53 protein-coding genes (2 of these 53 only partly in view) are annotated in these 57,671 nt (G+C 34.9%); 12 read left to right on the forward strand and 41 right to left on the reverse strand.

All coding sequences use genetic code 11. The features are described from left to right. Window positions 1-151: the 5' portion of a hypothetical protein gene (locus tag BLT04_RS02170; RefSeq protein ID WP_089753235.1), read on the reverse strand. The gene continues 176 nt to the left of window position 1, outside the view; 151 of the gene's 327 nt are visible here — the first part of the coding sequence; its start codon is at window positions 149-151; the stop codon falls past the left edge of the window. A 115-nt stretch (window positions 152-266) separates the two neighbouring features. After that, on the reverse strand, window positions 267-779 hold the full coding sequence (locus BLT04_RS02175; protein ID WP_089753237.1) for a VOC family protein: 513 nt from the start codon (window positions 777-779) through the stop codon (window positions 267-269). A gap of 111 nt (window positions 780-890) precedes the next feature. Here BLT04_RS02175 and BLT04_RS02180 point away from each other — a divergent pair, with 111 nt between their 5' ends. Together BLT04_RS02180 and BLT04_RS02185 are read left to right on the forward strand one after the other, a co-directional pair. Then, entirely contained in the window at window positions 891-1,742 is an 852-nt protein-coding gene (locus BLT04_RS02180; protein ID WP_089753239.1) for a helix-turn-helix domain-containing protein, read from the forward strand. Window positions 1,743-1,945: 203 nt separating this feature from the next. Further along, the gene (locus tag BLT04_RS02185) at window positions 1,946-2,443 is read left to right on the forward strand and encodes a hypothetical protein (RefSeq protein ID WP_089753240.1); all 498 of its coding nucleotides are present in this window, start codon (window positions 1,946-1,948) and stop codon (window positions 2,441-2,443) included. An 89-nt stretch (window positions 2,444-2,532) separates the two neighbouring features. Here BLT04_RS02185 and BLT04_RS02190 read toward each other — a convergent pair whose 3' ends face one another. Further along, entirely contained in the window at window positions 2,533-3,561 is a 1,029-nt protein-coding gene (locus tag BLT04_RS02190; RefSeq protein ID WP_089753242.1) for a rod shape-determining protein, read from the reverse strand. Between the two features lie 502 nt (window positions 3,562-4,063). Here BLT04_RS02190 and BLT04_RS02195 point away from each other — a divergent pair. Beyond that, window positions 4,064-5,122 (forward strand): 3-oxoacyl-ACP synthase III family protein, encoded by a 1,059-nt coding sequence (locus BLT04_RS02195; RefSeq protein WP_089753244.1) that lies wholly within the window; start codon window positions 4,064-4,066, stop codon window positions 5,120-5,122. 17 nt (window positions 5,123-5,139) lie between these two features. On the opposite strand, the gene BLT04_RS02200 is transcribed toward BLT04_RS02195, so the two are convergent. Beyond that, window positions 5,140-6,084, reverse strand: coding sequence for a beta-1,6-N-acetylglucosaminyltransferase (locus BLT04_RS02200; RefSeq protein ID WP_089753246.1), 945 nt, complete (start codon window positions 6,082-6,084; stop codon window positions 5,140-5,142). A 481-nt stretch (window positions 6,085-6,565) separates the two neighbouring features. Between BLT04_RS02200 and BLT04_RS02205 the strand changes: the two genes are divergently transcribed. Beyond that, window positions 6,566-7,297: a DEAD/DEAH box helicase gene (locus tag BLT04_RS02205; protein ID WP_089753248.1), complete on the forward strand. Its 732-nt coding sequence runs from the start codon at window positions 6,566-6,568 to the stop codon at window positions 7,295-7,297. Between the two features lie 84 nt (window positions 7,298-7,381). Next, the gene (locus BLT04_RS02210; RefSeq protein ID WP_089753250.1) at window positions 7,382-7,576 is read left to right on the forward strand and encodes a cold-shock protein; all 195 of its coding nucleotides are present in this window, start codon (window positions 7,382-7,384) and stop codon (window positions 7,574-7,576) included. Between the two features lie 221 nt (window positions 7,577-7,797). Here BLT04_RS02210 and gwsS read toward each other — a convergent pair whose 3' ends face one another. The 4 genes from gwsS to BLT04_RS02230 all read right to left on the reverse strand — a co-directional run bounded on the left by gwsS (window position 7,798) and on the right by BLT04_RS02230 (window position 11,312). Further along, window positions 7,798-8,889: a grasp-with-spasm system SPASM domain peptide maturase gene (gene gwsS / locus BLT04_RS02215; protein ID WP_089753252.1), complete on the reverse strand. Its 1,092-nt coding sequence runs from the start codon at window positions 8,887-8,889 to the stop codon at window positions 7,798-7,800. Between the two features lie 276 nt (window positions 8,890-9,165). Then, window positions 9,166-9,978, reverse strand: a complete 813-nt coding sequence (locus BLT04_RS02220) for a hypothetical protein (RefSeq protein ID WP_089753254.1) — start codon at window positions 9,976-9,978, stop codon at window positions 9,166-9,168. Further along, complete coding sequence (locus BLT04_RS02225) at window positions 9,962-11,005, reverse strand: hypothetical protein (protein WP_089753256.1); 1,044 nt, start codon at window positions 11,003-11,005, stop codon at window positions 9,962-9,964. Before BLT04_RS02225 ends, BLT04_RS02220 begins: the two co-directional genes overlap by 17 nt. Before the next feature lie 55 nt (window positions 11,006-11,060). After that, window positions 11,061-11,312: a hypothetical protein gene (locus tag BLT04_RS02230; RefSeq protein ID WP_089753257.1), complete on the reverse strand. Its 252-nt coding sequence runs from the start codon at window positions 11,310-11,312 to the stop codon at window positions 11,061-11,063. A gap of 133 nt (window positions 11,313-11,445) precedes the next feature. Here BLT04_RS02230 and BLT04_RS02235 point away from each other — a divergent pair, with 133 nt between their 5' ends. After that, the gene (locus BLT04_RS02235) at window positions 11,446-11,820 is read left to right on the forward strand and encodes a helix-turn-helix transcriptional regulator (RefSeq protein ID WP_089753259.1); all 375 of its coding nucleotides are present in this window, start codon (window positions 11,446-11,448) and stop codon (window positions 11,818-11,820) included. 57 nt (window positions 11,821-11,877) lie between these two features. Here the strand turns inward: BLT04_RS02235 and BLT04_RS02240 are convergent, their stop codons facing one another. From BLT04_RS02240 to queG, 15 genes are all read right to left on the reverse strand, one after another. Then, window positions 11,878-12,249: a response regulator gene (locus BLT04_RS02240; RefSeq protein WP_089753261.1), complete on the reverse strand. Its 372-nt coding sequence runs from the start codon at window positions 12,247-12,249 to the stop codon at window positions 11,878-11,880. Between the two features lie 38 nt (window positions 12,250-12,287). Beyond that, window positions 12,288-12,860 (reverse strand): chemotaxis protein CheB, encoded by a 573-nt coding sequence (locus BLT04_RS02245; protein WP_089753263.1) that lies wholly within the window; start codon window positions 12,858-12,860, stop codon window positions 12,288-12,290. A 10-nt stretch (window positions 12,861-12,870) separates the two neighbouring features. Beyond that, entirely contained in the window at window positions 12,871-13,701 is an 831-nt protein-coding gene (locus BLT04_RS02250; RefSeq protein WP_089753266.1) for a CheR family methyltransferase, read from the reverse strand. Further along, on the reverse strand, window positions 13,702-14,046 hold the full coding sequence (locus BLT04_RS02255; RefSeq protein WP_317040679.1) for a response regulator: 345 nt from the start codon (window positions 14,044-14,046) through the stop codon (window positions 13,702-13,704). A 36-nt stretch (window positions 14,047-14,082) separates the two neighbouring features. Continuing rightward, window positions 14,083-17,691, reverse strand: coding sequence for a response regulator (locus BLT04_RS02260; RefSeq protein WP_089753270.1), 3,609 nt, complete (start codon window positions 17,689-17,691; stop codon window positions 14,083-14,085). Window positions 17,692-17,696: 5 nt separating this feature from the next. Further along, window positions 17,697-19,172: a hybrid sensor histidine kinase/response regulator gene (locus BLT04_RS02265; RefSeq protein ID WP_089753272.1), complete on the reverse strand. Its 1,476-nt coding sequence runs from the start codon at window positions 19,170-19,172 to the stop codon at window positions 17,697-17,699. 160 nt (window positions 19,173-19,332) lie between these two features. After that, window positions 19,333-20,898, reverse strand: coding sequence for an ABC transporter permease/substrate-binding protein (locus BLT04_RS02270; RefSeq protein ID WP_089753274.1), 1,566 nt, complete (start codon window positions 20,896-20,898; stop codon window positions 19,333-19,335). Beyond that, a complete protein-coding gene (locus BLT04_RS02275) occupies window positions 20,895-21,812 on the reverse strand; it encodes an ABC transporter ATP-binding protein (RefSeq protein WP_089754193.1) in 918 nt (305 codons plus the stop codon). The genes BLT04_RS02270 and BLT04_RS02275 overlap by 4 nt, the downstream gene beginning before the upstream one ends. A gap of 5 nt (window positions 21,813-21,817) precedes the next feature. Further along, the gene (gene egtB, locus BLT04_RS02280) at window positions 21,818-22,990 is read right to left on the reverse strand and encodes an ergothioneine biosynthesis protein EgtB (RefSeq protein ID WP_089753276.1); all 1,173 of its coding nucleotides are present in this window, start codon (window positions 22,988-22,990) and stop codon (window positions 21,818-21,820) included. A 22-nt stretch (window positions 22,991-23,012) separates the two neighbouring features. Beyond that, complete coding sequence (gene egtD, locus BLT04_RS02285) at window positions 23,013-23,996, reverse strand: L-histidine N(alpha)-methyltransferase (protein ID WP_089753278.1); 984 nt, start codon at window positions 23,994-23,996, stop codon at window positions 23,013-23,015. A gap of 274 nt (window positions 23,997-24,270) precedes the next feature. Further along, window positions 24,271-24,705, reverse strand: a complete 435-nt coding sequence (locus tag BLT04_RS02290) for a low affinity iron permease family protein (RefSeq protein ID WP_170828412.1) — start codon at window positions 24,703-24,705, stop codon at window positions 24,271-24,273. Window positions 24,706-24,746: 41 nt separating this feature from the next. Beyond that, the gene (locus tag BLT04_RS02295; protein ID WP_089753283.1) at window positions 24,747-25,358 is read right to left on the reverse strand and encodes a hypothetical protein; all 612 of its coding nucleotides are present in this window, start codon (window positions 25,356-25,358) and stop codon (window positions 24,747-24,749) included. Between the two features lie 172 nt (window positions 25,359-25,530). Beyond that, the gene (locus BLT04_RS02300) at window positions 25,531-26,193 is read right to left on the reverse strand and encodes a succinate dehydrogenase cytochrome b subunit (protein WP_089753285.1); all 663 of its coding nucleotides are present in this window, start codon (window positions 26,191-26,193) and stop codon (window positions 25,531-25,533) included. A 139-nt stretch (window positions 26,194-26,332) separates the two neighbouring features. Further along, window positions 26,333-27,016, reverse strand: a complete 684-nt coding sequence (locus tag BLT04_RS02305) for a TIGR02117 family protein (protein WP_170828413.1) — start codon at window positions 27,014-27,016, stop codon at window positions 26,333-26,335. Window positions 27,017-27,379: 363 nt separating this feature from the next. Continuing rightward, window positions 27,380-28,324, reverse strand: a complete 945-nt coding sequence (gene queG / locus BLT04_RS02310) for a tRNA epoxyqueuosine(34) reductase QueG (RefSeq protein ID WP_089753287.1) — start codon at window positions 28,322-28,324, stop codon at window positions 27,380-27,382. A 106-nt stretch (window positions 28,325-28,430) separates the two neighbouring features. Between queG and BLT04_RS02315 the strand changes: the two genes are divergently transcribed. Then, entirely contained in the window at window positions 28,431-28,730 is a 300-nt protein-coding gene (locus BLT04_RS02315) for a rhodanese-like domain-containing protein (RefSeq protein ID WP_089753289.1), read from the forward strand. A gap of 137 nt (window positions 28,731-28,867) precedes the next feature. On the opposite strand, the gene BLT04_RS02320 is transcribed toward BLT04_RS02315, so the two are convergent. The 16 genes from BLT04_RS02320 to BLT04_RS02400 all read right to left on the reverse strand — a co-directional run bounded on the left by BLT04_RS02320 (window position 28,868) and on the right by BLT04_RS02400 (window position 50,640). Next, a complete protein-coding gene (locus BLT04_RS02320; protein ID WP_089754196.1) occupies window positions 28,868-29,812 on the reverse strand; it encodes an NAD(P)H-dependent flavin oxidoreductase in 945 nt (314 codons plus the stop codon). A 264-nt stretch (window positions 29,813-30,076) separates the two neighbouring features. Next, window positions 30,077-30,349 (reverse strand): hypothetical protein, encoded by a 273-nt coding sequence (locus BLT04_RS02325; RefSeq protein WP_139166201.1) that lies wholly within the window; start codon window positions 30,347-30,349, stop codon window positions 30,077-30,079. A gap of 74 nt (window positions 30,350-30,423) precedes the next feature. Beyond that, window positions 30,424-31,794, reverse strand: coding sequence for a peptidylprolyl isomerase (locus BLT04_RS02330; protein WP_089753293.1), 1,371 nt, complete (start codon window positions 31,792-31,794; stop codon window positions 30,424-30,426). Between the two features lie 87 nt (window positions 31,795-31,881). Continuing rightward, window positions 31,882-32,805: a PfkB family carbohydrate kinase gene (locus tag BLT04_RS02335; protein WP_089754198.1), complete on the reverse strand. Its 924-nt coding sequence runs from the start codon at window positions 32,803-32,805 to the stop codon at window positions 31,882-31,884. Window positions 32,806-32,833: 28 nt separating this feature from the next. Continuing rightward, a complete protein-coding gene (gldD, locus tag BLT04_RS02340) occupies window positions 32,834-33,391 on the reverse strand; it encodes a gliding motility lipoprotein GldD (protein WP_089753295.1) in 558 nt (185 codons plus the stop codon). A 317-nt stretch (window positions 33,392-33,708) separates the two neighbouring features. Then, window positions 33,709-34,752 (reverse strand): A/G-specific adenine glycosylase, encoded by a 1,044-nt coding sequence (gene mutY, locus BLT04_RS02345; protein WP_089753297.1) that lies wholly within the window; start codon window positions 34,750-34,752, stop codon window positions 33,709-33,711. A 139-nt stretch (window positions 34,753-34,891) separates the two neighbouring features. Next, on the reverse strand, window positions 34,892-35,338 hold the full coding sequence (locus tag BLT04_RS02350) for a hypothetical protein (protein ID WP_089753300.1): 447 nt from the start codon (window positions 35,336-35,338) through the stop codon (window positions 34,892-34,894). Between the two features lie 77 nt (window positions 35,339-35,415). Then, complete coding sequence (locus BLT04_RS02355; RefSeq protein WP_089753302.1) at window positions 35,416-36,777, reverse strand: DUF5458 family protein; 1,362 nt, start codon at window positions 36,775-36,777, stop codon at window positions 35,416-35,418. A gap of 20 nt (window positions 36,778-36,797) precedes the next feature. Beyond that, window positions 36,798-37,346, reverse strand: coding sequence for a type VI secretion system contractile sheath small subunit (locus BLT04_RS02360; RefSeq protein ID WP_089753304.1), 549 nt, complete (start codon window positions 37,344-37,346; stop codon window positions 36,798-36,800). A gap of 155 nt (window positions 37,347-37,501) precedes the next feature. Further along, window positions 37,502-39,592 (reverse strand): M13 family metallopeptidase, encoded by a 2,091-nt coding sequence (locus tag BLT04_RS02365; RefSeq protein ID WP_089753306.1) that lies wholly within the window; start codon window positions 39,590-39,592, stop codon window positions 37,502-37,504. Window positions 39,593-40,186: 594 nt separating this feature from the next. Next, entirely contained in the window at window positions 40,187-42,256 is a 2,070-nt protein-coding gene (locus BLT04_RS02375) for a M13 family metallopeptidase (protein ID WP_089753309.1), read from the reverse strand. A gap of 77 nt (window positions 42,257-42,333) precedes the next feature. Continuing rightward, window positions 42,334-45,732 (reverse strand): polysaccharide deacetylase family protein, encoded by a 3,399-nt coding sequence (locus tag BLT04_RS02380; protein ID WP_089753312.1) that lies wholly within the window; start codon window positions 45,730-45,732, stop codon window positions 42,334-42,336. A gap of 85 nt (window positions 45,733-45,817) precedes the next feature. Continuing rightward, window positions 45,818-47,068 (reverse strand): CinA family nicotinamide mononucleotide deamidase-related protein, encoded by a 1,251-nt coding sequence (locus BLT04_RS02385; protein WP_089753314.1) that lies wholly within the window; start codon window positions 47,066-47,068, stop codon window positions 45,818-45,820. A 99-nt stretch (window positions 47,069-47,167) separates the two neighbouring features. Continuing rightward, on the reverse strand, window positions 47,168-47,707 hold the full coding sequence (locus tag BLT04_RS02390) for a lipocalin family protein (protein ID WP_089753316.1): 540 nt from the start codon (window positions 47,705-47,707) through the stop codon (window positions 47,168-47,170). Window positions 47,708-48,010: 303 nt separating this feature from the next. Beyond that, window positions 48,011-48,745 (reverse strand): LytR/AlgR family response regulator transcription factor, encoded by a 735-nt coding sequence (locus BLT04_RS02395; protein ID WP_089753318.1) that lies wholly within the window; start codon window positions 48,743-48,745, stop codon window positions 48,011-48,013. Window positions 48,746-48,861: 116 nt separating this feature from the next. After that, window positions 48,862-50,640, reverse strand: coding sequence for a histidine kinase (locus BLT04_RS02400; RefSeq protein ID WP_089753320.1), 1,779 nt, complete (start codon window positions 50,638-50,640; stop codon window positions 48,862-48,864). Window positions 50,641-50,772: 132 nt separating this feature from the next. Here BLT04_RS02400 and BLT04_RS02405 point away from each other — a divergent pair, with 132 nt between their 5' ends. From BLT04_RS02405 to BLT04_RS02420, 4 genes are all read left to right on the forward strand, one after another. Further along, window positions 50,773-51,720 (forward strand): SIMPL domain-containing protein, encoded by a 948-nt coding sequence (locus tag BLT04_RS02405; RefSeq protein ID WP_089753321.1) that lies wholly within the window; start codon window positions 50,773-50,775, stop codon window positions 51,718-51,720. Window positions 51,721-51,841: 121 nt separating this feature from the next. After that, window positions 51,842-53,596 carry an amidohydrolase family protein gene (locus BLT04_RS02410; RefSeq protein ID WP_089753323.1) on the forward strand — a complete coding sequence of 585 codons (1,755 nt, stop codon included), beginning with the start codon at window positions 51,842-51,844 and terminating at the stop codon, window positions 53,594-53,596. Window positions 53,597-53,755: 159 nt separating this feature from the next. Then, on the forward strand, window positions 53,756-54,430 hold the full coding sequence (locus BLT04_RS02415; protein ID WP_089753325.1) for an SIMPL domain-containing protein: 675 nt from the start codon (window positions 53,756-53,758) through the stop codon (window positions 54,428-54,430). Window positions 54,431-54,441: 11 nt separating this feature from the next. After that, window positions 54,442-55,635, forward strand: coding sequence for a VWA domain-containing protein (locus tag BLT04_RS02420; protein ID WP_089753328.1), 1,194 nt, complete (start codon window positions 54,442-54,444; stop codon window positions 55,633-55,635). 80 nt (window positions 55,636-55,715) lie between these two features. Here the strand turns inward: BLT04_RS02420 and BLT04_RS02425 are convergent, their stop codons facing one another. Then, window positions 55,716-56,921 carry an NAD(P)/FAD-dependent oxidoreductase gene (locus BLT04_RS02425; RefSeq protein ID WP_089753330.1) on the reverse strand — a complete coding sequence of 402 codons (1,206 nt, stop codon included), beginning with the start codon at window positions 56,919-56,921 and terminating at the stop codon, window positions 55,716-55,718. A gap of 116 nt (window positions 56,922-57,037) precedes the next feature. Here BLT04_RS02425 and BLT04_RS02430 point away from each other — a divergent pair, with 116 nt between their 5' ends. Continuing rightward, window positions 57,038-57,418 carry a SpoIIAA family protein gene (locus tag BLT04_RS02430; RefSeq protein WP_089753332.1) on the forward strand — a complete coding sequence of 127 codons (381 nt, stop codon included), beginning with the start codon at window positions 57,038-57,040 and terminating at the stop codon, window positions 57,416-57,418. Window positions 57,419-57,466: 48 nt separating this feature from the next. Here BLT04_RS02430 and BLT04_RS02435 read toward each other — a convergent pair whose 3' ends face one another. Beyond that, window positions 57,467-57,671, reverse strand: partial view of an MFS transporter gene (locus BLT04_RS02435; protein WP_170828414.1) — the end only. Its footprint extends 995 nt past the window's final position; only the last 205 of its 1,200 coding nucleotides appear in the window; the start codon falls outside the window, past its right edge — the gene reads right to left on this strand; it ends in the stop codon at window positions 57,467-57,469.

A 57,671-nucleotide genomic window follows, 5' to 3' on the forward strand; every position in this document is an offset into this window, starting at 1 on the left:
CAAAAGTGCGATAAATTTGATTTTCTCTGTAGATATTTCCGTCAGGCGCTGTGAATTTTTTTAGTTTATTATTCTTTTTTCGTCTTTTGCTTAAAAAAACTAAAGATCCTCCAACTAACAATGCTAATGCTATTTTCACTTTATTATTCATAATATCTTTTTGTTTTAATTAACAAATTGCCTGCCATAAAGACAAAAAAAATTAGTTCCCAAGATAATTGGAAACTAAAAATTAAGGCCAGTTAATACTTACTATTTGGATAAGCTTATTTTGTGGTTTCACTTCCCATGCTTTTACCCAATTTTTCATATTCAATATCATTAGGTTCCCAAAGTTCTATCTTATTTCCCTCAATATCAAGAATATGAACAAATTTTCCGTATTCGTAGGTTTCGATTTTATCTGTAATCGTAACCCCTTCTTTTTGCAGTTCTGCTACCAGCTTTTCGAGATTTCCTACGCGATAATTTATCATAAAATCTTTTTCTGACGGCTCAAAATATTTGGTTGTTTCCTTAAACGGGCTCCATTGTGAAAATCCTTTTTTAGCATTATCCGCACCCTGATACCATTCAAAAACAGCTCCATATTCATTGGTTTTCAATCCCAAATGATCGCTGTACCATTTCATCATTTTTTTCGGGTCTTTACATTTAAAGAAAATCCCGCCGATTCCGGTTACTTTTTTATCACTAAATGGATTTTCCGTAACAGATTTAAATGCAAATCCAACAAGGAATGAGGCTATAATACAAAGAATAAAAATTATTTTTTTCATAATGGAATTTTTGAATTTAAGGCTAAAATATCAAAAAATGTCAAACAAAAAAGCAGTAATTTTGAATATCAACAATAAATATTTGCAAAAAAACAGATATGATAGAATTTTATGATTGATAACTATAAAAAATATGATCTATACGGTAAAACCCTGATACAAAAAATTGTATTGAAGTCACCGTTTACATTTGATTTTCCGGTTACTGAGCAGGCCTGCTTTTTATATGTATTGGAAGGCGATTTTGAATACCAAATTGACGAGCAGGAAATCAATATACCCACTAATTATTCACTATTTCTGAACTGTATAAATTCCGGAAAACAAATCCGCAATTCTCGGCTAAAAGACAGTTGCGAACTCGTAATTGTTACTTTTTATCCTGATATATTAAAGAAAATTTATGAAAGAGAACTGCCTTCTTTACTTCAGGCTCCGAAAAAAATAATTTCAAATACATCAAGCGAAATAATAAGCAATGACTTTTTAATCCAGAAATACATTGATGGGTTATTATTTTACTTCAAAAATCCATCTTTAGTTAATGAAGATATTTTGATTTTAAAATTAAAGGAAATTATACTTTTATTATCGCAAACTCAAAATGCAGAAACGATACAGGAAATACTCTCACAGCTTTTTTCACCAAAGTCTTATATTTTTAAGCAAACCATTGAATCACAACTATTTTCGCAGGTAACAATTGAAGAGCTGGCATCACAAAATAACTTAAGCGTTTCTTCATTTAAGCGGGAATTTGCCAAATTATACAACGATACACCTGCCAATTACATCAAAACAAAAAAGCTCGAAAAAGCCGCTGAATTATTGTCAGTTTCTGACAAACGAATTACTGAGATCGCATTTGATTGCGGATTCAATGATCTTGCTAATTTTACTAAAAGCTTCAGCAATAAATACCAGATTACCCCCACAAATTATCGCCTTAAGCTCAAAAAATAGTCTGTTATTACTTAATTCTCGAAAAGCACGCTTAAATGATATTTAGGCGTGCTTTTTTTGGACCGAATTGCCATAAAATTGAACTGATTTACAAACTCATTCCGTTTTCTGTATCGGAAATTTGCAGAGTCACTTTTTAATATCAAATCTAAAAATGGATATTAAAAAAACAACTTTTTCACATTAATTTAAAATATTATAAAATGGGTTTATCAAACTTAGGAATTTTTCACACAATTATTGGCGTTGCTGCAATTGTAGCCGCGATTGTAGCTTTTGTAAGATACGGTAAAATACATTTGGGGAAATTATCAGGGAAAATATATTTTTACGGAACTGTAATTACCTCAATCACAGCGCTTGGGCTTTCTAAACACGGAGGTTTTAATGCGGGGCATGTTTTCTCGGTTTTCATTCTGCTGTTGGTATTGACAGCCTATTTTCTTCACGTAAGAAAAAAAGAAAGTAACAAAGCTCGTTTTTTCGAAAATTTCTGCCTGTCCTTGAGTTTCTTTTTATCATTGGTCCCTACTGTGAATGAGACTTTTACGCGCGTACCAATCGGGCACCCTTTAGCGAAAGACATTAATGACCCGATAATTGGAAGAACACTTTTAATTCTTCTGGTATTTTTTATTGCCGGTTCTGTTTATCAATTCATAAAGCAAAAGAAAGATAATAATCAATCTGTGGAAATTTAAAATCATCCTTAAAATCTGTTAATAAAAAACCATGAAATAATAAATTTCACGGTTTTGTTATTTATAATAGTAATTAAAAAGTCAAAACATTAACTGCTCATAAGAAACCTGAATTTATTGATGTTTTTAAGAGCGATTCCTGTTCCCCGGACGACAGTTCGCAGAGGATCTTCAGCCACACATACGGGCAATCCTGTTTTCTTGTGAATCCTCTCTGCCAGGCCGTTAAGCAATGCACCGCCTCCGGCAAGAAAAATCCCTGTCTTATAAATATCTGCGGCAAGCTCCGGCGGGGTAAGGGATAGCGTTTCCATGATTGCGTCTTCAATTCTCATGATGGATTTGTCCAGAGCCTTAAAAATTTCTTTATAATTTATCATGATCTCTTTGGGCTTACCGGTAATCAGGTCTTTCCCGCGCACGGGAATATCTTCTAAAGGGTATTCTAATTCTTCCAGCGCAGAACCTATCTCAATTTTTATTCTCTCGGCAGTTCTTTCACCAACATCCAAATTATGCTGTGATCTTATAAAATAAGAAATATCATTGGTAAAAACATCGCCTGCTATTTTAATTGATTTATCACAAACGATCCCGCCAAGTGCGATGACTGCTATTTCTGTCGTCCCGCCGCCAATGTCAACAATCATATTCCCTTCCGGACTTTCTACATCAATACCTGCTCCGATCGCTGCGGCCATGGGTTCATAGATCAGTTTTACTTCTTTTGCATTGACCTTTAAGGCTGAATCTCGGACTGCCCTTTTTTCAACCTCCGTAATTCCTGAAGGAATGCATATTACGATTCTCAGCGTGGGCTGCATTAATTTCCCTCCAAGCTGCGGAATCTGTTTAATAAACTCTTTAATCATGTGTTCAGAAGCATGAAAATCTGCAATAACTCCATCTTTCAAAGGCCGGACTATCCTTATATTCTCATGGGTTTTTCCCTGCATAAGCTTGGCCTGCTCTCCGACGGCAATCGGCTTTCCCGTGAAACGGTCTATGGCAACAATAGAAGGTTGGTCAATAACGATTTTATTATTATGAATAATCAGTGTATTAGCAGTTCCCAGATCTACTGCGATCTCCTCCGTAAACATATCAAACAACTTCATTTTAATTATTTTATTGCCACTAAATGTACGATATATAAGTTCATTTCGTCAATTTAATATTTTAAAATCTTGCTTGCATATGAAGTTTAAAATTTCAATATAAATTTATTTTAAGCTCTTTTTTTTATAAAAATCGTATTCTGGTTTAAATTTTTATTTGAAAATTTAATGTTAGTTGATTTAAAGCTAGCAAAAAAGCAAAAACAAATATATTTTGCTCATAATTCTTTCCAGGTAAAAAAAATTAATAAACGGTTTATATTTTAAATCTTTAAATTTAAAAATCATGGAAATATTTTAATTTTAAAGAATATATTTCAAAAAAACTTCGTGTAAATGGCATTTTAAAGCGAATCTTTTTTAAAATAGGCTTATCATAATCGGCAGGCTGCAATGATTAACATAACAAAAATCTCCTATAGAAATGACATCATTTACGTGTTAATCATTATATTTACCGAATTATTCGGAATTCGTAAAGATCTGAAAATAAAATTTTAAGATGACTAGCAAAATTATTGGTGTAGGCAATTACATCCCATCAGAAACTATTGACAATTTATTTTTTGATAAACATATTTTTTTTAATGAAGAAGGATTAGTTTTAAAAGAAAACAATGCGTCTATTACCGACAAATTAAAAAAAATTACCGGCATTGAAGAACGCAGGTACGCCAGCAGTGATCAGGTTACTTCAGATTTAGGATTAATTGCGGCTCAATCTGCCATAGAAAATGCAGGAATAGATCCCGAGACTTTGGATTACATCATATTTGCGCATAATTTTGGTGATGTGCGTCTGGGAACTGTACAGTCTGACACGGTTCCGAGCCTTGCAGCGAGAGTAAAACATTTATTAAAAATCAAAAATAATTTCTGTGTTGCTTATGATGTTCTTTTCGGTTGTCCCGGCTGGATTGAAGGGGTGATTCAGGCGAATGCTTTTATAAGATCCGGTATTGCAAAAAGATGTCTGGTTATCGGTGCAGAAACACTTTCCCGCGTCGTTGACATTCACGACAGAGACAGTATGATCTATGCAGATGGCTCCGGTGCGGTTATTTTGGAAGCCAGTGATGATAATTCCGGGATTAAATCTCATTTATCAGCATCTTATACACTTAAAGAAAAAGATTTTTTATACTTCGGAAAATCATATAATACCGATACCTGCCGCGATACAAAATATATCAAAATGGATGGCCGGAAAATATATGAATTTGCTCTTATCAACGTTCCGGATGCGATGAAGCAATGTCTTGATAAAAGTGGATATACGATTGACCAATTGGACAAAATTATCATACATCAGGCCAATGAAAAGATGGATGAAGCCATCGTCAGCAGATTTTATCAGCTGTATGGCACTACGCCTCCTGAAAACATTATGCCAATGGTAATCAGCAAGTTAGGAAACAGCAGTGTGGCCACAATACCTTCTTTGCTTACAATGATTTTAAATGATGAGCTGGAATTGCATAAAATAAAGAAAAATGATGTAGTTTTATTCGCTTCTGTGGGCGCAGGAATGAATATTAATGCTATTGTTTATAAATTTTAACGACAAAAAAATTAAAATTAATTATTTTGGCGCTTATTTATTTTTAATTCTTTGTCAATTTCGTCAACCTCGGGTAAAGGTAAATGATAGCTTTCTTCGATATATTTCACAATACTTTCATCGGTTTTGTAGTTTAAGTTTTTGACAAAAAAATAAGTATTGGATTGTAATAATTCAATAAAAATCTTTGGATTTTGCTTTTTAATTAATGGCTTTTCAATAATTGCTCTTTTGTCATCATTAATAATTATATCGCTAAAAGAAGTATTCATAAGAACCGTCTGGAAGAATGACTCTGCAGGCAGAAAAGTATTAAGATAAAATTTTTCAAAATCAGTAACTTTTTCATTATTTACAAGAAATGAGCAGGTTTCGCGTGTAAAAATCACCCATTTCCCACCAATATAAGGAGTTACATCTTTCATAAATTCTCTGTCGGAGATTAAAGATGAGATTTTATATGATAATTCCGTAAAGTAATTTTCTATCCTTTGAAGTGTATCAGGGCGGTAAAATTTCTGATCGTAGTAAAAAATATAATTCCTGTTTTTGTTAATACTAAGGAATTTTCTGATAATATTTTGGGATTTTAACGGATAATCTTCACCACTTAAATTAATAAAATAATCCCATTCGGAGCTTACATTTAATAAAAATTCTATGGCGTTGAGCTCCGCCTGTATCATGCTGAATCCTCCATAAACAATATTTGTGCTTTCGAGAATATAGGCATTGGGAAACCGGATCAGGTATAACTGAATCTCCTCCGTTATTTCCAGACTTGCCTTTCTGTCAATGTGAATGAGGTAAAATTGATCTCTCGCATAAATTTTCTGAAACATTTCCTTAAAAACTTCAGGCTTATGGTGCACCATGATAAAATAAGCAATCCTCACGTTGGGATTTGTGCGGGAATCTAAAGTTTGTGTCTCAGGATAGGTCGTAGGTAAAGAAGTTTGCATATCTTTTCGGGATTAAAATTATCCGCCAGATGCAAACAATTCGGTTAACGTGCGGAAGCTACGAATATATTTCTGATAATCAATAAATTAAATTCAGTTTCTTTATTGTACATTTGCAATGCATTTATAACAGACCATGTTTTTTGCTAAGTGTGAACACTTTATAATTTTCTGACAAAGAATTTAAATAGCAAAGACAAGTATGTTTACTCCTAAAATTATATTTTTTCCATTGTGTAGAAGTAAAAGTTTAATGAGAGTACGGGTTGAAGAAAGCTCTTACCTTATAATTGCGAAGTGCAATTGCAACGTTGAACAATTCTTATTTTAATAATAAATTGTCACAGTGGAAGCAAAATAAATTAAATGAATAGAAAATAAATTTTTTCAGGTTTATTCATCCTTTTCATATACCATACATCAAAAATTCAAATTCTGAGAAGAATTTGCTCAGAAAACCCGAGAACAGGTATAACTATCAATGAGTTTTAAAAGTTTAAATTTAATAAATCCTATTATCCGCGCCGTTACTGAAGCAGGATATTCAAAACCTACGGAAATACAATATGCTGCGATTCCACATATTCTGATGGGTAAGGATATTATTGGATTTTCACCGGAAGGCTCAGGTAAAACAGCGGCATTTGCCATGCCGATTCTTCAATTGCTTAAAAAAAATACACCACAACATAACGAAATACGAACTTTAATTTTAACTCCGACCCGTGAGCTTGTTGTTCAGATCGAAGAAAATATTAAAGTCTACAGCAAATATCTTCCATTATCGCAGCTTTCACTTTTTGATGAATCTTCATCGCAGGGAAGTCAGTTTGCGGATCTTAGAAAAAGAGTGGATGTGCTTATCGCAACACCGGGAAGACTGCTGCAATTAACCAATCAAAGGCATATTGACCTCTCCAAGCTCGAAATTCTTGTATTGGATGATGCAGATAAGCTGCTCGAAATGGGATTTGCGGAGGACGTGAAAAAAATCATGAAAATGGTTTCTCCGAAAAGGCAGACATTGTTTTTTTCCACAACAATGCCGGTAGATATCAGAAAATTCGCTGAGCCTCTACTTAATAATCCCGTGGAAATTATTTCTTCAACAGAAACAAATCAGCAATCTGTGTATTTTGCTAAAAAAAAGGAAACCGCAGGTTTTAAAATACCTGTCACAAAACCAATTAAGACATTTCAATACACAATCTAACAGAAAAAGATATCGGGATTTAATGGTTAAAAACATCAATTCCGATTAATTAAATAGTAATAACAATTTTTTAATAATAATACAATGCAACAAGGCACAGTAAAATTTTTCAACGAAGCAAAAGGCTTCGGATTTATTTCTCCAGCAGACGGAGGTAAGGACATTTTTGTACATTCTTCAGGATTAGATACAAGAACTATTCGTGAGAACGACAAAGTAACTTTTGAAACTCAACAGGGAGACAGAGGTTTAAATGCTATTAACGTAAAGTTAGCGTAATCCATTTGAACACTGAATTATAAATTGATACGTGAGATTGATCTCAGCTTGAAAAAGCGACAGGTTATCACCTTTATTTACAGATCTATAAGCAACACACCAAATTTCAATATAAATTTATCTCTTATAGCTCAATTTCCTGACGGAAGATTTTTAAAGGAATCACATTAATTATATTCAATATCAAAACATAAGGAGACTATATTTAAAATGTAGTCTCCTTACTTTTTATGTACAAGCTCCTGCATTCCATAATGTCTGAGAGCTTTTTGTTTAAGAGGATTTGTACTCCATTCTTCCCATTCACCGGCATAAGGGTTATATCCACACTTTAAAGGCTTGGATGTATCTAGTCCTTCGTTATCATGAGTGCGTTCTGTATAAGCTCTGCAATCTGTACAGATATATCGAAATTCACAATCTTTGCAGACTTCTATATTGTCTTTAGTGAGATTCCAGTATTTTTTAAAATCCTTATGTTGTAAAGCTTCTTCTAAAGTTGTGTCTTTTATATTTCCAAAACTTTGGGGCATTGACGGGCAGTTTTTAATGTTTCCGTTAGCATCAATTGAAATCTTTTTATGAAGGCAGGAGTTGTGGTGTTGTGATTCTAAATAAAAATTACGACTAAGATTAACATTTTTTAAATCAATTAACCCACAACTTAAAGGAATTTTAATTTCGTTTTTAATAAGGGTTAAATAAGTATGATCTAATGTTTGAAAATCCTCCTCATTGGATGAATGCAAGATGAAGTGGAGAAATTTATCTGAAACCCCGTAATGATTCTCTTTAATAAATGAAAACAGTTGATAACCATATTTTACAATAATTGAAATTTCATTTATATTAGAATCATTAAACTTCTGTATTTTAGTAATTATTTCTGTTATTTCGTTTACTTCCAATCCTTCTGAAAATCTAATTTGTAAGTATTTAATTTTTAAACCACAAATTTGATGTACTAACTTATCATCAAAAATATCAGAATTATTAACATCTAAAATTAAATAATCAACATTGGAAGGAGTTTCTTTGAAAACAGATATACTTTGAAAACTTAATAATTCTTTTTTAGAACATACAAGAATTCCTAAGTTATTATCTAAAATGAAGTTAAGATATTCTTCTAAGGTTTCTAAGCTGTCATCATCTAACTGTTTTTTTAATACAGAATAATTTTGCTGGTCATTTGATAGTAAATCAAAAAAAGCATTCGGAATTAATTGTAGAAAACCTGTATTGGTGTCAAAAATAATAGACCTTTTTGCACCTTTAGTAATTTTGGTTGAATCAAATAATTTTAAAAACATGTCTAATATAAGAGGGAATAATGTTTTGATGAACGGAAAACTTTCGTTTTATTGCTTTTCTTTTCTGTATTTTTAGAATATTTAACCTCAGAAATATTATTACTTTTTTTCCATTCTTGTATTGAAAACTCAATTCCTTTTAAGTGTAAATTATCTTTGTCTTTCATAATAAATCTGCAATATATTTTTCTATCTGATAGTTTCCATAATAACTGACCTGATGAAACTGTCCTAGTGGATTTACTTCTAAAAAATAATAATTATCGTCTGATTTTATTAATCTATCGTACCGCATTTTAGATCCAGTATTTTTGACATCTTATAGATCTTTCTCTGTATCTCAATTGGAAGCTCACAAGGAAGATATTTTTTGTCACTGTCCTTTATATTCCTAATGTCAATATTCTCTGAAAAATCAAAAGTAGCAATTGCCCAAATCTTTTTTTTAAAGAAAAACACCCTTATTTCGTATGTCCTATTAATTTTTTCTTGAATAAGAGATGGTATAATATTTTCTTTTTTATCCTGAATTTCATCAAGATTTATTTCGTGAGTATAGTTTAAGTACAATTCATTTTCAATAAAGATAGGCTTCATTTCGGAAACGGCTTTTGTTATATATTCTTTAGAAGTATCAATCTTTTTAAAATCTTTTACCTGTGATAAAATATAAGTATCTGCTATTTTTAAGCCTAAAGATTTTGCTAAAAATAGAACTTCTAATTTGTTTACTTCTTTTGTAAAGAGATTTCCAAATATATTTGCTCCGTTTATCTTTAAATAATAACAAATAAACTCTGTTATAGATTTAAACTCTGAATTATAAAATTCAATTAAATTTTTATCAATTTCTTCTTTGACTACATTGTAATAAATCCCACCATTTCTATAAAAAACTGATTTGAAATCCTTCAAATCATATTCTGTATCATTTATGAAAATTTTAAAAATATTATTAGTAAGGTCAAAAAATACTTTTGTGATATGTTGATTTTCATTTAACCGGACAAATTCTTTATTTTGATAAGACAACCAAGAGCATATTTCATCGATCATAGTATCATTATCAACACTAATGAGTAATATCATTTAATTTAATTAAATACTTTTTCATATTTTCAGCATCACTATCATTCTTCAACTGAAATCCCTCTATTGAAATACTTGTGAAAACGTAATCTTTATTATTTAAAAAGAAAATATTTTTACGAACTTCTTCTTCAGTTGTTGACAACCCTATCAATTTTCTTTTTCGATTGATCTCATTTATTTTAATACTTACTTTTGCCGCTCTTTTTTCAGGCAAAATTGCTTCAGATATATAGCAACAATCAATTTTGCCATTGTTTATAGAGAATTGATAAATTTTAAAAAAAGAATAATTGTTTGTCGCGTTATTTAAATCAAATAATTGTCCCGCAATATCAGGTCTTATCTTTCCTTTATTTAAAGCCTTTACTATTTCATCAGAAAAATTAACCTTCTGACTACTGTAAAGATTACTTGCTAATTGATGCCAAATAATAAAATAAAAATTTTGATAGAACATATTATCCGACGAAGCCAGTCCAATATTATACTCATTCGGAAATCCTTTTTTTTGTATTAGTTTAAGCAAACTAGTAGACGCAATACTGTCATTTTTAGTAAGTTCTTTTTTATAAGCCTGATAATTTCCGTTAGACAACTTTCTGTAATATTGATCAATTTTATATAATGAATCTAAATTCTTTTTATACTTCAAGTCTATAGTATTCTTACAGGGTACTGTTTTAAAGTTTTTAGAATCTTTAAAATTTTCAGCTAAAAAATTATCACTAAAGTTTTGTCCTAAACATTTTAGAATTTGATAACTTTTATATGCAGTTTCCAAATCTTTTGTTTTTAAACCTACGTTCATGCTGTTTTGTAAATCTTTTGCATGAGGATATTTAAATTCTTTAAACGCTTCTTTATATAGATTATTAGCACCCGTTAGATCATTAATGATAATCTTATTTTCTGCCTCATTCGTTAAAGCATAATATTTAAGAAGGTGTTTGTCTTTTAATTCAAATCCCTGAGCTTTCGCTACAAGGTTAACTATAAAAAATAGAAATATTAGTATTTTTTTCATTAATAATTGATATATTATAAATGAGAAGTACTGGTACTTCTCATTTATTTAAAATTTAGTTACAAGGTTTATTTATTGGATATGTTCCATTATAACCCATTGCTCCATTATGAAAATCTAAATCACTGGTATAACCTGTACATACACATGCACCTCCGGGACCTGAGGGCAGTTCAACTTCTCCACCACCAGTAACTGATGGATCTAATCCTAAACTTGGTTTAGCCGGACCTCCTTGCCCTCCAAAAACATTTACTAATTTTTCATTTTCAAGCTGAAAGCTTACTAATTTTTCTAATTTTTTCATTTGTCCTGTTTTTTTATTTATTTGACGATTCAAAAATATCAAACACGTTTGAAATAATTTCAAGGTTTTTATGTGAATTTTATGTGAATTCGGCACATAAATAATATATTTGCACTAACACAAAAAAGATACAATGGTAAAAGAAAAACTGATTAAAGCGAGAAAAGCAAAGAAGCACACTCAGGAAAACATGGCAAAAATATTACATATGACTCAATCACAATACCAAAGAAGAGAAAAAGGAGAAATCAAAATCTCAGATGAAGAATGGGAACATATGGCAAAAGCATTAGATACTAATGTAGAAGATATTAAAGAAGATGATTCTTCAATACATCAGGTTAATAATTATGACAATCAATCTGGAAATTATTCAGCAAGTAATAATTATTTCTACAATATCCCTGATTTTGTCCTTGAAAATCAACAAGATTACATTAATCTCTTGAAAAAGGAAATCCAGGAGTTAAAAGAAGAAATTATAGCCTTAAAAGCTCAGAAAAAATAAATTCAATATCAAAACATAAGGAGACTATATTTAAAATGTAGTCTCCTTACTTTTATACTAAATCTGCTCTTCAAGATATTTGGCAACTTTTCCTTCCAGATCATCCAGATTGAATGGTTTTGCGACATAATCATCTGCCTGGGCCTGCTCAGCCAAAGCCACAATATCGTTATTTGCCGTCACATAGATTACCGGAATAGTACTAAACTCTTCATGGCTTTTCAGAAGGTTTGTCGCCGCAACACCGCCTATATTCGGTATCCAGTTATCCATTAAAATAACATCCGGCTTAAATTGAGTGACCTTTTCTATTATATCATGCGATGTTTCTGAAATTTCGACCTGATAACCATTTTCCTCAAAAATGATGGTAATAACTTCCAAAATAGTTTTATCATCATCAAAAATCAAAATTTTCTTTTTACTCATATAAGTTATATTTAAATCTTACGTTCCTTTTTTTATAATTAAAGACCATTAATAAAATCAGCTAAATTGCCTGGTGTAATGATCTGATCACACGTAATTTCATTTATGGCATGTTGCGGCATATAATTTACCTCAGCCGTTGCCGGATCCTGAATCCAGACTTTGCCTTTATTTTTTTTGATGTAGGCCAGGCCTTCCACTCCATCAGCATTTGCACCCGATAGCAGAACGCCGACAAGGTTTTCACCAAAAGTTTCCGCTGCGGATTTAAAAGTTACGTCAATCGACGGTCTTGAATAATTCACTTTCTCTGAACTGTCCAGAGACATTAATTTTTTACTTTCAAACAACAAATGATAATCTGCAGGAACGATATACAGCTTATTGTTTTGAATCTCCGTTTTATCCTCAATCTCAATAACTTCCATACATGAAAACTGCTGCAGCAAAACAGGAAGAATATTGGTGGAATGCGCCTTGCGGTGGAGAACCAGCAGAAGAGGAAACGGTATTTCAAGATTCAATTTTTTAATCATCTGCAAAATAACCTGCAGACTGCCCGCAGACCCTCCTATCACGATTAATTCTGTATTTGAGCTTTCAGTTTTCATGGTTATGCGATTAATTATGATCTAGCTTTTTCCAGATCTTCTGATCTTCGATCTGATGATAATTTTTATCTAATTTAGAAAATCTTAGTGTTTCTTTCGCTCCTAAAGCCAAAAACCCCAGATTTTCAAGGCTATTATCAAAAAGACGAAAAACACGTTCCTGTAATCCTCTGTCAAAATAGATCAATACATTACGGCAGATAATTAATTGAAAACTGTTGAACGAGCTGTCAGAAACCAGATTATGAGTAGACAAAATCAATTTTTCCTGTAAGCTTTTATCAAATCTTACACTGTCATAATTCGCTGTATAATAATCTGAAAAATCTTTTTTCCCCCCAGACAGAATATAATTTTCAGAATACAGCTTCATCTGCTGCAACGGGAAAACGCCTGATCTGGCCGTTTCTAACACCGAAGGATTAAGATCCGTTCCGTAAATGAGTGATTTATCGTAAAGATTGGCTTCTTTTAGTAAAATCGCCATCGAGTACGCTTCTTCGCCTGTCGAGCAGCCCGCCACCCAAACCCTGATCAACGGATATGTTCCCAATTGCGGCAATATTTTTTCCCTTAATGTTTTAAAAAATTGAGGATCACGAAACATTTCTGTTACATTTACTGTAATTTCTTCTACAAAACGTTTGAGATACTCCGGATCATTAAGAATCGTATAACGCAATTCTGCAAAACTGGTAAACCTGTCAATCAGGCAGATACGATTTACCCTGCGCTTAAAAGAAGCCCTGCTGTATTCGGAAAAATCGTAGCCATACATGTCATAAACATCTTTTATGAGGTATTCTACTTCTTCGTCTTTTACGATGCTTGGTTCTAGCATTTAGGATAATTTTTCAATAGCATTTATTAATTGATCAATGTCTATAGGCTTTGATACGTAATCCTGTGCTCCCGCGTCAAGGCTTTTCTGACGATCTTCGGGCATCGCCTGTGCCGTAACGGCAATAACAGGTATTCTACTGATTGATGGTGTATTACGTATGATTCTGATCGCTTCATAGCCGTCCATTTCAGGCATCATCATGTCCATAAGAACAACATCTATTGCATTATCTTTCTGCAGCATCTGTATCGCTTCGCGGGCCATTGTACAGCTTTCAATCTGATAACCTCGAGACTTCAAAGTTAATTTGAGCGCAAATATATTCCGTGGATCATCGTCCACAATTAAAATTTTCTTATTCATCAGGATTAAAACTGTTTAACTTTCATATAACCAAACACGCAGCAAAGAGACCAGCTGATCAATATCCACGGGTTTTGAGATGTAATCCGACGCTCCTGCCGCCATACATTTTTCACGGTCGCCAATCATCGATTTTGCAGTAATAGCGATAATCGGAAGCCTTGTAAACATCGGTGTTTTACGAATTTCCTTAATGGTTTCATAGCCATCCATCTCAGGCATCATCATATCCATCAAAACAACATCAATATCCGGATTTTCTTTCATTCTTTCCAATGCCTGCTTACCATCCATTGCCAGAACGACCTCAACCTTATATTTTTCCAAAGCTTTTGTTAAAGAAAAAATATTACGCACATCATCATCTGTAATCAGAATCTTTTTGCCGCTTAAAACTTCCGTTAATGAACCTAAGACTTTGTTTTTAATAGTTTCAGAACCGTTTTTCTCTTCAACCAGATGCAAAAATAAGCCTACCTCATCCAAAATTCTCTGATAAGAATGTGCTGTTTTTACAACAATAGAATCCGCATATTGCTTGATCTTCAGCTCTTCTGCCTGCGTTAAATGATGTCCTGTAAAAATAATGATCGGCAGATTTTCAAGCCCTTCATAACTTTTGATTGATTCTACGATCTTATATTCTTTTCCTTTTGAGGCTCCGATGTCTAAAATTACACAGTCAAAATCGTCTCCGATTAAGGCTTTTACACAATCTTCAACATTATTTTCTACAGATAACGAGATGTTAAAATTGCTTAGGAAATAGGATAATGCGCTGGCATGCTTCGCATTTTCTTCAACAATTAAAACCTTTTGCGGAGATTTTCTGAGCGCCTCTTCGATTTTCCTGAAAATATCTGTCATCTGATCCAAAGCCACCGGTTTATTAATAAAATCAATTGCTCCTTTCATCAGACTTTCCTTTTTTACATGTAAAACCGACATCATATGTACGGGGATATGTCTGGTTTCGGGCGTCGATTTCAGCTCGTCCATCACTTGCCAGCCGTCTTTTACAGGTAACTGAACATCAAGCAAAATAGCCGACGGATGATACTGGACGGCAGCAGATAACGCATGATCGCCTCTTACGGCAACTATGCCTTTATAATTCTGTAAGCGGGCATATTTCAGAAGCGCTTTGGCAAAATTAATATCATCTTCCACGATTAATATTACCTTGTCATCTTTTGTAATGTTTTCACGGTCATCTTCCACATTTTCCGGAATTCCTAAATTATTAGCAGGCAGTGTATATTGTACATCGCCGTCTTCCAGGATATTTTGAATTTCTTCGACATCTTCGCGAATAATTTCCATCAGGTGCTGGTCTGTTTCAAGCTGAACCGTTTCAGATACTGCCTTAACAGGAATAATTAAGCTGAATTCGCTTCCTTCGTTTACTTTGCTGGTAAGGGTCAGTTCGCCACCCAATAATCTGGCAATTTCACGGCTGATTGATAAGCCTAAACCGGTTCCGCCAAATTTTCTCCGTGTAGAGCCGTCCGCCTGCTGAAAGGCTTCAAAGATAATTTTTTGCTTGTCTTCTGCAATTCCGATTCCGGTATCTTTTACACTGAAAATGATAAAATCATCATTTTTCGGATCTTTTTTAATATTTAAGCTAATGCTTCCTTTCGTCGTAAATTTTGTCGCATTTGACAGGAGATTTCTTAAAACCTGATCTACGCGGAGACGGTCTGTTTCAATGTTTTTTTCAACATTATCTTCTATTTCAATATTAAATTCAATTCCTTTTTCTTTAACAACGGGATTAAACAAGTTTTTCAAATCTTTTACCACATCATCGATCACCACATTTTCGTATTCCAGGGTCATTTTACCGGATTCTATTTTGGCAAGATCTAAAATTTCGTCAATTAAAGTTAATAAACTGCTTCCTGAGCTTTGGATAACCTTTGCAGATTCAATCTGATCTTCATTGAGGTTTTCATCAGAATTTTCAGCCATTAAACGGGAAAGAAGCAATATTGAATTTAAAGGCGTACGCAATTCATGCGACATATTGGCCAAAAATTCGGATTTATATTTGGTGCTTAACGCGAGCTCTTCTACTTTTTTCTGAATTTCATTGTTGCGCTCGGCGATCATATGGTTTTTATCTTCCAATAATCTTGAGCGTTCTTCTAATTCAGCATTGGCCTGCATAAGTTCTTCCTGCTGAACTTTCAATTCTTCCTCCGAAGCCTGCAGCTTTTGGGTCTGCGCTTCCAATTCAGTATTAAGATTTTCCATTTCAGAATGCTGCACCTGTAATTCTTCTGACTGAGCCTGAGTTTCCTCCAGTAAATGCTGCTCTTTTTCTCGACCTTTTGCGGCATTTAAGGCAATACCGATATTTCGGATGCTTTCTGTGAAATATTCAATATGATCTTCATCAAAATTATCATCCTTACTTAGCTCCAGCACGCCAATATTGTACCCGTCAACAATAATAGGAATTAACATTATTGCGCTGATTTTCATTTTACTTCCCGCAAAAGTTACAGCAAAATCATCTTCATTAAGATCATTATAAACCTTTACTTTTTTCTGTATAAATGTCTGCCCGACCATTCCTTCTCCGGGTTCAAACGATTTTTTCATGGTATTTTCCAAACCGAAAGCCGTGTTTAGCTTTAATATTCCGTCGTCAACAAGGTACAATGCTCCATTGATGCATTTCCCGTATCCAATGAGCTGATTTAGGGATTCTTCGGCAACTTCTTTCACAGATTTATTTCCGACCAGAGATTCATTTAATAAAGCCAGACCTTTCTGACGCCAATCACTTTTATTGATCTTATCAAATGATTTTTTTAAAGAATCCGTCATATGATTTAAAGAATCTGCAAGGTCTCCAAGATCGTCCTGTGAATTATCAAGTGCTTTCTGGCTGTAATCACCATTTGCAACCCTGTTTGCAATTTGCTGAATCGCGCTTACACGTCTGCTGATCTCCAAATCTTTTGCTTTTAAAGCTCTTTCAAGCTTGTCTCTGCGAATTAAATCCGCCCGTAATTTAACATAGAAAAAGATGGTGACAACGATGGCTGCAATTGCCGAAAAAACAATAAACAACACCGTCGTGCCCGAAGAGCGGTTCAGATCTTTATTTTTTAATTCTAATTGATTTTCTTCATATTTTACAAAGCTGCGAACGATCTCACGGCATCTGTCCATATACATTTTGCTCGACAAAACCTGCTCCTGGGTCATAACGATTCCTTTTCGTCTGTTTTCTACAAAATGTTTCAGATTAGTGATGTTGCTGTTAACATTTTTTTCGAGGCTGTTTAACCGGTCAAGCTGGTTTTTATCTGTGATATCTAAAGCTTTTGCGGCTTCAATTGCTTTGGGATAATCCTTTAAGCTTCGGTTATATGGTTCTAAAAAGTTCTCTTTTCCGGTAAGCTGAAAACCTCTGTTCCCTGTTTCTGCATCTAAAAGTGCAATTAAAACATCTTTTACCGCGGTAATAGAACGGCGGCTTTGGGACAGACTTTCCCGGTGATCCATTTGGTTTTGAATACTTATGTAAGATGCTATTGAACTCGCAATTAAGATCAAAAGTGATAAACCAACTCCAAACTGAAGATTTCTTATGATTTTTTTCGGCATGAAAATTAATTTAAAGGTAAGGTGAAATAAAATGTAGATCCTTCGTTTACTTTACTAGAAACACCAATGCTTCCGTGGTGCTGCTTGATGATTTCGGAACAAATAAACAGCCCGATTCCCATTCCCTGAAACTGCAGCGAAGACTCTTCTACACGATAAAATTTATGAAAAACAGCGTCCTGCTTAAAATCCGGAATTCCGATCCCGAAATCGGTGACATTTACTTTTACTTCCTGCTCTTCCTCATCAACGAAAGTCGTTACAATGACCTGATTATTTTGAGGAGAATATTTAATGGCATTCGTTAAGAAATTAATTAAAACCTGCTCAATACGGATTTCATCAAGAGGAATCAGAATATCGGGCTTCATTCCGTGCCAGTCGATTTTTACCTGACGGTTTTCATGAGTCTGCAATATGGTGTCAATTGCATTCTGAATTACGTTTTCAAGATTCGTAGGTTTTTTATTGATTTTAAGCTTTCCGTTTTCGATTTTGGAAACGTCTAATAAATCGGTGATCAAGCTGTTGAGCTTTTCGATCTGATCCTGAACTTTTACCAGGAAATTGGCTTCCGCGCTTTCTTTATCAAGCTTTAATTTACGGTCCAGCAGCTGAACGTAAGCTTTAATGCTTGTTAAAGGGGTTTTAAGCTCGTGGCTGGCAATGCTCAGGAATTCATCTTTTTCTTTTTCTACTTTTTTCTGATCTTCAATATCTGTAAATGTTCCGACCCAGTTTTTAATGATATTTTCATCATAAACGGGCGTTACGCGTAATAAATGATACCGGTAATCACCTGATTCAAGGTTTTTTATCCTAACCTCCAATTCAAGCGCTTTACCCTTTTTCCGGCATCTTTCAAACTCTTCCATAATATTAAAATCATCAGGATGGGTTTCAGGGAATTCCTGTTCAGAATCGGAATATTCGTGCCATTTACGGTTGACAAAATCAACAGTTCCTTCTTCATTTAATGTAAAAGCAATTTGCGGCAGAGATTCGAGCATCAAATGAAAATGATCGATCTGGGATTTCATGGTGACCTGCGATTCCCGTCTTCCCTTCACCTCCATTTCCAGGCTCTGCTGCGTTTTTTTCATCGCAAGATTCTGCTCCTGAAGATTGTAAAAAGTTTTTACTTTAAGCAATAGAATTTCTGAATCAATCGGTTTTGTGACATAATCTTTACCACCTGAGGCATATCCGCGGGTTATAAATCTTTTTTCGGTATTTACGGCCGATAAAAATATGATGGGTATTTCCTTTGTTTTACTGTAACCGGCCAATGTTTCGGCCACTTCGAATCCATCCATATCGGGCATCTGCACATCCAGAATAATCAAAGCATAATTATTTTTCAATGCTTTTCCCAATGCCTCTTCCCCTGAGCTTGCTATATCTACCTGAAAATCTTTAGATTGCAATAATTTTTTCAGTGAATAAAGATTACTTTGATTATCATCAACAATTAATATCATAGAAACGTAAAATCAATAATTATTTATATTTACTTATGTTTCAAAAATACTCACAAATTTCGAAAAAATAGTTATTTTTTACCTGTTTAAATCGTTTCTTTTATAATTATAAACTTTTATATTTATTTTTAAGAAAAATATCTGCAAAACAGGTACCACATTAATTTGAATCAAGATAACTCTTAAGTTCTGATATGGTTTTTATGTTCAATTCTTTCGCTTGTTTTTTGCGCATCATCAAGGCATAAGAATTATTAAATCCGAGCGGTTTCAGCCATTGAATTCCGTATTGCTTTTTGAATTCTGAATTAACGTACTGGTAAGTTTTCTCAGCGCTTTGAGAAACGGTTTTAATAGTTTGTGCGGTCGGTTTTAATAAAACTAAAAGCCCGGTTCCTGTATATTCGGGATAAAAATCGATGGCGTCATTCATTAGAGCATCAAAACAGATTTTGGTTCCTCCCAAACCTGTTTTTGTTTCAACTTTATAATTGGTGTAGCCCTCAATCAGCATTTTGTACATTTCTGTGAGTATATATTGCTCGCCAAAAATCTTTGACCCTATTTTTATTGTTCCGGAATTTCCGTTTTGTGGATTTTTGTATAATTGAGTTTTAATTAAAAAATCTTTGGCAATTTTTTCCGGCGTTTGGTGGAGATAATCAGATTTATAATTTAAATCTGTCATGATTGAATCGTTGAATTTTCCCGCTAATAAATTCAGAGTCTGTTCCAGCTCAGGAAATTTCGACAATGTTTTAGTCTTAATAATCGGAGCCGCAAAATAGGGCGGAAATATTTTTTTATCATCATCTAAAACATACAAATCAAACGCTTTGATCCTACCGTCGGTAGAATATCCGCTGATCAGATCAAGCTCGCCTTCATAAGCTGCTTTGTACATTACGGCATCATTGACCACTTTAGGATTTGCATTTAATCCGTAAACAGAGCGCAAACCCAAATCACCGTCCTGTCTTCCCATAAATTCCGGGGTAAAACCTGCTTTAATCTTATTGTCTGAAACGGAAGTCAACAAATAGGCAATTCCAAGAATAATTAATATGGCGGGAACAATATATTTTAATTTTTGAAATAATTGATACCCTGATTTTTGTATAACGGCAATCGTCTGATCCAGCAAAACAGCCAATAATGCTGCAGGAATTGCGCCTGCCAAAATCATATTGGTGTTATTCAGGGAAATTCCGCCGAAGATAAATTCACCTAAACCTCCTGCTGCAACAAATGAAGCTAATGTTGCCACACCAATGTTAATTACAGCCGCGGTTCTTATTCCTGCAATGATAATGGGCATTGCCAAGGGAAGTTCAACCTTAAAAAGAAGCTGGCTTTTATTCATTCCCATCGCTTTTGCGGATTCAATAACGATTGGATTTACCTCTGTAATTCCTGTATAGGTATTGCGGATGATTGGTAAAAGCGCGTAGATCAGCAATGCGACGATGGCGGGTGTCGCACCAATTCCAAAAGCGGGAATCATAAAACCCAGCAAAGCAATGCTCGGAATGGTCTGTAAAATCCCTGCAACACCAAGAACCGAGCTTGAAAGTTCTCGTTTTCGGGCGATCAGAATTCCTAAAGGTACCCCCACAATAATCGCCAGAAACAATGACAAAAAGGTCAGCCCAAGATGCTGTACAACCTGAGTGAGCAACTTTTCCTGCTGTTCAGCGATAAACTGCCAAAAACTTTGCTGTATCATGCGATCTGTAATTTTCTGTATTCATTAAAAGCCCTGATCAGGTTTTCGTAATGCGCCGTATTTTTATGGTCTGAACTTAATTTTTGTAAAGCATTCCAAATATTGGTGTTTTCCGTAAAATTAAATTCATCAAATAATCTCTCTGAATTAAAATCATTAATATCTCTTAATGTCGCCACTTTATATTCCAATAATAATCGGTTTTCGGCGAAAAAATCTTTCACAAAATCATTTTCAGGATGATAAAGCATTTCTTTTGGAGTTCCTGTCTGAACAATCTTCCCTTTATCCATTAAGCAGATCCGATGTCCCAGCTCAAAAGCTTCCTGAACATCGTGAGTGACCAAAATAATGGTTTTATTTTTAAGCTCTTCCAATGATTTAAATTCTGAATGAATATCCGCTTTGGTGATATTGTCTAACGCGCCGAAAGGCTCATCCATCAACAAAATCGGTGAATTGGCGATCAAAGCCCTTGCAATGCCGACACGTTGCTGCTGGCCACCACTCAATTCGCTGGGAAAACGGGAAAGTACATCTTCGGAAAGATGAAGCTTATGTAAAAGCTCTTCTGTTCTGCTTTCTGTCTTTTTTTTGTCCCATTTTAGCAATTCCGGAACGACGGCGATGTTTTGTTTAATGCTATAATGAGGAAATAACCCGGAATGCTGCATGACAAAGCCAATTCCCATTCTTAATTCTTCTATTTTCTGATCACGGATATTTTTGCCATCAATCAAAATATTACCCGAATCGGCTTCTATTAAGCGATTAATCATTTTTAAGGTTGTTGTTTTTCCGCAACCGCTGGTTCCCAAAAGCACCAATATTTCTTTATCATGAGCCTGAAAAGAAATATTGTCAACTGCGGGTTTTCCGTTAAAATTCTTTGAAACCGATTCTACTGTGATCATTGGCATTATTTAGCTAATCTTATTCCTGTAAACTGCCATTTTAAGCCGGTTTGGAAAAAATTACGATAGGTATTTCTGCTGTGACCTGGAGGCGTTGCTTCGGAAGCGCCACGTAAAACCATTTGATTGACCATAAATTTCCCGTTGTATTCCCCGACTGCACCGGGTTCTTTTTTAAAATCAGGATAAGGCAGATAGGCCGAATTTGTCCATTCCCAGCGGTTTCCCCAATCAAAATTGTCGGATGCCACTTCCCATTCCGCTTCGGTTGGCAAGCGCATTCCTTTCCACGATGCAAAGGCGGAAGCTTCGTAAAAATTAATGTGACAAACGGCATCATCGAGATCTGCTTCCTGCAAACCATTTAAGGTATAATTCATCCATTTACCATCGATAAAATGCCAGTATAACGGAGATTTAGCGTTGTTTTGCTTCACCCAGTCCCAGCCTTCGGCGTGCCAATATCTGAAATCTTCATATCCTCCGGCTTCCATGAATTCTAAATATTCTCTGTTGGTAACCTGTTGGCTGGCGATTTCAAAATCATTTAAATAGACTTTATGCCTTCCCAATTCATTATCAAAACAGAAACCTTCTCCGTTAAAGCCAATTTCATAAACCCCTTCTGAAAACCTCACCATTTCTGTGTTTCCGGAATGTTTTTTCTGTACAATATCCTCTTTTTTATATACCGGAAAAAGTGGATTGTGGCCTAAAATATATTTGATATCTGTCAATAACAATTCCTGATGCTGCTGCTCGTGATTTAAGCCTAATTCTAATAGTGGCTCTATTTTTTCGGTCATGAATTCACTTTGAAGGAAATCTTTCATCTGTTCGTCGACATATTTCCGGTATTTGTAAATATCAGAAACCGAGGGACGGCTTAAATTCCCTCTGTCAGTGCGGATTACCCTTGCTCCGATCGTTTCGTAATAGCTGTTGAAAACAAAATTATATTGGTCATCAAAAACTTTATAACCGGGAAAATTAGGTTGTAAAATGAAAGTTTCAAAAAACCAGGTCGTGTGACCGAGATGCCATTTTGGAGGACTGACATCTACAATCGGCTGCACTACATAATCCTCGATTTCCAAGGGAGCGCATATTTTTTCTGAATGTTGACGAATGTCTGAATATTTTTTAACTAAATCTGTTGTTAATGTATTGGGCGTCATGTTTATCTGATTTTTAGTTAATTTATTTTACCTGCCATGCAGTATCTACAAACCATTTTTTTGAATCTTTAATTTCTCCGATCATTCTAAAACCAGATTTTTCTCCTAATTCTTTTATTTTTTCAGGGGAGAATTTCTGTGAAATTTCCATATCGATCAGCTCATTTTCTGAAAACGAAATGGTGTCATTTCCGATGTTGATATTCTGATCTTTAAGGCTTACCAAAAAACTTCTGCAGGCTCCGGTTAAGGGATCGTAGGTTTGATAATGCTGAAACTGTTCAAGATTAAAATCAGCACCAAGCTCTCTGTTGATGCGGGTCAGAAGATTAAGGTTAAATGCTGCTGTAATCCCAGCTTTATCATTATAAGCATTCAAAATTGTGTGCGGATTTTTCTGTAGGTCAAAACCAATTAAAACCACATCACCCGAAGCAAGATTTTGATTTAAATTAAAGCAAAAACTCTCGGCCTCCTTTAAACTCATATTGCCGATATTGCTTCCCAGAAACAGAATAACCTTTTTCCTTGAAGATAGCGAAGCGGCTTTCTGAAGCATCTCAAAGTACTCGCCTTCCAGAGAAATAATCTTTAAAGCAGGAAGCTCAGCATTTAGCTTTTCATTTAAAACAGAAAGGATATTTCCTGAAATATCGATGGGCATATAGGTGAAATCAGTTCCTTTTTCAATAAGATATTTGAGTAAAAATGTTGATTTCATGGCATCTCCAGCACCTAGCTCAATCAAATCAAAAGGTTCGTTTTCTGGGATAATTAATTGGGCAAGGTCTGCTGTTTTATTTTTAAATATATCCAATTCGCATTTGGTAAGATAATATTCCGGCATTGCCATTATTTTCTGGAAAAGACCGTCTCCTGTTTTATCATAAAAATATTTTGAAGACAATTTTTTAGGAATCCTTTTTAAGCCTTCCAAAACATCTGACCGGAAATTATCCATTTGATAATTTTCAATCTTTGAATCTGGATTTACCTGTACATTCATATGTTTTAATTTGTGTGGTTTTTAGGTACTACAACTTTCTTGCCGCCGGATATTACTTTCTGCAAATTGTGTAGATTCTTTACTTTCATTAAGATTAAATATACACTAAATCTGGAATTTAATTGTGTAATTTTATTCATTACTCTTAAAATCCCGGAAAAAATTTATGATATCTGAACAAAAAAATAGCCTTCCATCCGAAAAGCTATTTCTTTTTTATCATGCTTGTCGCGTTTTTTCAATAATGTATTAATTTTATTGCTGTTAAAAATAATTATTTATAGCGATCATTATTCTCATAATCCGTTGAATCTTCTTCTTTTTCTTCTTTCCTCAACAGCTTTTCTTCTTTAGAAAGTTTTCCTATTCTTTCGTAAAATTTGTGAAGCTCATCAAGTTCGTCTTCCGTTAAATCTTCGATATCAACAATTCGGTTGCTTGCTGTTTTATTGGCAGCAATTAATTCATTCAATTTTATCTGAATAGCTTTTGAATCCTTATTCTGAGCCTTCTGAATCAGGAAAACCATTAAAAATGTAATAATTGTCGTTCCTGTATTGATAACCATTTGCCATGTTTCCGAATATTTGAAAATCGGTCCTGTTGCAGCCCAAATAATCACCAACAAACTAGCACCTATAAACGCTTCTGCACTTCCGGTGAAGCAAACCGACCAATCTGAAAATCTGTCAAAAAAATTTCTTTTCATAATGTAAAAATTTTATTATTAATTCAACCGAATTTAGAAAATTATTCAAAATCCAAAAGCCCGTCTGAAAGTGTTTTCCATTGTATTTTGGAGATTCCTGCAATTCCGCCTAGTGTAATGAAGATATTTCTTATTTTATTTAAAAAACCGGTATTAAAATTTGGAGTTTCATTTCTTCCGTAAACTCCTGTCTTTAAGACGTTTCCTTCTCTTGATATGATAAAAGTCGATGATGCTTTATCGGAATAAAAGTGTGCAATATGGCGGTGCTTTTTCTTATCTGGAATTACTGAAGGCCTGCAGGTAATGATTATTTTTGCAAAATTGTCATCTTCTTCATCAAACATACTGATAATCTGCACCCAATCATATCCTTTGGCCTCTACATCACCGGGGCCGGGAATATCAATTCTTATGAAATCGCCAATTTCGGACTTCTTATCAACGAAATTTCCGTAGGCATCAAACAGTTTAAAATCCGCTGAATGCTTCCCGCAATATTTTTTCCAGTTATTTACAGATAAAAAACGTTCCTTTAAAATCTCAAATTTTTGAGACGTTATCGCTGGGTTGTCAAATGTTTTTTCACTTTCCGTATCATGAAAGCCACCTTTTTTCTGTTGTGGAACGCCGGCAATTACTTTCGCTTTCATAATTAAATTTTAATACTGCATTCAAATATATCGATCTTAAATCAGGATACTTATGAGTCAAATCATATTATTTCTTATTTATAAAATGTACTAAAAAAAGAAAAGCTACGGAAATTATCCATAGCTTCATTAAAATAATCATATTTCAATAAAAATTGTGAGGAAAATAAATTTAGCCTATAAAATGATGAAACAGCGCAATAAATATAAAAGCCGAAGGAATTATAATTGCGAAATATTTCCCAAAAACGGTTAAGCCCCGGGCATATTTATTATTAAATCCAACCGACTGCATCGAAGAATAAAACCCGTGCCACAAATGGAAACCAAGCAATACAAAAGCGCAGCAATATAAAAACGTGCGTACCGGGCTTTGAAATTTATGAATCAGTTCTGTATAATATCTCGTTTCGTTGGGAACATTCATTTCGATAAATTTATAATTAAGCTCCTGAAACCAGAAATCATACCAGTGAAGGCAAAAATAGGATAAAATCACGGCTCCGGAAATGATCATATTCCTTGAGCTCCACGAGCTGTTGGCAGAACTTGCGTTATATTTGTAACGTACAGGGCGGGCTTTACGATTCTGAATTTCCAGAATAAATCCCATTATAAAATGAAAAACAACCCCAAAAATCAATATCGGTTGCCCGATGTACTGCACCAACGGGTTATAACCCATGAAATGTGATACCTGATTAAAAAGATCCTTGCTGAGCACGGAAGTAAAATTCAGGGAAACGTGAAGCATCAGAAAACTGATAAGAAAAAAGCCGGAAAGCCCCATTGCCACTTTTCTAATGATCGAAGAATCTAGAAACTGATTTGCCATATCATACTGATTGTTAATTAGTTTTAAAAATAAAAAAGATAATATATCGATTTTATTGTAATAACAATCAGAATTTTGTAATTGGACAAAATTGAAAAATTTCTAAAAATATTTTATAAAATCTAAGATTTAATGAATATTATTTATAATGAAGAAAAATACCATAATCCGATGGTGTCCAAAGTGCGGCTTTTTGCCCGGCTGCCTTTAATGCATCATTTGCCCATGTATTACAGGTATTTAAAAAGCTGTATTTTCCCTGTGCATCGTAGAAAGCATCATTTACATCGTAGACCGCATTGGTAGAAATTAAAACAAAATTACCGTTTTGATCTCTGTCAAATTTATTTTCAACAAACTGTACCAGTTTTTTGTACTGATCTTTACTTATCATGATTTTTTTACAGTCATCACCTTCTTTCATTTCTGTGTAGTATGAGCAATGCATCGCCGATTCGCTAAGCCAAAATGCGGCTTTAAACGCTGTTGAAAACTTCAGATCTGCCCAAGTCGGAGTATCCAGATAAAAACCTTTGTCGCCCCAGCCAATGCCTACAAAATTATAATCTGTACGCTTTGATTTTGTATTTTTAAAAGGGATTTTTTGGCTCCAATCCTGCCAATCGTTTTTCACTGGCATCACAATATCGGTATGAACCCCGTTTGTATAAATATAAACAGGAATTTCTTTTTTCTGCCCGTCATCTTTTGCAGGAATTTCTATAAAAGGTAATAAATAACCTAATAAAATGTACAAAACTACAATTCCGACAATAATTCCTAAAGCTTTTATAATAAGAATCAGCATTTTTTTCACGCTCATGTTTAAGTTAAGTTTAATAAAAATTAATTGATAATTTTTCGTAAAAGTATTTGTTTTAATCGAAAAAATCATTAAATTTAGTTACGAAATATTCATAAATATGCGTAAAAATACAAAATCACAAAAAAGATTTAAAGTAAGAGTAAAAATAGCTCCTAAAAGAATACAAAAGAAACGTTGATTTTCTGAGAGATTTTGTCTCCTGAAAATCAATTTTTTATTTATAGGAAAAGGCTTTCAAAGATTCTTACTGAATAAAAATCTTAACCTCCTTAAAGCAAGAAATTTAAGGAATGGTCGTTTACCCGCTTTAGTTTTGGAATAAAAAAATTCCAGACAAGGGTTTATCACCAAAAATCTGATCTAAATTTTGTCTGAAGGTTGCTGCAGAAATTCAATATTTCTTTTTAAACCCGCAAATTTGGTCCTTTTTACCGGCGATTTTTTAAAAATTTCTGAGAATAATTCTTGGGTAAGCTCCTTCCACTCCCCTTTTTTAAAATTTCTAAGCGCTTCATTCGGTGAAAATCTGCTTTGAAGATTGGGTGCTGAAAACCTGTTCCAAGGACAAACATCCTGACAAATATCGCAGCCGAACATCCAGTCTTCCATTTTATCTTTAAAATAATCAGGAATTTCGTTTTTCAATTCAATCGTTGCATAAGAAATACACTTGCTTCCGTCAATTATTTTGTCAGAAACAATAGCATCTGTAGGACATGCATCGATACATTTTCTGCAGGTTCCGCAATGGTCGGTGGTTTCGTGATCAGAAATTAATTCAAGATCACAGATAATTTCGGCTAAAAAATAAAATGAGCCGTTTTGTTTTGTAATTAAATTGGCATTTTTCCCAACCCAGCCGATTCCTGATTTTTTCGCCCAGCTTCTTTCCAAAACAGGCGCAGAATCTACAAAAACCCTAAATCCAAATTCGCCTATTTCTTCCTGAAGATCAGCCACCATTTCGCGGAGAATTTCTTTAATTACTTCATGATAATCTTCTGCATATGCGTATTTTGAGATTTTAAAATTCTCAAATGATGAAATTTTTTCTTTGGGAAAATAATTATAAGATAGGGAAATAACGGATTTTGAACCTTCTACCAATAACCTCGGATCAAGCCTTTTATCGAAATGATTTTCCATGTATTTCATTTCGCCATGAAAATTATTCTTCAGCCACTCTTCTAGATGCCGCGCATCTTCTTCCAGAAAATCTGCTTTTGAAATCCCACAACTTTGGAATCCAAAACTTTTTGCTTTGGATTTTATCAGCTGTGAATATTTTTCGGCACTTGAATTCATGATTTTACCTTGCAAAACTAAGATTATTTTATAAATTTGTTGGACTTTATGGGGTTGAAATATTCATTCATCCATTTAATAATTTTTAACTTAAATATTTTAAACTATGTCTTTAACAGAAGTAATAAAATCAGGAAATTATGAATTAATCGACGTTCGTGAACCAATGGAACTGGAAATGGACGGCAATATAGAAGGTGCAAAAAATATCCCGTTGGGTGAGGTAGAAGATAGACAAGACGAAATTTTATCTATCGAAAAACCGGTAATTATTTTCTGCAGAAGCGGAAATAGAAGCGGAAAAGCATTGGAATATCTTAATTCACAAGGCTTAAAAGAAGGCTATAACGGCGGTGGCTGGGCCGAATTGAAGGCAAATCTGGAAGCAAATCAAGGAACTTTTTAAAGTTCCTTTTTTTATATCTAAAATTTAAAGGTCTGTGAAATCTTTAATGTAAGTTTTGGCTAAAGCCAGTTTTTGTGTTAAATTTTTAAAGCGGACTAAAGTCCGCTCTTATTGATGTTATAAATTACAATTCTTTATTAGAAATTTGGCATTTTTGTATCTTCAAATTCTTTCAAAAGATGGCTAAAAACCTCTTCTACAGGCAAAATCTCATCAATTAAGGCAGAAACTTGGCCGATTTCCAATTCGCCTTCCTCCATATCGCCTTCGAACATTCCGCGTTTTGCTCTTGCGCGTCCCAGAGATTCAATGAGAGCATCTGTATTTCTTCCCGCGTTATAGATTTCCTCTAATTCATTGAAGAATTTATTTTTAACCATTCTTACGGGCGCCAGTTCCTTTAATGTTAAATGAGTGTCACCTTCGTTTAATTCTGTTATTTTTCTTTTCCAGTTGTCGTGTGCGCTTGCTTCGACAGTTGCCGCGAAACGTGAGCCGATCTGAACGCCGTCTGCGCCAAGAATCATCGCAGCTTTCATCTGAGAACCCAAAGCAATGCCTCCCGCTGCGATCAATGGCTTGGAAATATGCTTTTTAACGTTCGGAATCAAACAAAACGTCGTAGTCTCATCTCTCCCGTTGTGGCCTCCCGCTTCAAAACCTTCTGCGACAATAGCATCTACGCCCGCATCTTCACATTTTATGGCAAATTTTGTTGATGAAACTACATGAGCAACTTTCAGTCCTTCTTTTTGAAGCGTTTCGGTATACGTTTTCGGATTTCCGGCAGAAGTAAAAACAATTTTCACTCCTTCTTCCAGAATGATTTGAATAATTTCGTCAAGATTAGGATATAGCATAGGAACATTCACTCCAAAAGGTTTATCCGTAGCATTCTTACACTTTTGGATATTCTCCCTTAAAACGTCCGGATACATGCTTCCTGCGCCGATTAAGCCAAGACCTCCGCAGTTTGAAACCGCTGAAGCCAGTTTCCAGCCCGAATGCCAGATCATTCCAGCCTGAATAATCGGATATTTAATCGTAAAAAGTTCTGTGATTCTGTTTTGTTCTGATTGCATTTGATGAAGCTTTTTAGCTGAATTAAAATCTATAAAATTGCTCATGCTGTAAAAATAATAAAAACAGTTGTTTTCAGTAAATAAAAGATATCAAAAATCATCCTAAACATGTATTTTATTTAGTTTTAAAAACATTTAAAGTATCATCAATAATGAAACTGATTTTTAAAAACTTCTGAGCCAAATCAAATAAACCTTCTTGAATTCTGTCTTCTTTTAAATCAATTGAGCCTTCCATCAATGTCAGCGGGCCAAATTTTACGCTTACATTAATTCTCTCAACTTTAAAGCATGAATATTATAGTATAATTTTCCTTCTTTAATTGTCTTATCATTAATCCATATTGAAAAAAATATTCTGCTTTTTGCATTTCGTGGAGACTGAAAATCGCTTGACCATTCCGGCTTATATATTTTCAATGCTATTGATTCTAAAATTATTTCTATTGACAGTTTAAGGCCGGCATCATTAAATCCCTTTTGAGGAATGTTTTTAATTGTTTCTTCAAATTTTTCCTTATAAAAACTGTAATCCATCATTTATTGTTTTTTAAATTAAAATATGAATTTTCACTAAAAAAAAACCTCCAGAAATTCTGAAGGCTTTCAATTTATTTTTTGATTGAATCTTTTTTCCAGCTGCTTTTAAACTGGCAAGAGTCATATCGTCCGTCTATTGATACGAAGGTAGTCGGCAATTTTGAATTCACAAACTTTTCGACCATCTCGCCTTTCTTTTTGTTGAGCGCCATTTGCTTGATTCTGTCATAATCTGTTTCCAGAGTGATCTGGTGAGCAGGAATAACCTCTTCAATTTTTACAATTTTCACTACTTTTCTCTTTCTTTCATCCTCATCATCGAAAGCAGTTGTGATGTCTCCTTTATTTAAACCTGCCAATTCGTAGCTAATTGTTCCGGGAACACTTTCTCTTTCAATTTTACTGGAGCCGTCTGATCCGGAAATCACTCCCGCATTGAATTTCGTTCTTTTATCATCAGAAAACTTGAATGCAGCATCCTTAAAAGTAATTTTTCCGTCTACGATCAATGTTCTGATACTGTCTAATTTCTTTTTAGCCGTTTTAATTTCATCATCAGTAGGCTTTGCCGCTAAAAGAATATGCCTTGCATCATAGATTTTTCCTGATCTTTTTACCAGCTGAATGATGTGATATCCAAACTCAGACTCTATAGGATCAGAAATTTCCCCTTCCTGAAGGTTCAGGGCTGCAGCTTCGAACGGCTTTACCATTTGTCCTTTAGAAATATTTTTCATCAAACCTCCATTTGGCGCCGATCCCGGATCTTCAGAATAAATTCTAGCCTGGCTTTCGAAACTTTCTCCCCCAGCAATATCCTGTTTTATTTTTTTAAGCTTATCGATGATTTCCTGCTTGTGGACTTCCGTCAACTTAGGATTCATAACGATTTGAGACAAAGAAACTTCGTCTTTAATTTCCGGCAGCTGCGCTTTATATTGAGTATAAAAATCGGTTACTTCATTTGGCGTAACATCGGCTTTTTCTGTGATTCTCTGATATTTGGCCTGTCCGTAATAAGTATCGGTATCAATTTTCTCGATAGCGTTCTTCATTTCGTAGCCGTTTCTGAACTTATAAGCCGCCAGCATTGATTTTTCGTCAGGAAACTGAGAAAGCAACTGAGTATATTTAGCATTTGCCTGCTCTTTGATCGCTGCAGAACGGTTATCGATCAGGGTATCTTTTTTAGCTTCGTAAACAAGAAGTTTATTATTAAGCAGGTTTTCAAGGAAATCACACTTATCAATATTAGAAGCTCCCTGCTGTTTTGCATAGTTCATCTGCTCATTCACGTCAGATTCCAGCACGATTTCATCACCAATTACAGCAGCAATACCATCCACTAATTCTCCCGGTTTTAGCTGAGCATTCATCATATTTGTACTGAACAACATGATGAAAATCCCAAAAAGAAAAGTGATCTTAAGTTTATTTATCATTTTACTATTTTAAACAAGTTGCAAATTTAGAATTCTTAATGAATTACACTAAATTTTTTATTATAAATATTTCTTAAAAAGACGTATTTATTGTAGTTCCACGTCGAAAGTCGTCAATTCTTTGAATTGTCTCAGTCTTCCAAACATATCAGATTCATTTACTTCCTGAATTCTTTCCGTTCCGAATTTTTCAACTGTGAAAGAAGCCATTGCCGAACCTACGATTAATGCAGACTTCATTGTCTCGAAATCGAATTTCCCTTTTTTAGCCAAATAAGCAGCAAAACCACCTGCGAAAGTATCTCCTGCTCCAGTCGGATCAAAAACATCTTCCAATGGTAATGCAGGAATTGCAAATATTTTATTATCATGGAAAAGTAAAGCTCCGTGCTCTCCTTTTTTGATAATTACATATTCAGGTCCCATTGTATGAATTTTCTTAGCTGCTTTTACCAAAGAATATTCTCCTGAAAGTTGTCTCGCTTCTTCGTCATTGATCGTGATAACGTCAGTCTTAGCAATCATATCCATTAAAATATCCAAAGCAGAATCCATCCAGAAATTCATGGTATCAAGGATAACCAGTTTCGGACGTGTGTTCATTTTTTCAAGAACTGAAAGTTGTACGCCCGGGTGAAGATTTCCTAGTAACAAAATCTCTGCATCCTGCATAGAATCAGGAATTTTAGGATCAAAATTTTCTAAAACGTTAACTTCTGTCGCTAAAGTATCTCTTGTATTTAAATCGTTGTGGTATTTTCCGGACCAGAAGAAAGTTTTTCCTTCTTTTACGATTTCGATTCCTTCAATATTTACATCTCTGTCTGTAAACATATCAAGATATTCTTGCGGGAAATCTCCTCCTACAACGGAAACAATTCCGGATTTTACGCCTAAAATTGATGAAGTGATCCCGATATATGTCGCTGCACCCCCTAAAATTTTATCTGTTTTACCAAATGGCGTTTCGATTGCATCGAATGCAACACTTCCTACAACTAAAAGTTTCATATTTTTTTCAAAGTATTTTAAAAGTAAATTAATTTTTCCATTCAAATGTGTCGAGCAGATGCTTCATATCTTTTTTGATATAATCTACTGCAGGCGCCAAAGAATCGGGTTTTGGTCTTGTGTTAAAGTATAAATAAGCCGTCACGAAATGTCTCGTGCTGTCTGTGATGTAAAACTGAAGATTGGAAGCGCTCTGCCCTTTCAGCTCATAAAAATTTCCATACACCTTTTTTTCAGGGTATTCGAAAGATTTCGTATCGATGGCGCTTGCCTTAATGGTATGTTCGTAAACCATTTTTTCGGCTTCCTGAATGTGAGCTGCAAAATCGTTTTGGATCGGATAATATGTCACAAATATCTTCGCTTTCATTTTAGGATAATTCAGATAATACCAACAAGGTTTTTTGGCATTCGTAATTGTCGCAAAATCAGAGTATTCAAATGTATAATTACAGTTTGATTCAAATTTCTGATATTTTGGTGCGGGGTATTCCAAACGCAGTTCTCCGTAAGGTTTTGGAACAGGGTCTTTCCCACATGAAAGTAAAAGCAATGAAGCAAATATAAAAATGACTTTTTTAATCATTTTGCAAAAGTACAAATTAGATTTCAGATTTCGGAAGACAAATTTCAGGATTTCAATGTGTTTTGGACTTGAATTTACCAAACTTAAATTTTATTTGTTTTAAATACAAAGGGCGCAAGGATTTTTTGACTAGTATTCGTTTTTAAGTTCGAAAAGGCGTTTGACCACGTCGAATCTTTGATTTCACTCAGCAAAGAACATCACGTTTGTCATTCTGAACGAAGCTTAGCGGAGTGAAGAATCTCAATTACAATTTTAGAGATTGCTTCGTCGCTTCTGAACTCCGTTCGCAGACCTTCAGTCTGTTCGCAATGACATCACAGAATTCTATACGCCGTATGATAGTTTTGTATATAATTTTCCAAAGGTTTTGGGAACGATTTTTCGTGAGAACCTTCAAAATCTGTAATAATATATTGGTTTTTAATGATAAAATCTTCCCAGACAGATTCAGAATCAACCTCTACGTTAAAAATTTCTATGCTTAAATTCTTGTGTGTCAGTTTATGATTAACATTTTTTACACTTTTAATGAAAGGCATTAATTCCTCAGAAATCTCAGGCGGAAATTCAAATAATTTTTTCCAGATAAAATCGTCTTTTCTCTGTTGAATTAAAAACTGCCCGTTTCTGTGAACAAAATAATATTTTAAATCTAAATCTGCAGCCTTAACTTTTTTCGTCTTAACGGGAAACTCAGAGACTTTATTTAACTGGAACGCCAGACAATCTTGATTTAAAGGGCATTCATGACAAAGAGGATTTTTTGGCTTACAGATTTCTGAGCCTAAATCCATCATCGCCTGATTGAAATCTCCTACATTTTCGGGCAAAACCAACTGCGCCAATTCAGAAAAATAATTGAAAGCCCTGGAATTTGAAATATCAAAATCATCTGCAAAAATACGGCTCAAAACACGGTAAAAATTACCGTCAACCGCAGGCATTTTGCTATCAAAACAAATACTTGAAACTGCAGCAGCCGTATATTTTCCGATTCCTTTCAGTTTCAAAATCTCTTCATAATCATGCGGGAAAACTCCATAATAATCGGTCATAATCTGTTGAGCCGCTTTGTGAATATTTATGGCTCTGGAATAATATCCTAAACCTTTCCAATACAATAAAACCTCATCTTCAGGAGCTTCTGCCAGGGTTTTGACATCCGGAAATCGTTTAACGAAATTATTATAATGATTTAATCCCTGACTAATTCTTGTCTGCTGAAAAACAATCTCACAAATCCAGATTTTATAAGGATCTTTTGTCTGTCTGAAAGGCAAATCTCTGGCGTTTTTTTTATACCAGTCCAGAAGTTTGCTGCCGATTTGTTTGAAGTCTTGATTTTCTATATTTTCCAAAGGTTTGTCTTCTACATTTTTAGATGCTTCGACAGGCTCAGCATGACAACGTTACAAATATGCTGCTATAAAACAGTCAGTATTAGAAATGTCATGCTGAGCCTGTCGAAACACTTTATTAATGCAAAGATAATTTAATTTATTTTTTCACAGAATAAACCGGCGCACCTTTTAGCCATTGATATTTAAGGTGTTTTTCTTCTGCAATAAATCGATAACCTTCCAGCTTTTTAAGATAAACATACGATGTCGAATCTCTATGAAACATCAATTGCCGGTTGGAAAGAAACTGAAACGGAAAATTTACTATAGAATCTCTCGTTGTCTTTAAAACATTCCCCGAATTTACTTTGTAGATGAAAACCGATTTTCCGCGACCTGATGATTGATCAACCAATTTAATATTTGACGAAGAAACAACCATATCGCTTCCGGCAAAACATTCCTGAGGCTTCATAATATAGGCTTGTCCTTGCTGCCTTTCGGCGGCAAAAAGGTCAATTTCATGATCTGTCTGTATTTTTTTCTCTTCACAGCTGAAAATAATGAGAAAAATCGGCAAAAAGTATCGTAACCTGCCTTTCATATTGATAATTTTAATGATTTGGTAGAAAAAAACCGATGAAAAAATTGCATCGGTTTTAGTATTTAATTTGGGTTAAATTAATCCTGAATATATTCAGCATCCCATTCGTTACCATCATCTCCTTTGTGTCCGTCTAATTTAATAACGAAACTTTTTGTAGGGAAATAAGGCGTCAAACGGATATCCAGCCAAACTCTGTCTTTATTGACTTTATCCTGCTCGAAACGAACGATTTTGAACTTTTCAATCAGTTTATCAGCACCTTTGATCCCGTCTAAGAAAGTAACAATTTGTCTTCTTAAATCGTCTTCATTTCTTGCATTCCAGTTTTCGAAGGCTCTTCTGTTTAGGAAATCTAGCAAAACTTTTGTTACATAATCAAATACACGCACGACAGAATAGGTCTGAAGCCCGATATTGTCTCCCGTAAACAAGGTTTTTGCAGAGAACGCCATGATTTTACCATATTCATTAACCATAGGAACCAATCCCATTTTTTCAAGCTGAGAAATTTCACTTTTCTTTAACTCAAATTTTACGGCATCAACCTCGTTAATGTTACCATGCTTTTTGCCCGCAGCAACCTGAGACATCAATGTTTTGTGGATTTTTCCTGCTAATGAAGTGGAAGGCGGAAGCTCTACGTTTTCTTCTTCACCCACTTCTTCGGCTTTTCCACGGCCAATAAGCCAGTTACACGTCATAATTACGTTACTTCTGTGCAATTCACCCCCAGTAAGGTTTGCAGAATGGAATAAATCTACAACATCGTCCGGTTTATCAAGATTTGCGAAATCCGTAACCATCATTACTTTGTTTTCGTTACAGATCTTCGCCCATTTTTCAATGACTTTATTTGATCCCAAATACCCAGGAATTGCCAGGATAGAATAGTTATCTCTAAGATCTAAACGGTCATAATAATTCTTGAATTCTTCAGCAATCGCGTCGATAAACAAAGGATTATCCAAATCTGAAACCTGATCTAAACTTGCATTCACAATACTTACATTGTCAACTTTGTCAAGCTCGGTATTTTTGTAGAATTGAGCGACCGTTCTGTAGTTTGTTTCTAACTGACGAACAGTGTCCAACGTATTTTTTAGATTTGATTTTAAGTTTTGATCGGCTGCCTGCGCTTTAGATTTGCAGGTATCAGCCATTTTATCAGCAGATTCATTTCCTTCTAAAAGTTTCACCCAAAGGTTAATTTTTTGAAGCAATTCTTTTCTTTCGTCTGATTTATTTGCGTCGGTAAGGAAAATTTCTTTCCTTGCTTTTCTTGTAGGGTTCATGTTGGCGATGCCATCCACAACAGACTCCACAAAACCGAATCCTCCTATTTTGTTGAGCTCGGCAAGCGGATTCCCTTTCGGTTGTCCTGATTGCTGCTGCTGACCTTGTTGCTGGCTTTCTGCCGGTTGTAATTTACTATCCATGATTAAGGTAAAGTCTTTAATTATTTTTCAAGTTCTTGTGCCACTTCTTTTAATACTTCCACAAACGCAGCTCTTGACTGCTCGTTTTCCAGCATATTACGCAGAATTTTATTTGTTTTCAGCTGGCGCACGATTTTGTTGTACTGTTCCTGCTCCATGCTGAGCTGCTGTAAATAATTTGATTTCTGGGTAAGAATTTTGGGAGTGAAGTCCGCAAGATTTTGAAAACGGAACTCCTCTTCGACCACACTGCCGTCTTCTGTTTCGTGCTGTACGGTTACAGAAGGCTGGAAATGTTTGAAGACGTCGTCCACAGTTTTTAATCCTGTTACAATTTCAGGTACATATGTTTCGTCTGTCGTAAGCTGGCTCACAATCAGTGATTTATTCTCCTGAATTTCCTGAATAGCTTCATTAGCGTCTACTTTTACCTCGTTTCCGCCAACACCATAATTAAACATTGCCATATTATTATTATTTTGAGATTTCTGATTTTGGTGTGAATTGTCTTTATCTGAATCAAATAGCTGACCAATCCAATGTTTAAATTTAAAAAAAAACTGTAACATACAAAATTTTGTTAAGATTTTTCTTGAAATATTTAATTTTAAAGATAATTAATAACGTAAAATCACATTTTACGATATCACTAAACTATGAAAAAATAAATAAAAAAACGCATCATTTCTGACGCGTTTTCTTTTCTAACAATTTTTGGCTTGTCTTACCAAATTTTTATTCTGTCCTCCGGGGCTTTATACATTTTGTCTCCGGGCTTTATGTCAAATGCTTTGATGAATGCATCCTGATTTACCAGCGGACCAAACGCCCTGAAAGTGCCGGGAGAATGCGGGTCTGTCTTCACCTGATTGGTCATATACTGGTCGGTAGATTTTGTTCTCCAAACCGTTGCCCAGCTCATAAAGAACCTCTGATCCTGATTAAACCCACTGATCAATCCCGGATTTCCGTGATCTTTAAGGTACATTTGAAGGGCGTCGTAAGCCACTGCTACTCCACCTAAATCACCGATATTCTCACCACTTGTGAATTTACCGTTTACAAAACTTCCTTTTACAGGCTCGTAAGTGCTGTATTGAGCTGCTAGCTGCCCCACTTTTGCATCGAAGTTTTTACGGTCTTCGTCTGTCCACCAGTTATTTAAATTTCCGTCACCATCGAATCTTGAACCGCTGTCGTCGAATCCGTGAGAAATCTCGTGACCGATAACCGCTCCAATTCCACCGAAATTAACCGCAGCATCAGCTTTTGGATTGTAAAAAGGTGGCTGAAGGATCGCAGCAGGGAAAACGATCTCGTTGTTTGAACCATTGTAGTAAGCATTTACCGTCTGCGGAGTCATCCCCCATTCTGTTTTGTCAACAGGTTTTCCTACTTTATCTAAATTTTTCTGATATTGCCAAGCGGAAACATTCTGAAGGTTCGAATATAAAGTTGCACCCTGAGCCGGAGATTCTACCTTTAAGAGAGAATAGTCTTTCCATTTGTCAGGATAAGCGATTTTTACGGTGAATTTTGACAGTTTTTCCTGAGCTTTTACTTTTGTGGCAGGAGACATCCAATCCATATTGGCGATATGGGTCTTAAATGATTTTAAAATGTAATCAATGTAAGTTTCCATCTGCTGTTTGGCCTCCGGAGTGAAATATTTTTCAACATACAATTTCCCGAAAGCTTCTCCAAGAACGCCATTGACAAGAGAAAGGCCTCGTTTGTCCATCGGACGCTGCTCTTTCTGACCCTGAAGATATTTTGAGTAAAAATCAAATCTGATCTGCTCTAAATTTTCATCTAAATTAGAAGCATTACCATTCACCAAATGATATTTCAGATAATCTTTTAACAATGGAAGGTTTTTCTGAGTCAGAAACTGATCCATATTTTGGTAATATTTCAATTCTCCGATAATCACTCTATCAGTTCTTACTCCAGCATCTGTCAGATATTTTGCAAGGTTGACATTTTTAACTAAGCCTGGTAATTCAGATACATTTTTTGGATTATATCTTAAATTGGCATCTCTGTTTTGCTCAAGAGTCAGTAAATAATTGGCTAATTGTTTTTCGAAATCAACTACATTTTTCGCTGCTGCATCAGAATTTTTATAGCCTAAAACGCCAAATAATTTTCCGACATAGTTTTGATATTCGGCTAATGTCTTTGTATTGGCCTCGTTTACTTTCTGATAATAATCTCTTCCCAGACCAAGGTCCGGACCGCCAAGATACACTGCATTCATTTTAGAATTCTTCATATCTGCGCCCACTCTCCAGCCGTAAAAGGAATTGTCACCTAATTTTGTGGCTTCAAGCAAATATTTCTGAAGATCATTCACATTTTTGATCGCATCAATTTTCGCCAAATCTCCCTGAATCGGCTTCAAACCGTCTGCATTTCTTTTGCTCGTATCCATAAAAGATGCATATAGATTCTGGATTTTTTCACCTTCAGAACCTGCATCATATTTTTCAGATAAAATTTTGTTTAAGATATTTAAAGAAGCATCATCCACATTTTCTCTCAACGCATTGAAAGATCCCCAACTTGCTTTATCAGAAGGAATCTGAGTGGTTTTTACCCAATTTCCGTTTACATAGCTGAAAAAATCATCCTGCGGACGAACACTTTTATCCATATAAGATAAATTGATGCCCTCCTCTTTTGCTTCTTCTTTCGGAAAAGTCACTTCTTTCATTGGCTCAGATTTTTGAGTATTTGCAGTTTTTGCCGTACCACACGAATTTAAAAATACCAGGCCCGAAAGAGCGAGTATTCCAATATTTAGCTTTTTCATTTAAAGATAATTTTTGATTTACACCAACTTATCAAATATACGAATTAAGTTATAAATGATTAATCATAATTGATAAATGAACTTGAGTTATTGGTCATAAGTTGTGATTATGATGAAAATAGTATGTGTAAAGTTTAAGTTTTGGCTAAAGCCTTTTTTGAAATTTTAAAATTGAAAACGGGTTAAAGCCAGTTCTTATTGATCTGAATAAATTTGTCATTTCCCTAGTGTTCAAATGAAAGACTGAAACCCTAGCCCTGATCGGAGCATTTGTTTGAGCTCATTTTCTGGGTTTCTGCGCGGCGGCTTTGCCGCCGCGCAGAAACCCAGAAAATAGCGAGTGCGGAGAGCAGGAAAAAGCTTCAAATAAAAAATAAAACAGCTTTTCGATGTAATCAAATTGCTCCTTAAAATAAATAAAAATAACAATTCGATGAAGTCAAAAAGCTTCAAATAAAAAATAAAACAACTTTTCGATGTAATCAAATTGCTCCTTAAAATAAATAAAAATAACAATTCGATGAAGTCAACAGCTTCAAATAAAAACAAAAAAACCGCTCATTTCTGAACGGTTTTACTATTATCATCTGATGATTACCAGATTCTGATTCTTTCTTCAGGTTTTTTGTATAATTTGTCACCTTCTTTAACGTCGAATGCTTTGTAGAAAGCTTCAACATTTGTTAACGGACCAAAACTTCTGAAATATCCCGGAGAGTGCGGATCTGTTTTCACCTGGTTTACCATGTATTTTTCACTAGACAATGTTCTCCAAACTGTTGCCCAGCTTAGGAAAAATCTCTGATCTTGCGTATAACCGCTGATCGGGCCAGGATTTCCTTTATCTTTCAGATACATTTGTAAAGCGTCGTAAGCGATATTTACTCCACCTAAATCAGCGATATTCTCACCGTTTGTGAAGGTTCCGTTTACGAAAGTTCCTTTTACAGGCTCATACTTATCATACTGAGAAGCAAGAGCTTTTGTTGCTTTTTCGAAATTAGCTTTGTCTTCCGGCGTCCACCAGTCTACCAGGTTACCGTCTGCATCGAATTGTGCTCCTGAATCATCAAATCCGTGGCTCATTTCGTGACCGATAACGGCACCGATTCCACCAAAATTAACGGCAGCATCAGCTTTAGGATTGAAGAAAGGCGGCTGAAGGATCGCAGCAGGGAAAACGATCTCATTATTTACCGGATTGTAGTAAGCATTTACGGTTTGAGGAGTCATTCCCCATTCTGATTTATCCACCGGCTTTCCGATTTTAGCTAAATCTTTATTGTACTGCCATTCTGCAACATTCTGAAGATTAGCGTATAAAGTTCCTCCTTTAGCTTCAGAAGTGATATTTAATTTAGAATAATCTTTCCATTTGTCAGGATAAGCAACTTTTACAGTGAATTTATTCAGCTTTGTCATTGCTTTTTCCTTTGTTGTAGCAGACATCCAGGCTAAGTTATTGATATGCTGGGCAAAGCTTTTCTTTAAATAGCTTATCAATTCCACCATCTGCGCTTTAGCTTCTGCAGGGAAATATTTTTCAACATATAATTTACCGAAAGCCTCACCTAGAGAGCCATTGATCAGCTCATAGCCTCTTTTGTTAAGTGCTCTCTGCTCTTGCTGGCCTCTTAAATATTTACCATAAAAAGCAAATTTCATATCGCCTAACTTTTCGCTTAGGTAAGAAGCGCTTCCGTGGATCATGTGGAACTTCAGATAATCTTTAATTACAGGAAGATTTTCAGCACTTACCAATTTATCAAAATCTTTATAATATCCTATTTCTCCGATGATTACTTTATCTGTAGTTACACCTACTTTTTTCAGATAAGCAGGAATGTCAACCCCTTTTACCAATGTAGAAAGCTCAGCCATTGTTCTTGGATTGTACTGAAGCGTATTATCACGGCTCTGCTCGTTTGTAAGATAGGTCTTGGCGATGCTTTTTTCGTAATCAACAATCCCTTTTGCGGCTGCATCAGCATTGGTGTATCCCAATTCTTTTAACATTGAAGCCACATATTTCTGATATTCAGCAAGAGCTTCCGTGTTTTTCTCATTCACTTTCTGGTAATAATCTCTTCCTAAACCAAGAGATGCATTTCCTAAGTAAACGGCATTCATTTTAGAATCTTTAAGATCGGCATCTACACCCCATCCGTAAAGAGTATTTTCACCTTCTTTCGTTACAGAGATCAAATAATTCTGAAGATCCGTAAGATTTTTGATGGCATCGATTTTATTGATGTTTGCCTGAATAGGCTTGATTCCGTCTGCATTTCTCTTCTCCATATTCATATAGGTAGCATAAAGATCCTGAATCTTTTTACCTTCAGTTCCTGCTTCAAATTTATCTTTTAAAAGAGAATTTAAGATGGTCATTGAATGGTTGTCTGTATCGTCTGCCAATTTATTAAAACTACCCCATGTTGGTTTATCAGAAGGGATTTTGGCTGTTTTCATCCAGGTTCCGTTCACATAGTTATAAAAATCATCTTGAGGACGCACAGATTTATCCATCAAGCTAAGGTCCAAGCCTTTATCCGTCGCTTTATCTGCAAGAGCCAAAGCTGCTTTATTCGATTTAGACTGAGCCGCCACTGTGTTCAGCGAGCAAACTCCGGCTAATAAAAATAAAGAAAGTGTTAGTTTTTTCATTATGATAACAATTTATACAATATGTATATTATTTATTTTATTTGTTACGTTTTACCAAAAACAAATTTACATAAATATTAAAAAGTATTTATCTCTTTTACATTTCCGGTTCGTTTTAAAAATCCCCAGGACTGTATTTCCCCTTTCAATGCCTTTCTGAGACTCTTAAACAAGACAATATACATCAGCCATCTGTAGCCGAATCTTTGCGGAATGACATAAAACAGGTTCCATAATTTCTCTTTCTGCATGACAAATGCCATTAAAGCTAAAGAAGCATCTACCAAAAGGAAAATCAGATAATACGTGAATATTTTTTCTCCGTTTCCTGATAAAATTCCAAAAAACATAATCAAATCTGCCAAAGGTGAGAAAAACGGAATAATATATTGAAACAATAAAATATTCGGCATCGCCCAAAGCCCCAACCCTTTGTATTTCGGGTTTAAAAACGTCTGTTTTTGTTTCCAGAACATCTGCATGATCCCGTATGTCCATCTGAAACGTTGTTTTAAAAACTGTTTTACAGATTCCGGAGCCTCAGTTACGGCAACGGCCCGGTTTTCATTGGCAACGGTATATCCGGCTTTTAATATTTTCACTGTAATATCGCAGTCTTCCGCCAATGTATCCGATGAATACCCTCCCACTTCACTGATTACAGCCGTTTTGAAAGCTCCGATTGCGCCCGGAATTACCGTAATTGCATTGATATTTGCATAAGCCAGCCGGTCAAAATTCTGGCTCGTTGTGTATTCTATTGCCTGCCATTTCGTGAGCCAGTTTACGGTATTTCCAACTTTTACATTCCCTGCAACGGCAGCTATTTTTTCATCTGAGCTGGAGTTTAAAAACCTGGCAATAAGGTATTTTACCGCATTCTGCTCCAGTTTTGTATCAGCATCAATACAGACTACAAATTCTGCATCGGTTTTAGAAATTCCATAATTTAATGCGGTTGCTTTTCCGCCGTTGGTTTTTGTGAAAATTTTAAGCTTAGGATGATCAGAAAATTCGTTTTTTGCTTTTTCGTAGGTTGAATCTTTACTTCCGTCATCAACCATAATGATATCTAAATTCGGATACGACTGTTTTAATAAATTATTTAATGATGAAATGATATTTACTTCTTCATTATAAGCAGGCACAATGATTGAAACCTTAGGATATGTTTCTAATAAAGGAAAATCCGCAAGTTTTTTCTCTTTATTTTTTTCTTTAAAAGCCCAATAAAACATTACTATTAATCTTATCAGTCCCAGGGCAATAAAAACGGTAAAAAGTGCTACCAAAAAATGACTTATCCCATAAATTACCGTTGCCAGAACCAAATTAAGCTGCATGATATAGTATGATCGTGTTTTGGGAATTTCGGGCATCAGCTGATTTTTACTTTTATGGAGAATACTTGATAAATTGGTAAAATGATATCCCTGTTTCTGTAATGTCGGAATTAAAATTTTCAAAGCTTTTACCGTTTCTTCTCTGGTATCTCCTCCGGCATCATGAAGAAGGATAATATTTCCTCTTTGCTGTCTGATTCCGGACATGATGCGTTTTATAATTTCATCTGCTTTTATGCCGGGTTGCCAGTCTTCGGGATCGATGCTTTCTCCTATATCGAGATAATTTTGCTGTCTTGCCAGAGCAACGGGAATAATTTCTTCGGAAGTCGTAGGCTCAGAATCCGCATTATAAGGAGCCCGGAATAAAATCGTGCTGTGCCCGGTTACGCATTCGATCAGCAATCTGGTGAGCTTCATTTCCAATAAAGCGCGTTCCGGACTTACTTTCGCTATATTTTCATGGGTAAATGTATGATTCCCGATTTCGTGGCCTTCTTTATAAATTCTTTTAACAAGCGGCAGGTTTCTCTCTGCATTCAACCCTACCAGAAAAAAAGCAGCCGGAACGTGATATTTCGACAAAACATCTAAAATCTGTGGGGTATAGGTTTCATCCGGGCCATCATCAAATGTCAGAACAAGCTCTTTTTGAGGCGCTTCACCATATTTTTTTACTTCATACGAACTTGGATAGGTCACATAATTTTCGTCTGTAATTATTTTTTCTTTCGGATCTACTTCTAATGCTATTTTTCCGTCGTGAGGAGTATTCAGAACGTCTAAGACTTCTCCGTCGCCAATATAATCAACCATGGTCTGGCCTTTCACATTTTCTAAAATTTTTAAATTAAACTTAGAAAGCCCGTTTGAAGTAAGATCTTTATCATAAAAATTCCAGATTCTGCTGTCTTCACTTCCTAATCTCCATAATGCTGTTCCTGCTAAAGGATATTCCGAAGAAAAGCGCATTGTGTTAAAAATAGAAGCTGCATCGTTGAAAAATACGGTATGTATATTGTTTTTAGAATCTGTGTATGAATAATTTAAATTAAAAGTATTATCATCAAAATTAATAGTCGCTTTGCTTGCGCTTGCTTTTGTAATTGACTGCATATAGGTCACAGAAGTATTATCATCATGATTGGTACTCCAGTCGTATCCGTAAGCTCCAAGTCCCAAAATAACTTTATTGGGAGTGGTTTTGGTTAAAACTTTATCCGTTTGAGCTTCAATCCATTTTTGTGAAGAAACAGGCCCTGCATCGCTGTCCGCTGAATATTCGTCATAAGCCATCAGTACAAAATAATCTACATAAGGATTTAATTTCCGGATATTATAATCATCATTATCCGTCATAATATCCATCGTAACAAGCAGTTTATTTTGTCTGAAAGTTTCCGAAAGCTCTTTCATAAAGGCCAAAAGATATTCATCAGATTCAAGATCCATATCTTCAAAATCAATATTGACTCCTTTAAAATGCAGTTTTAAACATTGCTGAGTAAGCTTCTGAATCAGTTTTGTCCGTTTCTGCGGATCTTTCAAGACTTTTCCCAATCCTTCAGAACGGAATTCACGATCAAAATTATTACTTAAAATAGGCATTGCCGCAACTCCTGTTCTTTTTATCACTTTATAGCCTTCCGAATCTACATTTGTCTTTAGATCTCCAGTCTTGGGATCCAGGAAAAACCATTCGGGAAAGACCAGATTTACGTGTTTTATGTTTCTTTTTAAAGACATTAAAGACTGCGGATCCCAGGCTACATAGAACGCCGAACGGATTCCACCGGGGAATTTTGCCCAATTCCTATTTTGATTTTTAAATCTTTCAGCTTTTGCTTTTTGAATTTTAGAAAGATTGGTATGGATTGTCTTTTCAGAAATAAAGCTGCGGAAACCTTTATATTCTTTAGATATTTTATTCTCCTGAAGGTAAGGTTTGCTGGCTGTAATAACGGCTTTGTAGTCCTCTTTGAAAGGGATTTTCGGGCTTTTATCCAGCTTCATCATCAAACCTAGCGCTGAAAAAAGCAATATGGCAATGAAGATAAAAATCCGGGATCCCCACTGCACATTTCTCCAGCGTTTTTTATTATTGGTCTGAAAAATTTGTTTTGATTTTTCCACTTTTTGATATTTATGAATTCTGTGTCAAAAAGCGTGAAAAAGTGTATAAAATTTAATTAAAATAAAATTAAAATTAATCCGGATATTAATCATTTATAAGAATATTCACCAAATCCTGAATCACTTTTTGAGATACAAAATTCATAAAATCAATCCTGTCCAGATGTGGCATAAATAATTTTAAAGTCTGTTCTTTATCATTCACCCTGATCGTATAAAAAACCGTTCCGACTTCTTTGCCATCTTCACCTTTATCAGGGCCTGCAACGCCTGTTGTGGAAAGAGAAACATTGGTCTCAAACAGCTCTTGGCAGCCTTTTGCCATTTCCTGTGCAACCTGTTCGCTCACCACCGTAAACTCATCGACCGTTTCCTTTGAAACTTTTAAAATATCAATCTTTTTTTCGGTTGCGTACGTTACAATTCCGCCGAGAAAATACTGTGAGCTTCCGGAATTTGAAGTAATCAGTTTTGCTAGTTCGCCGCCTGTACAGCTTTCCGCTGTGGAAATTGTCATTTTTTTCTCATTTAAAACTTCACCAAGAATTTTTTCAATTTTATCTTCCGACGTTGCAATTACATTATCTTTAATTAAAGGAAGTAATTTTTGAATTTCCTGTTCCAGCTGTTGATTCAAAAAAGATTCATTTTCACCCGTTGCGGTCAGGCGCAATTTTACTCTTGTTCCGACCGGAAGATACGATAACGCAAGATTTTCGGGAAGAGCTAGCTCCCAGTTTTCGATCATATCTGCCAAAATACTTTCCGGAATTCCAACTACGGAAACAATTCTTGAAGTAATATAATTCAGGCTAAATTTTTCCTGTAAATAAGGAATTATCTGGTTTTTTATCAATGGTTTCACTTCATAAGGAACACCCGGAAGACTGAAGCATAATTTCCCATCCTGTTCCATCATCATGCACGGTGCAGTTCCGAAATGATTTTGAAAAACTGTAGATTTTGTAGGCACAAAGGCCTGTTCGCGGTTTCTTTCGAGAATTTCCAGGCGGCCGCGTTTTTCCATATAATTTTTAAGATGATTGAAGGTCGCCTCATCCAAAGCAATTTCGTCATTAAAAAATTCGGCAAGAGCTTTTTTGGTTTTATCATCTCTGGTCGGTCCCAAACCTCCGGTTGTGATGATTAAATCTCCTGTTTCAAAAGCAGATTTTAAAGTATTTTTTATCGTTTCAATTTCATCGGAAATCGTTACAATCTGGATAACTTTTATCCCAATATTTTTAAGTTCGCCAGCAATAAAGTTAGAATTGGTATCAACGGTATTTCCCGAAAGAATTTCGTCACCGATGGTAATCAGAACAGCATTTTTCATATTATAATTCTTGAAAAAAAATCTATACAAATGACGGAAAAAACAATGTTATGAACAATAAATTGGATAAAATATATAGACAAATGGCAATTCTTTCTGTTAATTATGCTTCACCCAAATTAATTCATCGGTATTATAACCAATTTTTTTTGCTTTTTCTAAAAAACGCTGTTTTATACTTTCCGGAATTTCTTTGGTTCGGGATAAAATCCAAAGATATTTTAAGCTGCTTCCTGCGATTAAAGCATACTGATAATTTTCGTCAATATCAATTACATTATAACCTGCCCAAAAAGGCTTGAAAAAAGAAACTTTTAAACGTGCTTCCGTTTTATCATTAATAAATTTCGCTTCTCCGATCGATTCTTTCCATTCTTTTTTGACGTAATTGTAGCCTTTATTATCTACACGAATGGTTCCGTTTGGGCTTAGGGAATATGTCGCGGTCACATTATCCATATTTTTTTCAAATTTATAATCGAAACGAGCAATTTCGTACCATTTTCCAAGATATTTATCCGAATTGAAGTTTTTAACAGCTGTTGCACCTTTTGGAATTCCGGTCGAACATGCATTTAAAACCATTAATCCCAAAACCCCTAATGAGACAGGAATTGCGATTTTCTGAAACGTTTTCATAATAAAATAAGTTTGTGTTGTGAAAAAACTTCAAAAATAATGCCTGATTTTTTTAACTATATTATTTAAAATTACATTTTTTTTTAACGCAAAAGTCACAAAGATTTTTTTTACTACTATCTGTTTTAAGTTCACAAAGGCGTTTCACTTATATAAGATCGCAAAGTACCGTTTGTAAAAACTTAGTAATTGTATTTCGACAGACGATGATTTTACGTTGAATCTCTGCATCCCGACTTGAGCGGAGCTCTTTTTGTGAAACAAAAAAGCGGGAGTGGAAGGCGGAAAAAGCTGCCCAAAAAATTAAGAAAAAATCTTTAAAAAATTATCTTTAAAGCTTCCGGAAACCTCAATTTCTGTATCGTCGGAAAGTGTTGCCGTCCCGCTTTTGTGATAAGATTTTACAAAATTTGTATTAATGATATGCGAGCGGTGAACCCTCACAAAAGGGCTTTCCAAAAGATCATCAAAGTGTTTTAAAAACCTGCAGACCATTTTTTTTGAGCCATCAGTTAAGTAAACCTGCGTAAAATTTCCATCCGCCTGAAGTCTTGTAATATCTTCTGTTTTTACAACATCAAAACCTTGTAAAGTCGGTAATATAAGCTGCTGTTTTTCAGGTTTTAACTTTAAATTTTCAAGGAGAATTTTATTTCGGTTGAGCTCATCTTTCTTTTCAAGACTTTCTGCCACTTTGTTTACCGCTAAAATAAGCTCCTGAATATCAATTGGTTTTAAAATATAATAGCTCGCCGATTTATTTAAAGCCTGCAATGAATATTGTGAAAATGCCGTAATAAAAATCGTTTCGTAAGAAAATTCTTTCGTTGCTTCCAATACGTCAAAAGCATTTCCAAAAGGCATTTCAACATCCAAAAACACCAATTGCGGCTGTTTTTCTGCGATCAACGGAACGGCTTCTTTGATATTTTCGGCTTCCCCAAGAATCTCAATTTGCGGACAATATTTTGTGAGATAATTTCTTAAAACTTCTCTTGCAATAAGCTCGTCGTCTACAATTACGGATTTTATTTTCATTTTTCAGCGTTTAGGGTTTAGGGTTATTATTGATAATTGATAATTGATAATTGATAATTGATAATTGATAATTGATAATTAATAATTGATAAATTAATAATTCACAATTCACTGATTCACAATTTATAGCTCACTTCTACCAAAACTCCCGGTTCTGTTTTTTTATCTGTGATTTTGCATTCAATATTCTGCTTGTATAAATCGTTGAGCAGGGAAATTCTTTCCAGTGTGTTTTTCATTCCGCGGCCTTCCCTATTTTTTTGGTGAATAGTTTTCTGTTTTTTACTTTCTTCGATTCCGATTCCGTTGTCTTCTATGGTAATTTTTAAATATTGTTCGTCTTTTTCAAAATTTAGCTTTAAAAATCCCTTATCTGCTCTGTAGCGTAATCCGTGCCAGATCGCATTTTCCAGAAACGGCTGAACGAGCATTCCGGGGATTTTAAGGCTTTGCATATTGAGATTTTCATCAACAAAAATTTCATAATCAAATTTATCTGCAAAACGTGTTTTTTCCAGCGCCAGATAATTTTGCAGCAAATCCAGCTCCTGCTGAAACGGGATAAAATCTTCTGTAGAATTTTCCATCACGCCACGCATTAATTTTGAAAATTTGGTTAAATATTGATTGGCTTCCAGTTCGTTATTAGTTGCAATAAAATGATTTACACTGTTTAAGCTGTTAAAAATAAAATGCGGATTCATCTCGCGACGAAGCGACTGTAAAGCAATTTTTTTGTTTTTGGTCTGTACTTTTTTTAAGGTCCTGAAAATGAAAATCACCAAAATGGTCAACAAAACCAAGACTCCGATCAGGCTGTAGTTGAAGACGTTTTTCTTACGGATTAGTTCATCTTTCAGCTGTTTTTCCTTTTCCAATTGAGAAATTCTCTGTTCGGTATCCTCAAGAATTTTTTTATCAACCAGACTTTTATCTTTTGATACCAAATCAGGCAATTTTCCGAGAAAATCTCTGTACAATTGTACGGAAGCGTCTATATTTTTCGAAATATTATAAAGACTGTCAAGTTTTCTCACACTTTTTTGCGCTTCCAGCGTATGGCCTTTTTCAAGGGCAATTCCGTAGGATTTTTTCAATAAGGCGATGGCTTCTCCGGCATCATTTTTTTTGATATAAATATCCGCCAGTTCCTGAATCTGCTCAACTTCTTTTTGTGAATTTTCCTTAACGAAATCTTCTTTCAAAATCTTTTTTTTGGCTTCAATGGCTTTGTCGAATTTTTTATTTTCAACATAAAAATCGGTCAGTTTCTGATTGATTTCTAAAGCCTGTTGTGGTGCTTCTTTTTTAGATAATTTATAGGCATTATTCAGATTTTCTTCCGCTTTAGGAATGTTTTTTTCCTGAATATTGACGTCCGCCATCTGACTGTAACTTTCCGCCAAATAGCCTTTATCATTATCTTTTTTACTGATATCAATATTATTCTGAATCGCTTCCGCCTTTACATCCTGCGACGGCGAAGAAAGTCTGGCTGCGTCATTGGAATTCACCATTTTAGTTCTTTTTGAATTCCCTGTTTCTGCTGCTCTGCTGTAATTAATGATCGCGGGAGTGATTTTATTTTGCTTTTCCTGAGACTGCGCTAATCTTCGGCTTACTTTTTCGATATTGGATTTATCGTTAAGCTTTTCATAGAGGTTTTTTGATCTTGTAAAATATTCTTCACTTTTTGAAAAATTACCGTCGCTGAAAAATGTTTCCCCGATATTGTAATAAGAATCTGCCTGCGCAGACTCATCTTTTGTGTCGACCGCTTTTTTCAGTTTTTTACTTTCTGTTTGCACTTCCTGGGCAACGTTGGTGGTTTGAGAATATAATTTATTCCCAAAACTCAATAGAACCAAAAGCACAAAAACCTGAAATATTTTCATAAAACAAAGATATACATATATATAGTTTGCCCAAAAACTATTCACCAAGTGAAACAAGTCATTCACCAAGTTTTCAAATTCAGGCTTCAATTCCGAGGCTAAGTTTGTACCATAATTTTAAACTTAATTATTATGAAAAACATTTTATGCTTTGCATCTGTTCTATTATTTCAATTCACATTTTCGCAGGTTTCGGGAAATATTAATTATCAAAGTCAGGTTCGTTATACTGACAACAATATCAATATTGAAACGCCTTCTACCGATATTGTCATCAGCATTAAAGGACTTGCCAATGTAAAAGCAGAAAAATATGTCGCAGTTTTTAGTCTTACCCAAGTCGGAGAAACTGCAGAAGAAGTGAACGAACTGATGGATAAACGTATGAATACTGCGCTTTCACAGCTAAAAACCAATAAAACGCTCGAAACATATATAGACATGGTTTCGTTTGTTCCTGCTTATCAATATAGTGCTGAAAAAAAGCTTTTCAGTAAAAAAACATACAATGAAATTCCCGGCGGATTTGAATTAAAGAAAAATCTTCATATTCAATTTACGAATCCTTCTCAATTGAATGAAATCATTACCGTTTTATCTAAAAATGAAATTTACGATCTCGTGAGAGTAGATTATTTCGCCAACAGCCTGGAAACCGTAAAAAAAGAACTGATGAATAAAGCGAAACTGGCAATTCAGGAAAAAGTAAAAAACTACGAGATTATATTGGGAGAAACCTTTACCAATACGACAAAAACCATTAATGACGGCTTTAAAACCTCGCTCCCGACGGAAATGTACAAATCTTATGAAGCGTACAGCAGCTCAACGCTTGCTTTGACAAGAATTGCAAATGTTAATCAGGCCACCAAAAGCACCACATTGTATTATCAGCCGATTTTAGATAAAGAATTTGATTTCGTGATCAATCCTGTTATTTTAGAACCCGTGATCCAAATAATGTATGAAATAAAAATGGTGATTTCAAAAGAGAAAAAACAGCAAAAAGACAATAAATCCTATATTTTGATCACTCCAAACGGGGAAATGAGAGATTTAAATATTAATAATGCACAGTAATTATATCAAATTACAGATAATCGTAGAATATTTCAATCACTTTAAAAAAAATTGACCTTTGAATTATAAATCTTCAGAGACTGCTTTTATTATATTTGCAATTAAGAATAAAACTAAAACTATGAAGAAAAAGATTTGCTTATTATTTATTATCTATTTCGCAGTCAATAAGATATACGCTCAGACTTACATTCAGAATGTTACCGTTGTAGATGTTGTCAATCAAAAGCTTATCACTGATCAGACCGTTTTTATCGATAAAAATATCATTTCGGATATTAAACCTTCAAAGAAAATAAAAATTCGAAACGACGCCAAAATCATCAATGGGGAAGGCAAATACCTGATTCCGGGAATGACGGATGCGCATGTCCATTTTTTTCAGAGTGGCGGTTTATATACAAGACCCGATGCGATGGATTTAAGAAAATATTATCCATACGAAAAAGAAATCGACTGGAATCTGAATCATATGGAAGATTTTCTTCAGCGTTATCTCAAGGCGGGAATCACCACTGTAATTGATGCGGGTGCGACTTATAATTTTTTAAATCTTAAAAATTCACTTGCGGAAAAACCCAATCTGCCGTCTGTTTATATGACCGGACCACTTTTAACAACCTACGAACCGGATGTATTTAAAAATCTCGGCAAAAACGAGCCTTTTAAATTGACCATGTCTGTCGAAGACGCGAAAAAATACGTGCAGGAACAGCTTCCCTACAAACCTGATTTTATTAAAATTTGGTATATCGTCCTTGCTCAGGGAAAAGATGTGGAAGCCGCAGCAAGAAAAAATGAACCGATCGTAAAAGCAATTATTGATGAAGCTCATAAGAATAATCTGAAGGTTGCCGTACACGCCACAGAAAGGATTACAGCACAGATTGCCGTACAAAACGGAGCAGATTATTTGGTTCATGACATAGAAGATGAGATCATTCAGGATGATTTTGTGAAGTTATTAAAATCAAAAAATACGGTTTTGAGCCCGACTTTAATTGTCTCCGGTAATTATGGAAAAACTTTCGGACAAAAGCCTGATCACTCGGCTTATGATCTGGAAAACTCAAATCCGGAAGCTATAGGCTCTATTTATGACCTCAAACATTTGTCGTTTTCTGCAGATTCGACGATGGTGCAAGAAGATAAAAGGAGATTTACTTCCCCTCAAATGGCGGATTATTTAAACAAAATAGATCATATCAGAAAAACCAATCTGAAAAAATTAATCGATGGCGGAGTAACGATTGCTGCCGGCACAGATGCGGGAAATGTCGGAACTCAACATGCAACTTCATTTATTACGGAATTAAAAGCCATGAAAGAGAGCGGGATGAGCAACTGGCAGATTTTGCAGTCAGCGACCATTAATCCAGCTAAAATTTTTAATAAGGAAAAAATTACAGGAAGCATTTCGCAGGGGAAAATTGCAGATTTGGTCTTATTGCATTCAAATCCGACTGAAAATTTGGATAATCTTACCAAAATCGATCTGGTAATCAAAAACGGACAAATCATTAATCCTCAGAACATCGTAAAAGCAACCCCTGAAAGTCTTGTCCAACAGCAGGTGAACGGCTACAATGCAAGAAATATCGATGCTTTTCTCGAACCTTATGCCGAAGATACCGAACTGTATATTTTTCCTGATAAGTTATTAAGCAAAGGAAAAGATGCTATGAGAAAAGATTATGACGAAATGTTTAAAAGACTTCCTGACCTTCATTGTGAAATAAAAGAAAGAATTGTTAACGGTAATTTTATAATCGACAAAGAAAGTGTTTCTGGCATGAGCAAATCCGGAAAAACGGAAGCAACCGCGATCTATGAAATAAAAGACAATAAGATCTCAAAGGTTTATTTTTTACCTTAATATTTCTTAAAAATATCGTTTTAAAAGACAGCTCTTTTGGGTTGTCTTTTTTTATTAATGCTTCACCAAGTCAAAACGCAATTTCACCAAGTCTCCCAATTTCCGGTCTTAAATCTGGGTAATTTTACTCTAGAAGTTTAAAATTTAAAACAAGAAATTATGAAATTGAAACATTTTTTATTGATCGGATTAGTAACATTTGAAAGTCTGATCAATGCACAGGAAATCAAGAAAAACGCAATCGAAGTGACGGGAGTTGCTGAAATGGAAGTAGAACCGGATGAGATCATCTTCAACATCGGAATAAAAGCTGACAATAAAAACCAGCTTGCAGACAACGAAAAACTGTTGTTTGAAATCCTTAAAAATGACGGAGTGAAAAATGAAGACATCAAATTTAAATCAATGTATCAGAATCTGTATTCTAAAACGGCAAAATTTACGAAAAGTTTTCAGTTTAAAGTCAATGCAAAAACCAATGTGAGCAAGCTTTTTGAAGATTTGAACCAAAAATGGGTGAGCAATTTAAATATCGCAGAAATCAAAAATACAAAAATTGCAGACTTTAAAAAAACAGTGAAGATCAATGCTTTAAAAGCTGCCAAAGAAAAAGCTGATTATTTATTGGAAAGCATCGGTAAAAAAACCGGAACTCCGTTGGAAATCACTGAGATTGAAGATTATACAAGCGATACGGTAATTCCGATGGCATTCAGAAGCAAAGCCGCAAATGTTCAATTAGAAGCCGCTGATGCAGGAGTTGATTATTCTTTTGACAATATCGAAAATATCAAGCTGAAATACAGCATCAAAACAAGATACGAAATCCTTTAAACACAAAAATCATGACAACTATTAAAATTTTAGCATTAACATTGGGAGCCACAGCTTTTCTAGGCGCACAAGATTCTCCCGGAAAGCCTTGCAGCAAGGGAAGTTTAATCCCGAACGAAAGAGGAATTGTTCAGAATGAGGTTTTATCATCATCCATAATTAAAGACAATAAAATTCAGGTCGCGCTGCTTTTGGACACTTCCAACAGTATGGACGGGCTGATCGATCAGGCAAAATCAAGGCTCTGGAATATTGTGAATACATTGACAACTTTGAAATATAACGGAAAAGCTCCTCAAATCGAAATCGCCCTTTATGAATATGGAAACGATGGATTGAAAGATGAAAATTACATCAGACAGGTCACTCCACTTACCCAGGATTTGGATTTGGTTTCAGAAAAACTGTTCGCCTTAAGAACCAATGGCGGAAATGAATATTGCGGGGCTGTGATTCGCGATGCTTCCACAAATCTCAATTGGGACGGTAATGAAAAGAGCATGAAATTGATTTACATCGCTGGAAACGAACCTTTTGACCAGGGAAAAATCAATTATAAAGAAGTAATTTCTAATGCCAAAAGAAAAAATATTTACACCAACACTATTTTCTGTGGAAACAGAGATGAAGGCATTCAGACTTTCTGGCAAAACGGTGCGACTTTGGGAGACGGAAAATTCTTTAATATCGACAGCGACAGAAAGGTAATTTATATTGAAACGCCTTATGACATTAGGATTTCTGAATGTAATGCCAAATTAAATGACACCTATATTTATTACGGAAGTCGAGGTTCGGAATATAAGACCAAGCAAATTGCGCAGGACAGAAATGCCGAAATTCAATCCGTTTCAAATGCAGTTGAAAGAACGGTTGCCAAGTCCAAAAAGAACGCTTATAAAAATGATCATTGGGATTTAGTAGATAAAGCTGAGCAGGATAAAGGATACATTTCCAGCATGAAACAGGAAGAATTGCCCTCAGAACTGAGAGGAAAAAATAAAGATGAAATTCAGAAGATCGTCACTCAGAAATCTGCTGATCGTGATAAAATTCAGAAAGAAATTGAAGTACTTTCAAAAAAACGCCAGGATTTTATCAATGCTGAAATGAAAAAACGAGGAAGCTCAGATTCCGACGATCTCGGAAAAGCAATTGAGAAATCTATTCTCGAATTAGGAAAGAAAAACGGATATACTTCGTAGTTGTTAGATTAGAGAAACTGGCCTGAATGGGCCAGTTTTTTTTTGATTTTCGGGCTTCGGCTTCGCCGAAGCCCGAAAATCTACCTTCCAAACTTAAAATATTGGGAAAGCTTATGCTTTTTATTTTTCATAAATGCGGAAGCCATTTCCATTCCCGTAACGGAAAAAGTGATCCCGTTTCCGCCAAAACCCAGGACAAAATAGGAGTTTTTAAAACTTTCGTGTTCGCCGATATAAGGTAAGCCGTCTTTTGTTTCCCCGAAAGTTCCTGCCCAGACGAAATCGGTATAAAACTTAAAATCAGGCTTTATTCTTTTAAGTGTTCTCAGAATTTCCTTTTCCTTTTTATTGAGCATTCCGTCACGCTTTTCGGGGTTTACAAAATCTTCATCGCCGCCACCGATCAACAATCGGTTATCATCCGTTGTCCGCATATAAATATAAGGGTCATCAGTATTCCAGATGAGGGTTTGCTCAATATTTTTAAAAATATCTACATCGATTTCAGAGACGGTTGCAAACGTACTTTTAAGATCAACAAAATGTTCTTTGATCATGTTTTTACTTTCATAGCCGACACAGTAAATGATTTTTTTTGCTTTAATGCTAAATCCGTCTTCTGTTAAAGCGAGATTGTAACCTCTGAAATATTTTACGGATTTCATTTCTGTTTTATCAAAAACTTTCAAGCCTTTTTTAATGTTAAACCTTAATAATTCATGGGCAAATTTAAAAGCGTCAACACTTGCACCTTGTTTGGATAAAATTCCGCCGTATGTATTTTGGAGCGTAAATTTTTCTTCAATATCTTCAGGTTCCATCCATTTTACTTCAAAACCGAATTTTTTACGCATTTCATACTCTTTTATCAGCCATGAAACATCTTTCTTTTTTGCAGCAAAATATAACGATTGCTTTCTTTTAAAACCAGCTCTGGATTTTATTTCTTTCGTTAACTTTTCGAGATCATCAATTGATTTTGAGCACGCCTTATAACTTTCTACGGCACCTTTTTCACCTATTTTTTCAATTAATTCATATAACGGAACATCAATTTCGTACTGTAACATTGAGGTTGTTGCAGAAGTGCTGCCATTACAAATTTCTCGTTTATCAATAATAATGGTTTTACAGCCGTCTTTTATCATCTGATGAGCAATAAGACTTCCGGTAATGCCGCCACCGATGATGAGAACATCGCATTCCTGATCTGATTTTAATGAAGGGTAAGAAGCAACAAGTCCGTTTTTGAGAAGCCAAAAAGGTTCGTTAGATTTAAGATCCATGCTATTATTTTTTACTACGAATATCAATAATTGCGCCTTTCTTCGAATTAAAAATTAAATATTTGGTTTAATTTTTGTTATTTCAGCTTAAACCAATCCACTTAAAATATAATATTATGATAACGATTATTCCAGAAGCTCCGGAAAATGTTGCTGCGTTTAATGCAACGGGAGATGTGACTCGAGAAGATTTTGAAAACCTTGTTATCCCTCATGTAAAAGAAAAAGTAGACCAGTATAACGAACTTAACTACTTATTGTATCTTGACACCGATCTGGATAATTTTACCATGGGAGCATGGCTTCAGGACGCGCTTTTGGGGTTAAAAAACCTTACAAAATGGAATCGTACCGCAATAGTTACCGACAAAGAAGGCGTTCAGAATTTTACTGATATTTTCAGTGTTCTGATGCCCGGAGAATTCAAATCTTTTCCAAAAGAAAACTTATACAACGCGCTTTACTGGTGTAAAAACGGTAATGAAGTTGAAGCTTAATTAAAAGCATGAAATAAAAAAGAGAAGCTTATTTGCTTCTCTTTTTCTTTATTTTTCGCAGGTAACACATTCTGCAACAACTTTCTCTTCAGATTTTACCGACCCATATAAATACCTGTATCTTAAACTGATAATAAGGCCTATAAGTGTCATTCCCACACCTACCAGCGAAGGATAATTGAATGAATATCCGTGTTCCAAAGGAATTCCTCCTAAAAAAGCGCCTAATGCATTGGCAATATTAAAACCCGCC

The organism is Chryseobacterium soldanellicola, from assembly GCF_900100115.1.
Classification (GTDB): domain Bacteria; phylum Bacteroidota; class Bacteroidia; order Flavobacteriales; family Weeksellaceae; genus Chryseobacterium; species Chryseobacterium soldanellicola.

Coding starts and splice junctions, on each gene's coding strand:
- BLT04_RS02365 (WP_089753306.1), bottom strand. CDS start 39,592: ATGAAAAAGCTAAATATTGGAATACTCGCTCTTTCGGGCCTGGTATTT.
- BLT04_RS02230 (WP_089753257.1), bottom strand. CDS start 11,312: ATGAAAAAATTAGAAAAATTAGTAAGCTTTCAGCTTGAAAATGAAAAA.
- BLT04_RS02355 (WP_089753302.1), bottom strand. CDS start 36,777: ATGGATAGTAAATTACAACCGGCAGAAAGCCAGCAACAAGGTCAGCAG.
- BLT04_RS02190 (WP_089753242.1), bottom strand. CDS start 3,561: ATGAAGTTGTTTGATATGTTTACGGAGGAGATCGCAGTAGATCTGGGA.
- BLT04_RS02350 (WP_089753300.1), bottom strand. CDS start 35,338: ATGAAAGGCAGGTTACGATACTTTTTGCCGATTTTTCTCATTATTTTC.
- BLT04_RS02400 (WP_089753320.1), bottom strand. CDS start 50,640: ATGAAAATATTTCAGGTTTTTGTGCTTTTGGTTCTATTGAGTTTTGGG.
- BLT04_RS02185 (WP_089753240.1), top strand. CDS start 1,946: ATGGGTTTATCAAACTTAGGAATTTTTCACACAATTATTGGCGTTGCT.
- BLT04_RS02395 (WP_089753318.1), bottom strand. CDS start 48,745: ATGAAAATAAAATCCGTAATTGTAGACGACGAGCTTATTGCAAGAGAA.
- BLT04_RS02300 (WP_089753285.1), bottom strand. CDS start 26,193: ATGGCAAATCAGTTTCTAGATTCTTCGATCATTAGAAAAGTGGCAATG.
- BLT04_RS02250 (WP_089753266.1), bottom strand. CDS start 13,701: ATGCTAGAACCAAGCATCGTAAAAGACGAAGAAGTAGAATACCTCATA.
- BLT04_RS02195 (WP_089753244.1), top strand. CDS start 4,064: ATGACTAGCAAAATTATTGGTGTAGGCAATTACATCCCATCAGAAACT.
- BLT04_RS02295 (WP_089753283.1), bottom strand. CDS start 25,358: ATGAAAGCGAAAGTAATTGCCGGCGTTCCACAACAGAAAAAAGGTGGC.
- BLT04_RS02225 (WP_089753256.1), bottom strand. CDS start 11,005: ATGAAAAAAATACTAATATTTCTATTTTTTATAGTTAACCTTGTAGCG.
- BLT04_RS02385 (WP_089753314.1), bottom strand. CDS start 47,068: ATGAAAAATGCTGTTCTGATTACCATCGGTGACGAAATTCTTTCGGGA.
- BLT04_RS02320 (WP_089754196.1), bottom strand. CDS start 29,812: ATGCAATCAGAACAAAACAGAATCACAGAACTTTTTACGATTAAATAT.
- gldD (WP_089753295.1), bottom strand. CDS start 33,391: ATGATTAAAAAAGTCATTTTTATATTTGCTTCATTGCTTTTACTTTCA.
- BLT04_RS02220 (WP_089753254.1), bottom strand. CDS start 9,978: ATGATATTACTCATTAGTGTTGATAATGATACTATGATCGATGAAATA.
- BLT04_RS02415 (WP_089753325.1), top strand. CDS start 53,756: ATGAAATTGAAACATTTTTTATTGATCGGATTAGTAACATTTGAAAGT.
- BLT04_RS02275 (WP_089754193.1), bottom strand. CDS start 21,812: ATGATCACAGTAGAATCGGTTTCAAAGAATTTTAACGGAAAACCCGCA.
- BLT04_RS02305 (WP_170828413.1), bottom strand. CDS start 27,016: ATGAGCGTGAAAAAAATGCTGATTCTTATTATAAAAGCTTTAGGAATT.
- BLT04_RS02315 (WP_089753289.1), top strand. CDS start 28,431: ATGTCTTTAACAGAAGTAATAAAATCAGGAAATTATGAATTAATCGAC.
- egtD (WP_089753278.1), bottom strand. CDS start 23,996: ATGAATGTACAGGTAAATCCAGATTCAAAGATTGAAAATTATCAAATG.
- gwsS (WP_089753252.1), bottom strand. CDS start 8,889: ATGTTTTTAAAATTATTTGATTCAACCAAAATTACTAAAGGTGCAAAA.
- egtB (WP_089753276.1), bottom strand. CDS start 22,990: ATGACGCCCAATACATTAACAACAGATTTAGTTAAAAAATATTCAGAC.
- BLT04_RS02205 (WP_089753248.1), top strand. CDS start 6,566: ATGAGTTTTAAAAGTTTAAATTTAATAAATCCTATTATCCGCGCCGTT.
- BLT04_RS02335 (WP_089754198.1), bottom strand. CDS start 32,805: ATGAAACTTTTAGTTGTAGGAAGTGTTGCATTCGATGCAATCGAAACG.
- BLT04_RS02410 (WP_089753323.1), top strand. CDS start 51,842: ATGAAGAAAAAGATTTGCTTATTATTTATTATCTATTTCGCAGTCAAT.
- queG (WP_089753287.1), bottom strand. CDS start 28,324: ATGAATTCAAGTGCCGAAAAATATTCACAGCTGATAAAATCCAAAGCA.
- BLT04_RS02240 (WP_089753261.1), bottom strand. CDS start 12,249: ATGAGTAAAAAGAAAATTTTGATTTTTGATGATGATAAAACTATTTTG.
- BLT04_RS02375 (WP_089753309.1), bottom strand. CDS start 42,256: ATGAAAAAACTAACACTTTCTTTATTTTTATTAGCCGGAGTTTGCTCG.
- BLT04_RS02260 (WP_089753270.1), bottom strand. CDS start 17,691: ATGCCGAAAAAAATCATAAGAAATCTTCAGTTTGGAGTTGGTTTATCA.
- BLT04_RS02405 (WP_089753321.1), top strand. CDS start 50,773: ATGAAAAACATTTTATGCTTTGCATCTGTTCTATTATTTCAATTCACA.
- BLT04_RS02390 (WP_089753316.1), bottom strand. CDS start 47,707: ATGAAAACGTTTCAGAAAATCGCAATTCCTGTCTCATTAGGGGTTTTG.
- BLT04_RS02175 (WP_089753237.1), bottom strand. CDS start 779: ATGAAAAAAATAATTTTTATTCTTTGTATTATAGCCTCATTCCTTGTT.
- BLT04_RS02330 (WP_089753293.1), bottom strand. CDS start 31,794: ATGATAAATAAACTTAAGATCACTTTTCTTTTTGGGATTTTCATCATG.
- BLT04_RS02245 (WP_089753263.1), bottom strand. CDS start 12,860: ATGAAAACTGAAAGCTCAAATACAGAATTAATCGTGATAGGAGGGTCT.
- BLT04_RS02235 (WP_089753259.1), top strand. CDS start 11,446: ATGGTAAAAGAAAAACTGATTAAAGCGAGAAAAGCAAAGAAGCACACT.
- BLT04_RS02430 (WP_089753332.1), top strand. CDS start 57,038: ATGATAACGATTATTCCAGAAGCTCCGGAAAATGTTGCTGCGTTTAAT.
- BLT04_RS02325 (WP_139166201.1), bottom strand. CDS start 30,349: ATGGATTACAGTTTTTATAAGGAAAAATTTGAAGAAACAATTAAAAAC.
- BLT04_RS02200 (WP_089753246.1), bottom strand. CDS start 6,084: ATGCAAACTTCTTTACCTACGACCTATCCTGAGACACAAACTTTAGAT.
- BLT04_RS02420 (WP_089753328.1), top strand. CDS start 54,442: ATGACAACTATTAAAATTTTAGCATTAACATTGGGAGCCACAGCTTTT.
- BLT04_RS02290 (WP_170828412.1), bottom strand. CDS start 24,705: ATGAAAAGAAATTTTTTTGACAGATTTTCAGATTGGTCGGTTTGCTTC.
- BLT04_RS02270 (WP_089753274.1), bottom strand. CDS start 20,898: ATGATACAGCAAAGTTTTTGGCAGTTTATCGCTGAACAGCAGGAAAAG.
- BLT04_RS02425 (WP_089753330.1), bottom strand. CDS start 56,921: ATGGATCTTAAATCTAACGAACCTTTTTGGCTTCTCAAAAACGGACTT.
- BLT04_RS02210 (WP_089753250.1), top strand. CDS start 7,382: ATGCAACAAGGCACAGTAAAATTTTTCAACGAAGCAAAAGGCTTCGGA.
- BLT04_RS02360 (WP_089753304.1), bottom strand. CDS start 37,346: ATGTTACAGTTTTTTTTTAAATTTAAACATTGGATTGGTCAGCTATTT.
- BLT04_RS02265 (WP_089753272.1), bottom strand. CDS start 19,172: ATGATATTAATTGTTGATGATAATCAAAGTAATCTTTATTCACTGAAA.
- BLT04_RS02180 (WP_089753239.1), top strand. CDS start 891: ATGATTGATAACTATAAAAAATATGATCTATACGGTAAAACCCTGATA.